Genomic DNA, 46,754 nt, shown 5'->3' with positions numbered 1-46,754 from the left:
TGTCGCACGAGGCGGGCGTCATCCACCGCGACGTGAAGGAGGCCAACATCCTGGTGAGCCAGGAGACGGGCGAGGCGGTGCTGGTGGACTTCGGGGTGGGCTGGCACCCGGCCTGCCCCACGCTGACGCAGGGGATGTTTCCCCCGGGCACGCCGGCCTACCGCGCCCCCGAGGCGTGGGCGTATGGGCGTGCACACGCGGGCGAGCCGGGCGCGCACTACCGGGCCGGCGTGGGGGATGACCTGTACGCGCTGGGCGTGGTGCTCTACCGGTTGCTGACGGGCCGCTTCCCCTTCCGCCGCGCCGAGCACGGGGGCGAGGACGTGGAGGCGGTGCTGCACCGCGAGCCCCTGCCGCCGCACCTCGTCAACCCGCGGGTGCCCCTGGAGGTGGAGGCGGTGTGCCTGCGGCTGCTGGCCAAGACGCCCGAGGCGCGCTACCCGGACGCCGTGACGCTGTGCCGGGTGCTGAAGGAACTGAGGGCCCGGACGGACGTGGACTGGCGGCAGGTGCTGCACCCGGAGCGGCGGCGCGCGGTGAAGCCCTGGGCGCGCTGGGGCCGGGTGCTGACGGGGGTGGGCGTGGGGTTGGCGGTGGCGTTGGGGGCGTTGTGGCTCGGCTCCAGCCAGGAAGTGGCGCCGGGTGGGCCAGCACCGGAACCTGTGCGGGCCGTGGCCGCGCCTTTGCCCGAGGCGCCTCCTCCCCCGGCCGCCGCCCCGCCGCTGGCGCCCCGAAAGGACAGTGCTCCCGTGAAGCAGCCGCCGAAGACAACCCCCGGCCCCCAACTCGAAGCCGCGCCCAAGCGCCGGGGCACCGCCATGCGCAACGCGTGTCTCGGCCTCACCGGCGTCGCCTTGCAAGCCTGCATGGGCGCCCCGCAGCAACTGCCGTCCGAGCGCCCCGCTCCGCCACCCCAGGCGTGCCCCCCCGGGGCCCTGGAGACCATGACGGGCACGCTCGGCTTCCGCCTGGGAGAAATGAAGAGCGTGGAATGGAGCAACGTGCGTGGCAGGGCCGTGCGCGTGGACGAAGACACTCCTGTCTACCTGGCAGGCGACTGGGATGCGGGAGCCGATGACTTTGGCTATGGCGGACGCTTCGCGCTGCCGGGCGACACCCGGGTCTCCGGGCGGCTCTACGTCAAGGAGGGGCGGGTGTACGGCCGCTTCACCGAGGCGCGCACGCCCAACGGGGTGACGTACCCCGTGTGTCTGGAGCTGCTGGACAGCAGTAACAAGGTCGGCGAGGAGCTCGAGCCCGGCAGCGCGCCGGGCAAGATGATGGTGGTCCCCGTTGCGCGGGTGCGGGTGGTGGACCGCTTCAAATAGGGGCGTCCGCGAGGTGGGACGGCAGTGGACCGGACACGACCGGGCAGGAGGTATGGTAGAGCCCCACTCCCGCGGTCCTGTCCACGTTCTCGGGAGATCCCCGCCCATGCCCGTGCTGTCCTCCGCTGCCCTGTTGCGACTCGTGTTGCTCGCTGCCCCCCTGGACGCCTCCGCACTGTCCGCGACACCTGGCTGTGTGACGGGGACGAGCCACGTGAGGCTGACGGAAGACACGCACGGGGAGGCGCACGCGGTGTGCATCCACCCGGGCCTCACCACCAGCGTCCTCTTCGACGCGAAAGTGGGGGGCGTGGAACTGGCCGGGCGGGAGCATTTCCAGGTGATGCAGGGGGAGACGGGGCTGGCTCTGGTGCCCACGCGGGCGCTCACGCAGGCAGAGCGCGTGCCCATGACGGTCTTCTTCCAGGACGGCATGACTCCGGCCAGCGCCCGCTTCGTGCTGGTGGTGCACCCCTCCGAAGCCGCGCGGCAGGTGGAGGTGACACGCCAGCCACGCCCGCCCGCCTCTTGCGGCGAGGGCGAGCAGCAGGCGCGGGCGGAAGCGCGACAATGCCAGGAGGACAAGGCGCGCCTGGAGGCGCGGTGCAGTGGGCAGGTGGGGCTGCTGGGCTTGATTGCTCGGAAACTGCTGGGTGAGGGGGGCATCGCCCATCAGGACATCACCCGGAGCATCACCTCGCGTCCGGGCAACACGCTCACCAGCGTCACGGCACGCAGCTACCGCACAGCCACCGCACGCATGGAGGAAGGGCGAGAGGTGGTACGGCTGGCGTTGGAACTGGAGTTGAAAAACAACGGGAACAACCCCTGGACACCCGCTGGCGCGGTGCTGGTAGGGCCCAAGGGCGTGGAGTGGAGGGCGCTCGGCGTTTGGTCACCGGGGCCCATTCCTCCGGGGAAGTCACTTCGTGTCGGGATGGAGGTGGAGATGACGGAGGAGGCGGCGCGCGGCGCCTTCACCCTGAAGCTGCGGAGCCAGGAGGCGAGCGGCGGGGGCGAGTTCTTCGACGGCGTGATCTTCCCCTGGCGCTGAGCCTGCTCGGGTTTCGTGGATACCCCCGATAGGATCGATTACACGAGAGGTAGTGTCCATGGAACGAAGAAAGAGGCGGAACTTTACCCAGGAGTTCAAGGCCGAGGCGGTCCGGTTGGTGCGCGAGGGCAGCAAGAGCCTATTCCGGGTGGCCAGGGACCTGAACTTGACCGATTCGACCCTGCGCAACTGGGTGCGCAAAGCCGACAGGGGCGACGACCACCAGTCGGCAGGCGACTCGCGGCGACCGCAGAGGCTGTATACCTACCACAAGGCCGTGAAGGTTCCGGATATCCGCGAGGAATGGGACGAAAGCCACAACTATCGTTGGTACATCACCCTGCCCCTCAGGCGCCCGGGAGCAGAACTGGCAGTGTTGATGATGAACCCGTCCTGGACGGACCCGGGCCGCTGCGACCGGACCGTCTGGAATGTGCAGACCTTCGTTTGTAATTCGCCCAGCCTTCAGGACGTGGGCAGCATCACAATTGTGAACCTGTTCGCCTTCCGGGACGTGAGTTCCAAGGCGCTGGCAGGAGGGAGAGCATCGGGCCTGGTGGGCGCTGAGAACGACCGCTGGCTGGAGGCAGTGTTTCGGCGGGCGGCCCGGGTGATCATCGCCTGCGGGAAGGTTCCGGGACCGCAGGCCGGTGTGATGGCGTACCTCGATCGGATGCGGGCCGTTCGGGCACTGCTTGATCAGTGTGGGCAGCAGGCGCGCTGCGTGGCGGAGACCAGGGACGGATACCCGCTGCATGCGCGGCGCTGGCTGGAGGAGCAGTACCGGAAATCGCAAATGCCGCAGTACTCTTGGGCAGCCTGTACAAAAGGAACGGAGCAATCTGGCGTATCGGATGGCTCGGTCGTTGACGACTCGAGCACGGGCAGTGACTTGAGCACTCGCAAGCGGGTGTCGGGGGGCCGATAAGGCAATTCTGAGCGGGGCTACAAGCCAGTCTGCCTCCGCTTCGCCGCGAGTGCCTCCAGCAGACCCTGGCGCAGTGGGCTGGAGCGAGGGAACCGGAGCAGGTGCCGTTCGGTGTCGTCGAGCATGCGGCGTGCCTCTCGTGGGTCATGCTCCGGGTGGTGCTCACACCACATGGCGTAGAGGCAGGCCACATGATAGCGGCGCTCCACGTTCGAGTAGCCCAGCCGTTGGATGCGCCGCAGGGTGCGCCCGAAGACTGGCCATGGACAGTCATGCCCGAAGGCCTCGGTGAAGAGCCTCTCGGCAATACGCCGCCGTAACTCCTTGCGTTCGAAGTCCGTCTTGACCACTGAATGCAGGAGATGACGTTCCAGCGCTTTGTATCGGCTCTCCAGTACCTCGAATGAGTCAGCTTGGGTTGCCAGGATGAGCTGGTCGAAAGCCCGCGCCACTTCCATGGCACGACGCACGGATGCCTTCGAGAGTCTGTTCACGATTCGAGCCTACTGGTTACGTATTCAGTAGGTAGATGCTGCCAACGTCTCCGGTCGGGCTGCAAGCTCGAATCTGGCTGCGTGCCTTCACGGGCCACGCGGAGCTGCCCTGACTGCCACCTGCCTCAACTGACGGTGGAGATCACCTCGCGCGCCACCGCCAGCAGGGCACGCGCGTTGAAGGGCTTCTCCACCCGGCGGTTGGGCACCCGCTCCAGGAACGTCTTCGCCTGCGCCGTGAAGGCCCCTCCCGTCAGGAAGATGACCCGCCCCGTCAGCTCCGGCCTCAGCCGCTGCAACGCCGCGTGGAAGTCCATCCCGTTCATCCTCGGCATCATCAAGTCACACAGGATGAGATCGAAGTGCTCGCCCGCTTCCAACCGCGGCAGCACCTCGGCCGCCAGCGTCGTGTACACCACGTCGTGGTGCGGCCTCAAAATCCGCTCCACCGCCGTGCACAGCATCGGCTCGTCGTCGATGACCAGCACGCGCCCCCTCGGCCCTCCGGCACTGCTCACCGTGGGCCTCGGCGCTGGCCTGGCCTCCTCCATCTCCGTGGTGGCCGGCGGCAGCAACACCTGGAAGGTGGTGCCCCGCCCCAGGTCGCTCCGCACCTGCATCTCCCCACCCATGGCGTGGATGAGGTTGTGGCAGATGGACAGGCCCAGCCCCGTTCCCACCCCCGGCGGCTTCGTCGTGAAGAAGGGATCGAAGATGCGGCCCATCAGCTCCGGCGCGATGCCCGCTCCGGTGTCCGACACCTCCACCGCCACCTTCCCGGGCGCCGCCAGGCGCGTCCTGACGCGAATCTCGTGGTGGTCCGCGTCCCCATCGGACGGAATGGCCTGCGCGGCGTTGACCAGCAGGTTGAGGAACACCTGCCCCAGGCGCGAGTCGTTGCCCCGCACCAGGGGCACGTCCTCCCCGTACTCCTTCACCAGCTTCGCCCGGTGGCGGATCTCCCCGGACGCCAGGTTGAGCGTGCGCTCCAGCACCTTCTTCACGTCCACCGCTCGCAGCGGCTCCTGCGTGTCGCGCGAGAACGTCTTGAGATCTCCCACGATGGTCTGCACCCGGTCCGCGCCGTCCAGCGCCTCGCCGAGCGCCACGCACACCGCTTTCAACGGGTTCGCGGCCGGAGCGCTGTCCTGTGGCACCGCGGCCCCGCGCTCCAGCAGGCGCACCAGCTCCTCGTGCGCGTAGCCCAGGTTGGCCGTCACGTACGCCAGCGGGTTGTTGATTTCATGCGCCACGCCCGCGGCCAGCGTGCCCACCGAGGCCATCCGGTCCGACAGCAGTAGCCGCGCCTGCATCTGCTTGCGCTCGGTCAGGTCCGGGAACATCGTCACCACGTGCGGCGTGCCCGCGTACTCGGCGATGCCCGAGTAGACGAGCACATGGTGCAGCTCCCCATCCTTGGACCGCACCCGCGACTCCACCCCGCGCAGCACGCCCTGCTCCCGGAAGAGCGCGCTCAGGCGATCCGGCTCCGTGGGCGTCTCCCACAGGTTCAGGTCCTTCGCGGTGCGCCAGAGCATCTCCTCCCGCGCGTAGCCGAACAGCCGCGTGCAGGCATCGTTCACCTCCACGAAGGCCTGGCCCTCGCGCGTGGTGATGCAGGTGGGCACCGGGCTCTCCCGCAGCAGCACCGCGCACAGCCCGTCCAGCTCGAAGTCGTCCGGTATCGGCGCCGGCCGCTCCGCCGACCGGCGCTCGGCGATCCGCAACCGCAGCGCCGCCGAGGCCTCGTCCAGCGGCAGCAGCAGGAAGTCGTCCGCTCCGGCCTCCAGCAACGGTTGCAGCGTCTCCACCTGCTCGGGACGCGCCACGACCAGGATGGAGGCCTGTGCCCCCCGCGGACAGGCCCGCAGCGCTCGCACGAGCACGATGCGGTCTCCCGCTTCATCCATTCCCAGCAGCACCAGGGGATAGGGAGACAGGTGGAAGGCCGTGATGGCGGCCTCGTCATCCCGGGCCCGTGTCGGGGTCACGCCGAGTTGGCGGAGCAGGAGCTCCACGGGCGAGAGATCGATGCTCCCGGATGGGACGAGCAGGGCTCGCATGTGCTCCTCGGCGAGGTGGATTGCGTCCAGACCCCGTCTTACTACGGGTCGGGATGGCCCCGGTGGGTAGGGATTTACCCACAGGTCCCCCCAGGTGACCGGGGTACCCATGGCGTCAGGGACTGAACGGAATCCCCAACGGGTCGCCTCCTCCGGTTACGGAGCACTTCACTGCAGGTACGACCTGGGAGCGGACATGCGCGCGAAGGCGGCCTGGGCCTGGAGCCAGCGGTCGATGACGTGGAGGAGTCCGTCGAAGGTGTCGCGCAGGGCCCAGGCGCACGCGTCCGCGCCGTCGAGCCGGGCACAGCGCTGGAGTCCCTCGCGCAGGGCGGCCTGGGCACCGGGACAGTCCGGACGCTCCTGGATGAGCCGCTCGGCCGTGCGCTCATAGAGGCGGTAGCAGGACTCCGGGTCCCCCTGGTTGTAGGCGGGTGCGCCGAGCTGGATGGCCTGCATGATGGCGAGGGCGATCTCCTCCACGCTGTCGGTGGCGCAACCCTCCAGCAGCGAGAGCGGATGCGTGGGCACCTGACGCTGGCGCGAGGCCAGGGGCCGGGCCAGGGCGAGCGTGGAGAGCGGCAGCGTGGCCTGCTGCTCCAGCAACGCCTCCACGTAGCGCGAGGGGATGACGATGGTGATGGGCCGCCCGTCCGCGAAGGCGCACGTGGCCACGCCCACCAGCGCGCCCGAGGCATCCATCACCGGACTGCCCGAGGCATCCTCCGGCAGGCCCGCCTCCAGCTCGAGGAAGGTGAGGGACTCGTCGAGCACCTGCACCGCCTGGACCCGCGTCTCCATCAGCCCCAGCATGCCTCCGCCGGCCGGCAGGAGGATGAAGAGCGCGTCGCCCTCGCCCGGGTGGGCATGGCCGTCGAGCTGGAGCGCCTCCACCCCGTGCACGGGCAACTGCAGCACGGCCAGATCCCGCTTCTCGTCGAGCGCGAGCACCTGCTCCACCTGCAGCAGCTGGTCGTCGGCGAGCAGGACGTGGATCTCCTCGGCGCCCGCCACCACGTGCAGGTTGGTGACGAGCTGGCCCTGGGAGGAGACGACGAAACCGACCCCCTGCCTGCCGGGCATCTCGATGATGGCGAGTGAGGGAGCTGCCCGGGCGGCGACCGCCCGAGCGGTGGAGATATCGGTATCGACGGTCAACATGGGGGCCTCCTGCCTTCTGTACAGCATGGACACGCGCACCAGACCGGGCAGGCACGGCGCAGGTGTCCCGAAGAAGGCAGGGCAGCCGGGCACTCTCCGGCGTCAGGCCGGCCAGGCCACGAGCGGAAGCTTCGCGGGGCCCCGGACGATCAGCGAGGAGTTCCACTGCACCGGTGCGTCTCCCGGGCCGAGGCCGGAGAAGCGGGCGAGCAGTGCCTCCACGGCCAGCCGTGCCTCCAGGCGTGCGAGCTGCGAGCCCAGGCAGAAGTGGATGCCGTGCCCGAAGGGGAGGTTCTGCGGACCGGGCCGATCCAGGTTGAAGACGTCCGGGTGGGGGAAGTGGCTCTCGTCGCGGTTGGCCGAGCCCATGAGGGTGAGCACCTGCGCGCCCTTGGGCACGCGCGTCCCGCCGAGCGCCACCTCCTCGGTGGCCAGGCGGATCATCCCGTGCACGGGTGGCTCGTGGCGCAGCACCTCCTCGATGAAGCGGGGGACGAGGAGGGGCTTCTCACGCAGCAGCGTCATCAGCTCCGGCTGGAGGTGGAGCCGGTGGGCGGCGTGACTGAGCAGGTGCAGCGTCGTCTCCAGGCCGCCGATGAGCAGCAGGAACATGAAGCCCAGCAGCTCCGTGTCCGTCAGGGACTCGCCCTCCACGCGCGCCCGCACCAGGTCGCTCACCAGGTTGTCGCCCGGGTTGCGCCGGCGCTCCTCCAGCACCTGCTCGAAGTGGCCGCGGGCCTCGTTCACCGTGGCGCGCATGGCCTCCTGCTTGTCGATGTCATCCGGGCCGATGCTGGTGAAGCGGGCCAGGTGCTCCGCCCAGTGCATGAGGCGCGGGTGCACCTCGGGGGACAGGCCCAGCAGCTCGCCGATGACGCCCATGGGCATGGGCGTGGCGAAGTGCTCCACGAAGTCCACCGGGCGGCCCTCGGGGATGGCCGCCACGAGCCGCGTCGCGAGTTGGCGGACGAAGGGCTCGATGCGGGTGATGACGGAGGCCCCGAAGGCACGGTTGATGAGGGCCCTCAGCCGCGTGTGGCGCGGCGGATCCATCACGAGCGCCGAGTCCGCCAGCGGGTAGTTGGAGATCCACGGAGGCCGGTACGCCTGACGGAAGCCCTCGGAGGCGAAGAGCTGGGGATTCTTCAGGACGAACAGCACATCATCGTGACGCGAGACCGCCCACATGCCCATGGGCTCCACCTGACTCACGGGCGCGTGGCGGCGCAGCTCGGCGTAGACGGGGTAGGGATTCGCACGCACTTCGGGTGCCAGCAGGTTCACTCGACTGGTACTGCTCATCGGTTGACCTCGGGGGTGATGCAGTGGGGGCCCCCATCGTAGGAGGTCTCAGAGCGGGTGCGCCACGAGCGGCAGGGACAGCGGACCGCGCACCACCAGGGAGGTGTTCCACCCGTCAGTCCGTATGCGCCGCGAGGGGCAGCAGGGTGGGCCCTCGCATCACCAGCGAGATGTTCCACCGCGCCGGCTCCTCGCCGAGCGTCAGCCGGGAGAAGCGGGCGAGCAGTGCCTCCAGCGCCAGCCGTGCCTCCAGGCGCGCGAGCTGGGCACCCAGGCAGAAGTGCACGCCATGCCCGAAGGGCAGGTTCTGCGGACCGGGACGGTCGAGGTCGAAGCGGTCCGCGTCGGGGAACTGCGCCTCGTCGCGGTTGGCCGAGGCCATCAGCAACAGCAGCCGATCTCCCCGGGGGATGCGCGCGCCGCCGAGCTCCACCTCGTCGGTGACCATCCGCACCACCCCGTGCACCGGGCCACCGTGGCGCAGCATCTCGTCGATGAAGCGGGGGAGGAGCTCCGGCTCCGCGCGCAGCCGCGCCATCAGCGCGGGGTCTTCCTGGAGCTTCAGCGCGCTGATGCTCAGCAGGTGCACCGTCGTCTCCAGGCCGCCGATGAGCAGCAGGAACATGAAGCCCATCAGGTCCGTCGCCGTCAGCGCTTCTCCGTCCACGCGCGCGCGCAGCAGGTCGCTCATCAGATCATCCCGCGGCGCGCGGCGGCGCTCCTTCAGCACCTGCTCGAAATGGCCGCGCGCCTCGTTCACCGTGGCGCGGATGCGCTCCTGCAACCCGGTGTCCTCCGGGCCCACGCTGGTGAATTGCGTCATCACCTCCGCCCACTGCTTGAGCCGCGTGTGGAGCGAGGGCGGAATGCCCACCAGATCTCCCAGCACGGCGATGGGCACGCGGATGGAGAAGGCCTCCACGAAGTCCACCGTCTGGCCCGCGGGCAGCGCGGTGGCGAGCTGCCGTGCGAGCTCCCGGATGCGGGGCTCCAGCCGGGTCATCACCGAGGCCCCGAAGGCGCGGTTGACGAGCGAGCGCAGCCGGGTGTGGTGCGGCGGATCCATGACGAGCATGGAGTCTGCCATGGGGTAGTTGGAGATCCACGCCGGGCGGTAGGTCCGCCGGATGCCCTCCGAGGAGAAGAGCCGCGGATTCTTCATCACGGTGAGGACGTCCGCGTAGCGCGCCACCGCCCAGAGCCCGCCGGGATCCACCTGGCTCACCGGGGCGCTCCGGCGCAGCTCGGCATAGAGAGGATAGGGGTTCATTCGCACCTTGGGTGCGAGCAGGTTCACTCGGCTGCTCATGGGCAGTCCTCGGGGGTTGTGGGGGGAGTGGCAAGCTAGATCGGCACCATGCCTGGACGGGGTGGATTGGATGGGACTGTACGGGATGACCCAACTGCCTGCTCGTTCCCACGTTACAGATTCCGTTGGCGAGCCTGACTTCCGCCGTTAAATCAGCGCCTCGCATGCACAAGACGCACCTCGTTGGCGCTCGCACCCACAATCTCCAGTCCCTCTCGGTGGACCTCGCGGAAGGCGAGCTGGTGTGCCTCACCGGCGTGTCTGGTTCCGGCAAGTCCAGCCTCGCACTGGACACCCTCTACGCCGAGGGCCAGCGCCGCTTCGTCGAGAGCTTCAGCCCGTACGCCCGCCAGTTCCTCGAGCGGCTGGAGAGGCCCCCGATGGACACCCTGGAGCCCGTGGCCGCGGGCGTGGCCGTGGATCGCCGCGCGCCGGTGAAGAGCTCGCGCTCCACCGTGGCCACCCTGGCGGACGTGGAGGCCTACCTGTCCGCCCTCTTCACCCGTGAGGCCATGCCGGTATGCCCCACCTGTGGGGTGGAGGCGGTGCGCACCGACGCGCGCGTGGCCGCCACCGCGGTGCTCGCCGCCGAGCCGGATGCCCTGGCCGTGCTGGCCTTCCCCCTGCGTATCGCGGACACCGCCGAGTTCCTCGACGTGCGCGCCCGGCTGTTGAAGGACGGCTTCCACCGGCTGGTGGTGCAGGGTGAGGTGAAGGAACTGGAGTCGCTGCGGCCCTCCGAGGCCACGGACTCGGCCGGCGTGGCCCATGTGGTGGTGGACCGGTTGAAGCTGGCCCAGGGGCAGCTCGGCCGGGTGACGGCGGCGCTGGAGTCGGCGTGGGCCATGGGCAATGGCGAGGCGGTGGCCTTCACGCCCTCGGGCGCCCGGCGCATCCGCCGCGGCCTGGTGTGCCCCAAGTGCTCGCGCGAGTTCGAGCAGGCCCGGCCCGGTCTCTTCAGCTACCAGTCCCCCACCGGGGCCTGCCCCACGTGCAAGGGCTTCGGCCGCACCATTGGGATTGATTGGGCCAAGGTGGTGCCCAACCCGTCGCTGAGCCTGGAGAAGGGCGCCATCCGTCCCTGGTCGGGCAAGACGTCCGAGTGGGAGCGGAAGATGCTGTTCCGCTACGCGCGCGAGCACGGCATTCCGCTGGACGTGCCCTGGGAGCGGCTCACCCCGGCGCAGCGCGAGCGGGTGCTGGAAGGGGAGGGGGACTACCACGGGGGCCGCTCGTACCCGGGCGTGCGCGCGTGGTTCCGCTGGATGGAGAGCCGCACGTACAAGATGCACGTGCGCGTGCTGCTCTCGCGCTACCGCGCCTATACGCTGTGCGAGAACTGCCAGGGGGCGCGTCTCAACGAGTCCGCGCGGGCCTGGCGCGTGGGCGGGTTGGACCTGGCCGCGTGGCACGGGCTGGAGCTGTCCGATGCCCGCGCGCGGCTGGACGCCCTGCGCACCCATACCGGCCAGGGCGAGCTGGTGCGCCGCGAGCTGGCCGGGCGCCTCGGCTACCTGGAGCGGGTGGGCCTGGGCTACCTCACGCTGGACCGGCCCGCGCGCACGCTGTCCGGGGGCGAGGCCCAGCGTGTGTCCCTCACCGCGGCGCTGGGAACGTCACTGACGGGGGCGCTCTTCGTGCTGGACGAGCCCACCGTGGGCCTGCACCCCGCCGACGTGGGGCCGCTCACCGGCGCCATGGCCGAGCTGGCCACGCGGGGCAACATCGCCCTCGTCATCGAGCATGATCCGCTCGTCGTCCGCTCCGCGCACCGCGTGTTGGAGCTGGGGCCCGGGGCGGGCAAGCACGGTGGGAAGCTGTGCTTCGACGGGACACCGCAGGCGCTGGCGAAGCGCGCGGACCTGCCCACGGGCCGGCTGCTGGCGGGCACCGGAGAGGTGAAGCGCGCGCCGCGAAAGCGCACGGGCGAGCTGGTGGTGCGCAATGCCCGGGCCCACAACCTCCAGGGTGTGTCCGTGAGCGTGCCGCTGGGCGTGCTGTGCGCCATCACCGGGCCGAGCGGCTCGGGCAAGAGCACGCTGATGGACGAGGTGCTGTACCGCCACCTGGGGCGCGCCCTGGGCGAGAAGGACGTGGAGGTGCCGGGCGAGGCGGACGGCGTGGACGGGCTGGAGGCGGTGGAGCGCGTCACCTTCGTGGATCAGTCGCCGCTGGGGCGCACCTCGCGCGGCAACGCGGCCACGTACACCAAGGCGTGGGACCGGCTGCGCGAGCGTTTCGCCTCCGAGCCCGAGGCCGAGGTGCGTGGGCTGACCTCGGCGCACTTCTCGTTCAACGTGGACAAGGGGCGCTGCGAGGCCTGCTCGGGCGAGGGCTACGAGACGGTGGAGATGCAGTTCCTCGCGGACGTGTCCCTGCTGTGCCCGGTGTGCCGGGGCCGCCGCTTCAAGGAGGAGGTGCTGGCCATCCGCCACCACGGCCTCTCCGTGGCGGACGTGCTGGAGTTGACCGTGGACGAGGTGCTCGAGCGCTTCGCCGGCGACAAGCCGCTGGTGCGCGCGCTGGGGCCCGTGTCCCGGCTGGGCCTGGGGTACCTGCCGCTCGGCCAGCCCCTGTCCACCCTGTCCGGTGGCGAGGCCCAGCGGCTCAAGCTGGCGCGCGCCCTGGCCAGCGAGGCGAAGGGCTCGCTCTTCCTCATCGACGAGCCGAGCGCCGGCCTGCACGACGCGGACGTGCGTCAGGTGCTCGCCGCGCTGCACGAGCTGGTGGACCGTGGCGCGAGCGTCGTCGTGGTGGACCATGACCTCGTGGTCATGCGCGGCGCGGATTGGATCATCGACCTGGGCCCGGGGGGTGGCCGCAATGGTGGGCGCCTGGTGGCCGAGGGCACGCCGGAGCAGCTCGCCCGGAGCAAGGGGCTCACCGCGGCGGCGCTGCGCGGGGAGCTGGCCGAGCCGGTGGTACCGGGCAAGCGCGGCAAGGGCCTGGCGGAGGCGGCTCCCGCCATCGAGGTGGAGCACGCGCGTGAGCACAACCTGCAGGAGGTGTCCTGCCGGATTCCGCTCGGGAAGATGACGGTGGTGACGGGGCCGAGCGGCTCGGGGAAGAGCTCGCTCGTCTTCGACGTGGTGTTCGCGGAAGGGCAGCGGCGCTTCCTGGAGACGCTGACGCCGTATGCGCGCCAGTTCCTCCCCACGATGCCGCGGCCGGACGTGGAGCGCATCAGCAGCATTCCGCCTTCCGTGGCACTGGAGCAGCGCACCTCGCGCGCGGGCGCCACGAGTACGGTGGCCACCGTCACCGAGGTGGCCCACTACCTGCGCCTGCTGTTCGCCAAGCTGGGCCAGCCCCACTGCCCGCAGGACGGCGAGCCCATCGCCGCCACCACGGCCGAGGCCCTCTACGCGCAGCTCACCGCCATGAAGGGGGACGGCACCGTGCTCGCTCCCGCCGTGCGCGCGCGCAAGGGCACCTACCTGGACGTCTTCACCGCCGCCGCCCGCGCGGGCATCGAGACCGCCATCGCCGACGGCAAGGTGGTCTCCACGGACCAGCCGCCCCAGCTCGTGAAGTCGCGCGAGCACGACATCGACCTCGTCATGTACCAGGGCAAGCTGGCGAAGCTGCCGCGCGAGGTGTTCGACAAGGCCCTCACCTGGGGCAAGGGCGCGCTGAAGGTCCGCTCCAGCGGGAACAAGGAGACGCTCCTGTCCAGCGAGCGCACCTGCCCCGTCTGTGGCTTCTCCGTGCCGGAGATGGACCCGCGCTGGTTCTCCTTCAATACGAAGCAGGGCCGGTGCGTGGACTGCGAGGGGACGGGGGTGGACGGGGGCGCGGAGGCGCTGGCCGAGGGCCGCTCGGAGCCGTGCGGCACCTGCGAGGGCTCGCGCCTGGAGCCGGTGCCGCGCGCCGTGAAGCTGGAGGGGCAGCGCTACCACGAGGTGGTGCAGCAGTCCGTCACCGCCGCGCTGGAGCAGGTGCGCGGGTGGAAGTTCAAGGGGGACCGGGCGCTGCTCGGCGAGCCGTCCCGCCAGGAGCTGCTGCGGCGCATGGAGTTCCTCGACCGCGTGGGGCTGGGCTACCTGTCGCTGGACCGGAACGCGGCCACGCTCTCGGGTGGAGAAATGCAGCGGCTGCGGCTGTCCGCGCAGCTCGGCGCGGGCCTCACCGGCGCCATGTACGTGCTGGACGAGCCCACCATCGGTCTGCACCCGCGGGATACGCACCGGTTGCTGTCCAACCTGCGCGCGCTGGTGGACACCGGCTCCACCGTGCTGGTGGTGGAGCACGACACGGACACCATCCGCGCGGCGGACCACCTCGTGGAGCTGGGGCCCACGGGTGGCCGCGGGGGTGGGCGCATCCTCGCCGAGGGGCCGCCCGAGAAGGTGCTGCAGACGGAGGATGCTCCCACGGCCCGCGCGCTCCGTGAGCCCGCGGTGGTGGCGGGCACGGCTCGGGGAGCGCCGGAGAAGTGGGTGGAGCTGAAGGGGGCTCGCGCCAACAACCTGAAGGGGGTGGACCTGCGCATCCCCGTGGGCCGGCTCACCGTGGTGTCGGGCGTGTCGGGCTCGGGGAAGAGCACCCTGGTGCGGCAGGTGCTGTACCCGGCCCTGCGCGAGAAGCTCGGGCTGGTGACGACGCGCCCGGGGGCCTTCAAGTCGCTCACGGGCGTGGAGGCCATCCGCCGTGTGCTGGCCGTGGACCAGTCGCCCATCGGGCGCACGCCGCGCTCGGTGCCGGCCACCTTCCTGGGACTCTGGGACGAGCTGCGCCGGGCGTTCGCCGCCACGCCCGAGGCCAAGCTGCGGGGCTTCTCTCCCACGCGGTTCTCGTTCAACAGCACGTCCGGTGGACGGTGCACGGCGTGCGAGGGGCAGGGGGCCATCTCCCACGAGATGTCCTTCCTCCCGGACGTCGTCACCCCGTGCGAGGCCTGCGGCGGAGCGCGCTTCGACGCGGCCACGCTGGAGGTGCGCTACCACGGGTTGACGATTGGCGACGTGTTGCGCCTGTCGGCGGACGAGGCCAAGGACGTCTTCCACGCGCTGCCCAAGGTGGCCGCGCCGCTGTCCTGCCTGTCGGACCTGGGCGTGGGGTATCTGCAGCTCGGCCAGGGCTCGAACACGCTGTCCGGTGGTGAGGCGCAGCGGTTGAAGCTGGCCGCGGAGCTGACCGCGTCCACCCGGCATGAGCCCACGCTGTACGTGCTCGACGAGCCCACCACGGGTCTGCACCTGGGAGACGTGTCGAAGCTGATCTCCTTCCTGCGCCGGCTGGTGGACCGAGGGGACACGCTGGTGGTCATCGAGCACCACCCGAACGTCATCGCCTCGGCGGACCACGTGGTGGAGCTGGGGCCCGAGGGCGGCGAGGCGGGTGGCACCCTCGTGGCGGAAGGGACGCCGCAGGACGTGGCGAGGCTGAAGACGGCCACGGGCCGGGTGCTCAAGTCCGTGTTCGCCGCCGATGAGCCGCTCCGGAAGGCGGCGCGGGGGCGGTGATGGGGCGGGGGGCTCGGCGCCAGGGCCGCGTGAGCTCGCGCGAGGGGCTCAGAGGTTGCTGAACCCTCCGCCCGTCCAGGTGTGGACCGCGATGTACAGGCAGTTGCTCGGGTCGCGGTAGTGCTCGGAGATGTGGCGGACCAGGGCCTCCACACCCCCGGGTGCCCGCACGAAGCACCCCGAGGGGGATCTGAAGATCCCCAGGGAGTACGCGCCCGGCTTCAGCTCCAGCGGCTCCAGGCGCGCGATCTCCGGATCCGCGAAGAACGTCGCGCACGTGGGCCCGCCCTTCGCCGCCTGCTCGCGGCAGCGGTTCTCCCAGTCCTTGAAGATACACTGCAGGTGGAGCGCTCCCTCCGGGGCGCGCAGGAGCACCAGCGGGCTCTGGGTCGCGGAGAAGCGGGCGCGCAGCGGGGACAGCTCGAGCCTGTCCTGCTCGATGACCAGCCGGTACTGGTCCTCCTGTCCGCCGTGCCGCAAGCGGAGCGTGAAGGTGCCACGCACTGTCTCGGGCAGCACGACCAGACCGGATGCGGGGCCGATGGCGGCCAGACAGGGCCCGGGCCGGAACCTCACTTTCTCCACGTCGATGCGAAGCTCGCCCGCGGCCATGCTCAGGCGCGCGGGGATCTCATAGCCGAGGCAGCTGTAGTTCTGCACCGAGGTCAGTCGAAGTTGGAGGGACGTCCCCTGTCCGGACGGTGTGGGCAGTTCGTAGAGCTGGAGCCGCAGCCACGCCTTCTCCGCCGGAGGGGGAGGCAGCAGCTCCGGCGCCACGGTGGGCTGCCTCGCCACGCAGGCAAGGGAGCGGACCTCGGCGGGAGGCTCGGGCGGTGGCGAGGGCGATGGAGGGGGCGGCGCGATGGCCTCGGGCGGGGGCTCCTGGGGTGCTGGGGCCGGGGCACGGACCGCGGGCAGGCACGCTCCGGTGAGCAGCAGCAGACAGGTCAGGGCGGGGAGGGCACGTGGCCAGGTGGGGTGGGGGCTCATGAGGATTTCCTCTCCGATGCATGAACGCGCGTGCCCGCTCCGGGGTCTGCAATCGCGACCTGACTCGTTCGTAGGGGCCTGGGGGCTCGTCCGGCTGGAGTTTCCTCCGGGGCGTGCCCTAGAGTCGTGACCGCCCCTCATGCGCTGTCCTTCCTGTCAGAACGAGAACGATGCCGGTGCCGCCTACTGCGATATGTGCGGCATGGATCTGGCGCCCGCCAGTCCCGCTCCGGGCCCCGTGAGCGCCCCCGCGCCGCAGCCGCCCCAGCCGGTCAACCCGCATCAGAAACGCCGCACCGTCTTCGAGCCGGATCCGGCGGCCCCTCCGCCTCCGCCCGCGCACCGGGGCGCGGACTTCTTCGCCAATCCGCCTCCGCCCCGGCCCACCTTCGACCCGCGCGATCCGTTCGCCGCCGCGTCCATTCCTCCCACCCGTCTGTCCGCTCCGGCCCCGGCTCCCGCCGCCATGCCGCCGGCTCCTCCTCAGCCCGCTCAGCCCGCTCCCCCTCCGGCCGCCGCCGCTCCGCGCCCCAAGGCCCGGACCATCGTGGACATGGGCAGCGAGAGCCCGGCCGCCGCGGGGCTCGTGCGAGGTGCCCTCTTCGAGTACCGCGGCCCCACCGACCCCGGCCGCGTCCACCCGCTGCGCGCCGGGCGCAACGTGCTCGGCCGCAACGCCGACTGTGATGTGGTGCTCGACGACGGGCGCGTGAGCGGCCAGCACGCCTTCCTCTTCATCCGCGCCGAGGATGCCTCGTTCATCGACGTCTCCAGCAATGGCTCCATCGTCAACGGCGCCGTCGTCCACGGGGAGCAGATCGTCCTGCAGAACCAATCGGTGATCACCCTGGGCGGGACGACCCTCGTGCTCGTCATCGTCCCCGAGCAGCTGCTGTCCCGCCGCTCCCAGTGAGCGGGCGAGGGGGGATGTCCATGCATCGCACAGTCACCATGCTCGCGGGCCTGCTCGCCGCGCTCCTCGTGGGCGCGCCCGCGGCCGCCGCCGACAACGGGCTCACCGTGCTCGTGGCGCCTCCCGCGTCCAACGGGCACATGCGCCTCCAGGTCGAGGTCACCGACCCCGCCCTCCAGAAGGAGCTCCGAGCCTCGGGGGCCTCGCAGGACCGCTTCCGCGTCGCCGTGGACCAGGCCGGCGCGCAGGTGAAGTCCGTGGCCCGGATGGCCGACTCCCCGAAGGAGCGCCGCTACACCGTCCTGGCCTTCGATCAATCCAAGTCGTTCGCCACGTACTGGCCCCAGGCCTTCGATCTCGCGGAGGCGTATGCGGACGAGCTCGGCGCCCGCTCCCGCAACCACACCGTGGCGGTGATGACGTTCGGGAAGAGCAAGTCCACCCACTGCGAGGAGACCACCGCCGCCGGGCTCCGGACGTGTCTGGCGCGGGTCGAGGCGCTGGGCACGGACCAGCCCGTCACCCGGCTCAAGTTCTACATCCAGCAGGCGGTGCGAGAGGCCGCGCGCGAGCTGCCGCTCCAGCGAGGGGGCTCGCGCGAGGTCATCGTCTTCACCGATGCCGGCGAGGAGTCGCCCGCGCTCAAGGTGAAGGACCTCGCCCGCGAGGCGCGTGAGCGGGGCGTGCGCATCCACGTGGTCGTCTTCAGTGCGCGGAGCGCGGGCAGGGGGATCGCGCAGCGGCTCGACGAGATGTCCCAGCTCGCCGAGGGCTCCGGCGGCCGTTACATCCAGGTGGGGGACGTCGATGAGCGGCAGGCCGTCACGGGGCTGGTGGGCGCGCTGGAGAACCTCTACTGGCTGGACGTGGCCTTCTGCGGCGTGAAGCCCGGGCAGACCTCGGACCGGCTCTCCGTCGAGGCGCTCGTGGGCCAGACCCCCACCGCCTGGAGCGACCCGATCTCCTTCCGGCAGAGGGCCGAGGGCCCCGCCACCGCCGCTTGTCCGGGCACGGTCGTCATGGGCCCCTCGCAGGCGCAGTCCGGCGCCTCGACCAGGCCCGGCACGTCCGGGTCCGCGAATCCTCCGGGGACCACGCCCGGCGCGGGTTCCCCGGCGCAACCGGGCACGGCGACCGGCAGCCCCGGGACGACGGCACAGCCCGGTGGCACGACGCCGCCTGGTGGCGCCATGGGGACTCCCGGTGGAACTCCTCAGCCCGGCGGAGTACCGGGCGCTCCTGGGATGGGGGGCCCGGCCGGGGCTCCGGGTGCGGATGCGGCCCCGAGTGGATTGCCCTGGTGGCTGATCGCGCTCCTCATCGCGTTGGGTCTGCTCCTGCTGATCGCGCTCATCGTGTTTCTGGCCCGGCGCCGTCCGGAGCAGGCCGCCGCTCCGGCCGCGAATCCCTCGCCGCCCGTGGCCGCGCAGCCCGTCGCTCCACCGCCCGCGGCCGAGCCTCCTCCCGCGCAGCCCGAGCCTGCTCCGGCCGCGCCCGCGGCGTGGAAGGATCCTTTCGCCACGCTGCCGGAGACGCGGCTGGTGGTGAGCAAGGGGCCTCCCGGGCTGGAGCCGTTCTACCGGGTGCACAAGTCCTCGTTCACCATCGGGGCCCGGCAGGGCGAGATGGATCTCGCCGTCAATCTGCCCCAGCTCAGTGGCCACCACGCGACGGTGCAGCTCTTCAAGGCGGGCAACGTCTTCGTGAAGGACGAGCACTCCACCAATGGCACCTTCGTGGACGGGCGCCGCCTGAATCCGGGCGAGCGTGTCCAGGTGCTGCCCGGCCAGACCATCCGCCTGTCGCAGCACCTCGAGCTCACCCTGGTGCAGCCCGGGCTCCAGCCCGCCGAGCCTTCCGCGCAGGTGCCCATCGCCGCGGCTCCTCCTTCGGCGCCTCCCGCCGCTCAACCGTCCGCCGAGGCCCCCCGGGCGAAGGCGAGGACCCTCTACGCACCCGCGAGGGGAGATGACGAATGAGCCTCCCGCTCTACATCCACGGGAGTTCCGATGTCGGGCGCCAGCGCTCGCAGAACGAGGACTCCTACCGCATCGGTGCCCAGCCGGACGGCTCGCGGCTGCTCGTCGTCTGTGACGGCATGGGCGGTCACGAGGCCGGTGAGGTGGCCAGCCAGGTGGCCAGCGATCGCCTCGTCGAGGTGCTCTCCGCCAGCCCGCCCGACAATCCGCCGCGCGCGCTCTACGAGGCGTTCGTCGCGGCCAACCAGGCGGTGCTCGAGGCCGCGAGCACCCGGGGCGCGCCGGGCATGGGCACCACGGGCGTCATCGCCTGGGTGATGAGCTCGCGCTGCTACGTGGGCTGGGTGGGTGACAGCCGCCTCTACCAGTTCCGTGACGGCCGGCTGATCGACCGGACGCGGGACCACACGCGCGTGGCGCAGATGGTCGCCCACGGCATCCTCACGGCGGACGAGGCCCGGAACCACCCCGACTCGCACGTGCTCGTGCAGGCGCTGGGCGGCAGCCCGGGCGTGCAGAAGAGCTTCAAGCCCGAGGTGTGGACGGAGCCGCTGGAGCTGCGCTCGGGCGACGTGGTGCTGCTGTGCAGCGACGGGCTGTACGACCTCATCGAGGACCACGAGCTGTACCCGCTCATCGAGGGGCGGGACTACCAGGACGCGGTGACGCGGCTCATCCAGACGGCCAACGAGCGCGGGGGGGCCGACAACATCACGGTCATCTTGCTCGTGGCGGGACAGCCCGAGGTGCCGCGCATGGTGAAGGCGCCCCAGGCGGCCCGGCGCGAGACGCTCCCGGACGGCATGCCGATGCTCGCGCCCGAGCTCACGCCCGCGCCTCCGGTGCAGGCCTCGTCCGAGGAACCGGCCCCACCGGCGCCAGCGCCCCGGAGGCCGGAGCCCACGGCTGAGGTGATGCCAACGGCGGCGGCTCCGGCCGAGCCCGTGCCGTCGGGGAACGCCGGACGCCGTGTTCCCCTGTGGTGGCTGCTCGCGACGGGCATCCTGACCATGGGCGTGGGAATCGCCCTGGGGCTGGGAGCGGGCAGCACGTCGCCGTCGCCATCGACTCCGACGGCGCCAGCGCCCGTGCAGGGCACCACCTCCGTGGTGGAGGTGGACGGTGGAACGGAGCAGGACGCGGGCGTTGCCCGGTCTGGACCTCCCGAGAGCATGGGGACGCCTCACACCACGCCGGTACCGGCTCCGGCCGGGAGCCCGCAGGTCACGGAATCCGGAGGAAAGTGATGCTGCGCGCGCTCGCGGCGCTGGTCGTCCTCGTGCCGCTCCTGTGGGCCGTGCCCGCCGGGGCGCAGGCCGGGGAGACCTACTGTGTCGGAGGCTATGAGGGGACTCCGCCGCAGGTGCTGCCCGCGTGCGGCATGCCGGACGTGCACGCGATGCACCGCAAGTGGCACTACCACAACTGGGTCACCAACGGTCAGGAGTGCTTCGTCTGTTATGACGAGGAGGACTCCACCTGCGAGACGAAGTTCCTCCGGCGCAACCGTGGTACCTGGCGGCGCGCGGATCCGTACGAGTGCGCGCGGCTCTACGGGGAGAAGCACGGTGCTGGCAACGTGGTGGAGCACGTCATCAACGGCGAGCCCGTCACGTCCGCTCCGCCGCCCCCGCCGATGCAGCTCGAGGCCCGGGTGGAGCGCATCTCCCCTGGGCCCTACACCGCCGGGGACAAGGTGACTGTGGTGGGCGCGGTCCGCGACGAGAGCGGAGCGCCGCGTCCCCTGACGGGCGGAACCTTCCGTGTCACCGACGCGAGCGGCAAGACCTCCGAGCACGAGGGCACCGTGCAGCCGGACGGCACCGTGTCGGGCGGGTTCTCGCTCCCCGCCTCCGACTCCGTCCGCATCGAGTTCGTCCCCAAGCTGCCGTCGCTCGGCGGGAACGAGAAGCTGCGCGCGGCGGCCTCCGAGGCCCAGAGCCTGAAGGTGGAGGTCTGCGGCTTCCGGGCGCGCGTGGTGCAGCCCACCGAGCACGAGGCGCTCGTGTCGGGCCAGGCCATCGCGCTGGGTGCCCGGCTCTTCGATGCGGCGGGACAGGTGCCGGTGACGTCTCCGCCCGCGGGCCTCTCGCTGGAGTTCACCGTGCAGGTGGACGGGGAGAAGCCACAGGTGCTGAGGGCGGACGGTGCGCTCTCGACCACGTGGACACCGCCCGCGTCTCCCAAGCCGCGCGAGGTGCGATTCAGCGCGGGGGGGCGCACGGGCGAGCGCGTGGTGTGTCCCGCGGGCGAGGTCTCCGCCACGGTGAGTGACCTGGGGCTCGGCTTCGATACCTCGGAGCTGCCGCGCACGTGCTACGTCGGGCTTCCCTGCAAGGGGACGGTGCGGCTCATCCGGCCCGAGCCGGGGACGAGCCGCCAGCAGGTGGACGCGCTGCTCGCGAACCCCAAGGTGGAGGTGCGCGTGGTGGACACGGGCGAGGAGCGCTACCGGGGGCCGCCGCGAGCGGATGACCGGTACGAGTTCTCCGCCACCTACGGCGAGCCCGGAGCCGCGAGCTGGTCCATCGTGTTCCAGACGCCAAAGGGGCCCGTGAGCATGCCCACGCACGAGGTGCGGGTGCGTCCCCAGCTGAAGCTGGAGCTGCCGGCGGAGCTGGACTTCGGCACCGTGACCGCGGGCGCCTCGGTGGCGGCGGCGTGTCAGAAGCTCGACTTCAGCGGCTCGCAGGGAGCCGAGGAGCACAGCTGGGAGCTGCGTGCCGAGGGGCTCGGCGGCTGCCAGTCGCGTCCGGTGCTCCGCTTCCGCAACGCGCTGGGGCAGGAGGATGCGCATGGACTGGGGTCCTCGCTGAAAATCGAGGCGTTGGATCCCAAGAACCGGTGGCTCGACATCTGCCTGGAGGTGCCGCGCTGTGCCGGGGAGGTGTCACCGGACTCGGCCGTGCTGCGCGTGGTGCCGCTGACCGCCGAGTTCAAGGCGCAGGAGAAGACGGTGCGCCTGCGCTGGAAGGTCGAGGGCCGGGGCTTCCTGGGCTGCCATGGCGCGTGGGTGTGGCCCACGCTGGCGCTGCTCGGCTTCGGGCTGGTGGTGGCCGGCTTCACCCAGCCCGCGCGCTTCCCGCCCGGAGCGTCCATCCGCGTGGCCGGGAGCGAGCGCGGCATGCGTCAATCGGCCGCCATCCTCCTGCAGGCCTGTCCTGGCAGCAGCCCCGGCTTCTACCGCGACGCCCGGTTGGGCCTGCACGGGGACGGCGAGGTGAATGGCCGGACCCGGAACGTGGTCATCCTCCTGCGCGCCACCAAGGGCGCCGGGGTGGTGCTGACGGGCCTGGGACCCCTGGAGCAGCAGGACCGCCGCACGCTCCAGTGGGAGCCGGTGACGGACCTGGCGCAGGGGCATGTTCCTTCTCCCTCGGTGCTGTACCGGGCCGGGGGCACGTACTTCAAGGTGGAGCTCTAGATGATGCTCGCGCAACTCGTCCTGCCCCTGCTCCTCACCGGAGCGGCGGGCGGGGGCAACGAGATCGTCCTCATCCTCGACAACTCGTGCTCCATGGGCGTGGAGTCCCGGGACGACCAGGGGCACCGGTATCCGCCCAATGATCCCGAGCGCGCCGCGGTGCTCGGGACGCTCATCGTCGAGGGCCTGGCGCGAGGCTCGGCCGACCACGTGAGCGTGCTGGCCTTTGGTGACAACGAGCGGGACCCGCCCCGCCCGGCACAGAACGCGGATGCCATCCGTGCGCTGCCCTACTCGCAGGGCACCTTCTACAAGCGCCCGCTGGAGGAGGCGGGGAACCGGTTGCGGAGCTCGACGCTGCCGAACCGGCTGTTCCTCTTCTTCACGGATGGAGCCCCGCAGGACCTGAGGGATCCCTCCGAGGGCCCTCGGGCACTGGGGGTCTCCGAGGGCGCTGACTTCGAGACGCTGGTCATCGGGCTCTTCGGCAGTGAGGAGATCCGCCAGACAGGCGAGCAGTTCCTCCGGCCATTGGTGCGCAATCCGCAGGACCTGGTCTTCGTCCAGAAGCCGCGCGAGGTGATCGAAGCCTTCACGCGGGGCTATGCGCGGGTGCTCGGCTCGAGGCCGGAGACGGGCTCGCTGTCGCCGGGCGAGTCGAAGACATTCGCGGTGGGCAAGTACGTGGTGGAGGTGCTGGTGGCCACGGCGTCGGCCTCGCCCGGGCCCGCGTACACCGCGAAGCTGGAGGGCCCCCAGGGCAACGTTCCCGCGCAGGCCTCGGGGGACAACGGCTGTCCGCCCGGTGTCCGTTACGGAGGCGCGCCGAAGCTGTGTCAGCCGCCGCACCGCCACTACCAGGTGTTCCGCGCGCCCAACTCACCGGACCAGCCGAGCCGCTGGACGCTGTCGTTGCCGAAGGGCTCGGGTGACATCGATTACGGCCTCATCCTCCGTTACGATCTCGAGGCCTCGCTGGCGGTGCCGGCGACGGCGCGGGTGGGGGAGCCGGTGCGGCTCGATGCACGGATGCTCTTCCGGGGGAAGACGTTCGACGACGAGTCCTTCTTCCAGGCGGACGGCTTCGCGGCGGTGGCCACGGTCGAGGGCCAGGAGGTGCCACTGCGTCACGAAGGGGGAGGGCGCTTCGTGGCGGACTGGACGCCCACGCAGTTGTCGCGGGACGGTGCGCCCACGCCGGTGCAGGTGACGTTCCGCAATGCGTGGATGGAGCAGCGCGCGCGCCGGACGGTGCAGGTGGAGGGCTTCCTCGACTTCGCGCTGGTGCCGGATCCGGCGTCCATCGATCTCGGCCAGTGGCGGGGCGAGCGCGGCGAGACGCGCCGGTGCGCCATCGTGGACCTGTCCCGTTCCACGAACGCGGACCGGGTGCCCATCACCTGTACCGCGCAGGGGACCATCACGGAGGGCGTGCTGAGTTGTGGTCCCGTGGCGGGTTCGGAGGCGGACCTGGGGAATGGGCGCAAGGGACAGCCGCTCAAATATGAGGTCTGTTTCGTCGCCGAGGGCTGCTGCGGCCAGATGGAGCCACAGGGGCTCGGGGTGCACTTCTCCGCGACGCATCCGCATTACGCCGCCTCGGCGGTGACGGTGCCGACGGTCGTGAAGGTGGAGGAGACGGGCTTTCTGCGCTGCTGGTGGCCGTGGCTCGCGTTCGCGGCGGGAATGCTTGGCTTTGGCTGGATCGTCGCGGGCTTCGTGCGGCCACATGATTTCGATCCGGCGGCGAGCGTCTACGTGGCGGGCTCGGAGCTGGGGCTCAAGCGCGCCTCGGCGCTCACGTTGCGCGAGACGCCTGGGGGGACCCGGGGCTTCTACCGGAACGCGCGGATGTGCCTGAACGCGGGCGGAGACTTCGTGCGCTCGCCGCGTGCGGCGGTGCTTGTATTGGAAGCGGGGCTGGGGGGCTCCACGCGCTTCGTCACCGCCGCGGGACTGGAGCGCAAGGTGCAGCGCACCGGGAAGTGGGAGCCCGTGCCGGCCGAGGAACTGGCCATCGGGTACACGCCCAACACGGTGTACCGGCTGGGCAGCCTGTACCTGAAGTGGAGCTGAGTGCCGGGGTCTCGGTTATGGCTGCCTGCGGGCTGGTATGGCCAATTCCGCTGTTGGACACCTGACGGATGGTCTTGGGGCCACAGCGGCGGCTGCGTCCATGTGACAGAGTGGATTCGGAAGGCCACCTGGCACACACTCAAAGGCGGTAGCGCATGAGGCGGACGGGGCTGAACTGGAATGTTCTGGTCGTTGCCGCCGTGGCGGCCGGCATGGGATGTGCCCATTCGCAACGGCCGGAATCTCGAATCTACGTCATCTCCGAGGACGCTCACGGAGTCGGCACTGCTCTTGGAACTGGCGGCTCTGGCTTCCGTAACTGCGAAGCAGAGGAGCGTGAGTGTTACGACGAATGCTGGAACGCGGAGCCACGGCCATATCCTCACACGAAGAAGGATGGCTGGTATCGTGAGTATTGCACCAGGGAGTGCCGCAAGCTTTACAATGAGTGCGAAAAGTCAAATGAGCAGAAGGCGAGGGAACTGAAGTTCTCGCGTATGGATGAGGCGGTTGATTGGATCAGGAATCACAAGGCTGAAGTAGCTCTTGGGACTGTCGTCATCATCGCCGGTGTTGCCTTTGTCCTCACAACAGGCGGTTCTGGCGCGCTGATTCTGGCTCCTCTTGCACTCTAAACCTGTGCTCCAATGACCTATAATCCAGAATTTGATGTTGAATCAGTGATGAAGACGCTCGGCACCGTGAGCGACAAGTACCCGAAGGGCTCGCCGGAAGAAGAAGCGCTCCGAATCGCTGCGGTGTCGCTGCTCTATGTCCGAGACATCGACAAGCTGGAGGACTACCGCAACTACTTCCGGGAGTTTATCGCTGGCAAGCCACTGACCATTTCTCACGCATTCGCGACGAGAGAAGACGCGGATGCGGTGCTCGCCAGTGGTGTGGTCGATGATGGCGCGCTCGTCACCATTGGGGGTCAAGGGTTCACCGTACTCAGGGGGGTGAAAGGGTGGAGATTCCTCCGGACGCGTCTGCCAGACGAGCTTGAGCCCCCTCCAGACAAGCCAGACCCCCAGTAGGAGCCGGGCCGCTCTGATGCACGCGCTGGCGGAGAACTTCGGGGTGGGCCCCTGGAGTGACGTGGCGCCCGTGCTGGGCACGTGCCTGCTGCTGCCGTTGCTGCTCGTTGGCTTCGCATGGCCAGCGGGGGGCCTTGCTCCGCTTCGCCGGGTCCCTGCTCACCAGCGGGCTGCTGAGCTTCGTGTCGATGATCCTCCGCCAGGGCGTGCCGGTACCGGCGCGTTACGTCGGTGCCGGGCAGCCCAAGTCAGGAGTGGGCGTGGAGCCGGGCCAGTAAGGGTCCCCGGGATGGGGTAATGCCTGCACGGACAAACCCTGACTGCCTTACCGGAACGATTCGACGACGAACGCGGAGGCGACGGAGGCATTGAGGATGGCCGTCCCTGATTTCGACTCGGGCCGCTTCCTGAACTGGCCGTCTCCAAGTCGAGCCACGGCGCAGATGGGAACCTTGTCGCCGTCCAGAGGATGCGCCTCGTAGTACCGGATGACGACCTGTGGCCCTCCTGTCCAGACCCATCCGTACAAGCGCGCGGGAGCCTCGATCGTTCCGAAATCGTCCTGCAAGACGCTCTCGATGGGTCCGTCGTAGATCGTGATGGGCCACGCCCCCATCTGGTTGGCATCGAGCTCCACGAGCGCCGCGTCCCCGACATGCAACTTCAGATACCGCATGACCTCGAGTGCCTTCGCCGGGCATGCCTCCGGGCCGGGAGTGCCGTCCGGGCGCAGCGTGATGCCGCCGGGGGTCGTGGTGCATCCGGAAGACGCAAGAAGGACGAGTGCGGAAAAGAAGAGAAGCAACTTCAACGTGGGCATGATCGCCGCTCCTGAATTAGCGAATGAGGCGGCGGTCCAACAAGATGGCTACTTGCCGGAGCCCATCGCCTCGGAAGATTTCCAGAGTCAGATCAACGAGGCCCTCTTGCGAGACAAAAGCACTCTTGTCCGCTACGACGGCGAGCGCGCCTGACGCTCCCGGGATGATCTCGGATGGGTTCATTCGGAGCGCGAAAGGCCTGGCCGTGTGCGAGGTCGAGTCAGCCGTCAGCCGAGTCTCTCCGAGCGTCCAGGGTTGATCGGAGTACGTGTTGTTGAGGTTGACCACGACCGCGGCCTTCCCCTTCCCCGAGAAGAGCTTGATCACCATGGAGGTATCTCCATCCTTGAGGGTGAGGGTCTTCTCCAGGCGAAAGGGCACTGCTTTCACCGCGCCATTGGCCAGAAGCGTGGCGTAGGCGTGGTCGATCGAGTTCTCCTCCTTGCGGTAACGCTCGTTCTCCTCGCGGAGCTCTCGCTCTCTATCGAGCGCGCGATACAGGGATGAGAGCACCGCGTCGTACCCTTCGCGGTTCTCGAACACGTTCACCTGTTGGTCCACCTGGCGGTCGCTGTAGGCCTGTGGGTGTGCGGTCACGATGAACGGGAGCTCTGTCCCATCCGTGAGCGTCACCTGGAGCAGGAAACGGTCGCTCGGCGTGAGGTCGCGCAGTGGGTACAGCAGCACGAACCTGTCCCGGCAGATCAAGGGCTCGAAGTGCCCCTTCCATCCCAGCATGCTCGTCCGCGCGGGGTCACAGTCCTTCTCCAGGCGGAGGACGGTCGCGGTCTGGCCGCCGACGTACACCTTGGGCGCCTCGGTCCTCGGATGCTCCGAGAGGATGAGGGTCCGCTCGGTGGGCGCGCAGACCTGGGGGACGGCCTCGGATGCCACGAGGACGAGCAGCAGGGGGAACCGGAAAAGTAGTGGATGACGCATGGCGCAGACTAACCTAACAGGGCATGTCGCGAGGAGCCACAAGGCACAAGCTTCTTTTCCACCCCCATCTCGTGCAGGAGGCGTTCCTGTGCGCAACGGAGCGTTACTTGGGGGCACCGTGAGTTCTCGCGCGCTGCTCAGGATGTAGGGGGGCCGGGGTTTTTATCCATCGCTCTTCGGCGAGGTTGGGGCAGAACTCCACTAGCTTTCCCAGGGGGGTGGTGGAACTCCAGGCCTTGCTGCTGCCACGCATCCTTGATGGGCGCTCTGACGCCCGTCATCCCGGTACTTGACAGATCAGTCACACGACCAACCGGTCGTGTCGGCGAGTCGGCTTTGTTTCCCGGTGGGCGTGTGGTGAATGTCTCCGATCTTGCCTTCGGGGCGCACTTCCCACTGGACGATGTTGAGCTGACCTAGCCCGATGCTTTCGGCCAGCTTCGGATCAGCGATGTACACATCCCAGTGACGACCCCCACCCGTGGCGGGGCGAGCCCAGCCATTGTCTCGCACGTCGATCCAGGCGGGTTTGGACTGCATCGTCCGGAACGGCTCGACATGTCGGCGCCACCATTTCTCAGGCGGGCAGAAGGGAAATCGGGCTCCATCGGATTGCGCAGGTAGGCTCTCGTCAAAGCGCTGAGTCCAATCCACGAGGAGATTGCGTGGGTTGCGGATGCATGGAATGGTGCATTGAGGTTGGCCGGTCACCTGAATGTAGAGGCGCCAGCGCATCTTCTCCACGAGTTCGCAGCGGCCTGTCGCGTATGTCTTCTGGTTACGGCCTTCGAAATGACGTACCAGTAGAATGAACGGTCCCCCAAGCAGGGCACAGCCGATGAGCAGTTGCTCCATCTGCTCCAGCCAGCCGCTGCCAAGTCTTGGCCAGTCGAAGAGCTGTTTGACACCCCAGACCTTCTTGCGGCTGCCAGCAGGGGCCACCGGGAGGTTTTGTGGCACTGCAAGTGAGCGCAAGGTGTCGAGGCCCGCTTTCAACTCACGACCGCCAACACGTTCCAGAGGACGCACCAGTTCCTGTTGCATCCTCTTCCAATAGGGCCCGGCTGCTACCACCTGGTAGCCGCGTTGGCGGCAGACGCGGACCGCATCTGCCACGAGGCGGGTGAGTTCCGCATCTTCATCGGCGGAGAGGCGATCCGGCACCTGGGTGAGAAAGAGGGCGGGATCCAAGATGACCTTCACGGTTCCGGTTCCTCCCCCACGTCATGCTCAACGGGCGCCTCGTCTGGAGGAGGTGCCTCCACGGCCATCGTTTCTTCCGGCTTGTCCAGCGCGGCATGGTAGATGGATCGCTCCTCACCGGTGGCTTCATCCATGAAATCCGAGGGCCACTCCTCCAACCCTCCGCGTGTCGTCAGGCGCGCGACCTGGACCTCGGACTCGCCTCCAGTCTGCTCGACCTGGAGGACTCGGATGTTCTCGAGCAGCCAGCGCTCCAACTCACTGCCAGCTCCGGCTCGTGCGATGAGTCCACGCAGGCGCCGGACAAGATGGTCGCTGTGAGTCTCGACCAGGAGCTGCCGACGGGCCATGGCCAGTGCCACCAACCAGTGGGCGAGGCGCGTTTGAACTTTCGGATGGAGGTGGGCCTCGGGCTCCTCGAATGCGCAGTGGCCATAGCTGGGGCACTTCTCTCGATAGGTTTCGAGGTCGAGTGGGCCCGTGGTCTTGAACCTCAGAGGATCGGAGATCAGACCCAGCTGGATGACGGGTAGCAGGTAGCTGAGCCCTCGTCCGACGTGCTGGAGGTTTGCTCGGCCGAAGAGGAGCCTGAAGCCCACGTCCCTGACCTCTTCGACTTCGAGAGACGTATCCACTCCCAAGGCTCGTAGGACATCGTTGACGCCATCTACGAGGGCACTCTCGCGGATGGTGTCGGGAATGACGACCTGATCGTCTTTCAGGTGCAGCGGGGGAAGGTAGTGCACGGCATCAGCCCGGCGTGCATGGAGCATCTGAGCTGCATACTCACCGCTGATTCCGATCTCCTCTGGAGGCACCGTCGCGGGCCGGTACAGGGAGGGCGGAAGCGTTCTGATCGATCCAAGATAGGAGAATCCCGTCAGGAGTGCCTTGAGATCTTCCAGCGGTTGGGCAAAGAGCAGCAGAAAGGCATTATGCCAGGACCGTTGCCGGTCGCGAGGTCCAACGTTGCGCCGCTCGATGAGCAGATAGGGTAGGAAGTGCTCCAGCTCGACGCTCAGCTTGCTTGCGTGTTGGTATTGTGACCATCCCTTAGAGTGCCAGAAACACGCGTATTGGCCTGATTCCTGATGTCGCCCTATGAAAAAGGATGGCTTTGAATTCTCTTGCAATGAGGCGAGCAGGATGCTTTTGAGGATTGTTTTGCCGTTAGACTCGGCATATTCCAGCGTTAGGCGAGTTGTCACTGAACGGAACTTTGGAGTTGCGGCATCCATCAGCCACTCAAGGCCTGTATTGCCACGGAGTTCAGCCAGGTCTGGTGAACGGGCCTGCTCCAATGCGGCGTCGATGTCCACCGTGGACGTCCACTCGAGGCTGAAGGACGGCCCCTGGATTTCCGGTCCCTCGGGCCAGCCGGACGTCAGCTCCCTCAGTGACAACGCGTCCACCATGCCCTCCAGATGCAAGGGCACTTCGGGGCGTGGTAGGGCGAGCGTCTGCTTCAGTAACAACAGGGCCTGGATGAGGGTGCTCTTGCCGCTGTTGTTTCGCCCCAGCAGTACCGTCAGGGGCGCGAACTCCACACGGGTCCGCTTGCGGTAGCTCTTGAACCGCTCGATTTCAATCGCCGTGAGCCGTGCGTTCGCCATGGACCTCGCCTACTCCTGATTGAAGGAGCCCTCGTAGCACACGCTTCCTCCGCGTCCACCTGAGAGCCGAATCTCCACGTGAAGGCCGGGCGCACCACGAGTATTCCTCGGCCCCCAGGACACGCCACCGCATGCTATAGCATGCTCCCACTCTCTAGCTGCTGTGGAGCTGACTGAAGGGGGATGTCTTGGGGCTGCTCGCGACGGAGAAATTCAACCCCACGTTGTTCGTGGGGCTCGGTGGTAACGGCGGGAAGATCGTCCAGTTGCTCGCCGGCCGGTTGCGCCGCCATCCCAACTGGGAGCGCATCAAGTCGATGACCCATTTCGTGGCCATCGACACCAACAAGGACGACCTCGACAAGCTCAAGGACGTCCCGGTGGAGAACCGCTTCCTCATCTCCGCCTTCGACGCGCGCGCCTATATCGAGCGCAAGCGCGGCCAGCGCGAGCTCCAGGAGGACAAGCTCGTCACCCAGTGGGTCCCCTCCACCTACCAGTTCCGCTCCACCCAGGGCGCCGGCGCCGGGCAGATCCGCATGGAGAGCCGCCTGCGCCTCTACTACAACCTCGAGGAGGACCGCCGCGGCATCCGCAAGGCCCTCCAGAAGCTGCTCGACGAGTCCACCCGCCGCGAGAACCCCTGGCGCGACAACGAGAACCGCGTCGTGCGCGTCATGCTCTACGGCTCCGTGGCCGGCGGCACCGGCTCGGGCGGCTTCCTGCCCATGGCCTACCTGCTGCGGCGCATGGTGCTCGACGCGGGCTGGGGCCGCCCCAACGTCACCGGCGTGCTCACCCTGCCCACCGCCTTCCTCGACAAGGTGAAGCCCCAGCTCCACCCGGACATCCTCGCCAACGGCTACGCCGCCCTCAAGGAGCTGGAGTTCCTCAACCGCCAGCTCGACTACGCCGGGGGCTCGGGGGAGATCGAGCTCCACTACGACCCGGGCAGCCAGGACCGCGACCGCCAGGTCGTCGGCGAGCGCCCCTTCACGCTCACCTACCTCATCGACCGGCCCGACCAGCTCTCCATCGAGAAGTACGAGAACGCGGTGGCCGATGCCTGCTACCTGCAGATCTTCTCGCCGCTGCTCGGCGCGCAGGCCGGCGAGTACGACAACTACGAGAAGCACCAGAAGAAGCTCGCCCTGGGCCACTTCTCCGTGCACTACGGCTCGTTCGGCACCGCGCTGCTGCAGCTGCCCCGCCGCGACCTCCTCAAGTACGCGGGCCTGCGCTACGTGGCGAGCGCCTTCCGGCAGTTCCTCTGCTTCGGCGCGGACCACCCGGACTTCCAGGTGCCCTACGGCGACCCCGCCTTCCAGCGGCTGGAGCCCAACGAGAAGAACCGCCGCATCGACGAGAAGTTCAAGGGCTACGTGGCCTTCCGCGCCTCGGACGAGGAGCGCCGCGACGAGAAGGGCCAGTTCTACGGAATCCAGCAGCAGATTGGGAAGGGCGGGAAGAACCTCGGCGAGGCCTTCCGCGAGAAGCTGGAGGCCATCTTCGGCCGGCTGGACGAGCAGATCGACATCCCGGACGTGGAGAAGCAGTCCATCAACCCGGGCAACCCGTCGCTGAGCCGGGCCATCGCGGTGCTGCGGCGGGCCAAGGACGAGTCGCGCGCCCGCGTGTGCGGCGAGTACCTCGAGGCCCAGCGCGGTGACGTGCGCACCGGCCGCTTCTTCGAGTCCTTCTTCAAGGAGTACGAGGTCAACCCCATCGCCCAGCGGCTCTTCCTCGTGCGCCTGCTGGAGCAGTCCTTCGTCGTCCCCTTCAAGGACCCGGAGGAGGGCGCCTACCTCAAGGCCGAGGGCGCGCCGCCCGACCTGGACAGCCCCGAGCTGCGCCAGGAGATCGCCCGGTTGGACTCGGAGATGACGAAGCAGGCGCAGCCCGGCTTCTTCCAGAGCCTCACGGACCGGGACAACAAGGCGTTCGCCGCCGCCAAGCTGCGCGCGGTGGCCAAGGTGGAGAGCTGGGCCAACGAGTTCCGCGACGAGATCAAGCGCTTCTTCTGGAAGTCCTTCGAGAGCGAGCTGCGCAAGGACGCCGAGGCCCGGCTGGAGTCCTTCCGCAAGGTGGCCCAGGTGGCCGACGAGCGCGCCCGCGACGCCGAGTCCCAGGCCGAGCGCTTCCGCAAGGACCCCGCCGCGGTGGACGCGGGCTCGGACGTGGCCCAGTACTACCTGGACGCCGAGGTGCTCCGCGATGACCGGCGCCGCGAGCGGCTGTGGAAGGAGTTCTACAGCCACAAGCTCGACAGCGACGCGAACTTCCGCGTGGCCGACATCTTCGACTCCGTCACCGAGGCCTTCACTCCGGTGCGCGACCCGAGCGGCCAGCTGCGCGCCCGCGACGCCAACGAGATCGTCCAGCACGTGCGCGGCAAGCTGGAGACCCAGGCCCTGCAGGTGTACGGCCGGGTGATGGAGGAGATGGGGCTGGACCTGGCCACGGGCCTGGACCTGGAGCAGCGCTACATCGCCCTGCACAAGGCCGGGAAGGACCTGGAGGAGCTGCGCCGCAAGGGCAAGCTGGAGGACGAGCTGCGCGCCGTGTCCGCCACCGAGGTGCGCCGTGGCATCGAGGACCGGCTCAAGCGCCTGTCCGACGAGTGCGTGCTGCTGGCCCATATCGACGCCACGCGCCGCGATGATCCCACGGTGACGCCCGCGGACGTCTTCTACGCCGGCCTGCACGACAAGTACGCCAGTGACGAGGAGGGCTCGCTCTGGAGCGTCCTCAAGGGCGTGGTGTCCGGCACCCACCGCGTGGCGGGCTGGGAGGAGCGCGATTCGCTGGTGCTCTACCGCGCGCTGCTCGGCGTGCCCGTGTACTGGTTCAAGAACGTCCAGTCCGACCTGTACTCCGGCTACAAGCGCGTGCGCGACGACAAGAACCGCACCTATCCGCTGCACATCGAGGCGGTGTGGGAGTCCTCGCCGGGCCTGCCGGACCTGGATCCCGTGGAGCTCAAGCGCGCCGAGGAGCGCCGCACCGCCGAGCGCTCGGCCCAGGCGACCCGCGAGGCCCGCGACGCCCGCCTGCGCGCCTTCACGCTGTGCGCCCTGTTCGGCGGCATCTCGCGCGACGACGAGGGCTACCACTGGAGCTTCGCCGGCACGAAGAACAAGCTGGCGCCGGACCGGGCCCGTGCCTTCGAGGCCTTCGAGTCCCTGGACCCCGTGCTCCGCGGAGACCTGGAGAAGAACGCCCGCGACTCGTGGACGAGCGCGACGGCGGAGCGGCCCTCTCGCGGCAAGCTGCTGGAGGAGGTGCAGGCCCACCAGCGCCGCCTCACCGAGGCCTACGCGCGCGCCGTCTCCGAGCAGAAGGACGCCGAGCGCCGCTTCCTCCAGGACGAGCGCAACGTGGTGGAGGCGCTCGCCGCCGAGCTGAGGAGCTAGCTTGGACGCCGCCGTCTCGTACCCCACCGTCCTGGTCGGACTGGGGCGCTTCGGCCAGGAGGTCATCGGCCGCACGCTCCAGTCCCTGGAGGCCTCTTCGCCCCTGTTGGGCGTGCTGCGCTGCGAGCCCTCGGGTGTGGCCGCCGGGCTCCAGCCCCTGCTGGAGGAGTTGCTGCGTGCGGGCCGTGGCTCGGGCGAGCGGCGCGACCAGCGGCTGGATGTGATCGCCTTCGGCGCCGCGCTGCAGGGCGCTGACGAGGACCTGCTCACCGCGTGCGAGCAGGCCGCGCGGCTGCTCGCCGAGGGCTACGGCACCATGTTCCCGCCGGACCGGCCGCCGGAGCAGCGCACCGCCACGTTGCACCTCGTGGTGCAGGTGCCGGCGCTGTCGAGCCCCCGCGCCTCCGTGGTGTTCGCGCGGCTGGCCGCCCTGGAGAGCTGGGCCCGGGCCCGTCCCGTGTTCCCCCTGCTGGCCCGCATCTGGGTCGTGTCCCAGCAGACCGCCGCCGGCACCCTCTCCTCTGAGGAGATGGTGTCCACCTGCGCCTCCTTCGCGCTCGGCATGGTGGCCTCGGGGCTGCGCACCGAGGACGAGGTGTCCCGCCGCATGGCCCACCCGGCCCGTGACGAGGGCCTCGTGAGCTTCGTCTCGCTGGCCTCCGTGGAGCTGCCCGAGTCCCGCCTGCGCACCTATGCCGCCGCCCGCGCCGCGTATGACGGGCTCGGTGTGCTGGTGGAGCGCGTGCAGCAGCCCGGGACCGATGCCACGCTCGCCATGGGCGCCGTGTCCGCGCTCCAGCACGAGCGTTGGTTGGCCCCCTTCGTCGAGGGACAGGCCGCGCAGCTCTCCCGGCGCCTCGCCGCCGAGCTGTCCCGCTCGCCGGTGGATCTGCCCGCGGAGATCCGCGTGGGCCCGCTCGATACGCCCGAGGAGATCCGCGCCAACCACTCCGGGCTCTTCAAGCCGGCCTCGGTGGAGACCTCGCCCACCACGGTGGACCAGGCCCGCACCGACGAGACCTTCCGTGCGCTCGACCGCGCCGAGGCAGAAGTGGCCACCTCGGTGGAGCAGGGCATCCAGGCGGTGTTCGATGCGTCGCTCGGGCCCTCGTCGGGCCTGTCCCAGTTGCCTTCCGTCGAGCAGGGGCTCAAGCGCGTCATCGCGCAGCTCCACGACGAGCAGGCCCAGGAGGACGCGACCCTGCGGAAGCTGGACCCGTCCCAGCCCGCGGGCCCGCCGGTGGACCCGCACCGCGAGGAGCTGGAGCAGGCCCTGCTGGAGCTGCCCTCGAAGCGGATGGCGCTGGCGGCCGCGGCGGCGCTCGCGCTGGCCGTGCTGCTGGGAGTCTCCTTCTTCACGCTGTCCCTGATGACTCCGGCCGCGCCCCCGGGCAGTGCCACGCTCTCGAGTCCCCAGCTGTCGACGACGGCCCCTCCGCCCACCACGGGCTTCGACTGGCGCGAGGCCCTGCCGTGGATTCTCGGCGTGCTCGCCGCGGCAGGCGCTGGAGCCGGGTGGCTCTACTTCGTGGGCAACCACACCCGGAAGGAAGTGCGCCGCGTGCTGAAGCTCCGGCGTGACGCGCTGGAGTCGCTGGTCAGCCGGGGCGGGGGAGGGCGGCGCGCGAAACAGGCGGAGTTGCAGCTCGTGGTGCGCCGCAAGCGCGCCCGCCGGGGTGCCATCCTCGCGCTGGAGAACGCCGTGGCCCGGCTGCACGCCGTCCGTCACGCGCTGCTGGAGGCGAGGGATCGCAAGCGTCAGGAGTTGCTGGCGCTCGGGGTGACTCCGGCCGCCGAGGCCCGGTTGGACGACCTGGGGCCGTTGCTTGGCGCGGGCGGGTTGCTGCATGGCTCGCTCGTGCCTCCGGAGGTCATCAGCCGGTGGATTGCTTCCCGGCGGGAGATTTCCGAGGACCGCGTCTGGGCGGACCGTCTGCTCGAGGGCGCCTGGCCCGAGGGCGGCCTGCTCGAGGACGTGCCGTGCGGCGATCCCGAGCGCATCGCCGAGCTGAGCCGGCGTCAGGTGAAGCCGATGGCCGAGCGCAGCGTCATGGATGATCAAGAGGCGGGCGTGCAGGCCGCGGACGTGCTGCGTGACTTCGGCTCGCGGATGGGGGCGGTGCTCGCTCCGCCGTGCCAGCCGCTGAACGCGCATGGAGATCCGGTGCTCGGCGTCCGTCCCGGCGAGGGCTTCGTCATCGCTCCGTCGGCGGGGCGCGACACGCTCGATGCCGGGCTCCGGGACATGCCCACGCGGCTGCCCATCCTGTGGTCTCCCTCCAAGGCCGCGCGCGTCATCTTCCTGCGCACCTGGGAGGGCATCACCGTGGAAGAGATGTCGCGGGGGGCTCGCGCCACCCCGCAGTCCGTGGCGGTTCCGCGAGGTGCGCGATGACGCTGCAACTCCCGCATCTGTCGCAGCAGCTGACGACGGCCCTCTACCTGCTGGTCTGGCTGCTGTTGCTCGGCACGCCCGTGCTGGCCTGGGCCCTGGCCGCGCTCGTGGTCGGCCCGGGTCCCAACTCGCGCTGGCGCCGCGCCGCCCTTCCCGTGGGCAAGGCCGTTCTCGTCACCCTGGCCCTGGTGCTCCTCACCCGTCTGGTCGAGGCCGCCAGTGCCTCCATGCAGGGCGGGCCGCTCGGTTGGCTGCATGCGCTCACGGCGCTGCCCCAGAGCACGACTCCCGGCGTGCCCCAGGTGGTGTTCACCTGGTTCCCCCTGGACGCCGTCCTGCTGCTGGCGCTGCCCCATGCCGCCGCCTTCCTCGTGGCGACGCTGGTGTTCGCGTTCCAGGAGGCGGGCCACAAGAGCCTCTCGTCCTTCCGCGTGCCGCTCGCGGATCCGCTGGCGCTCGTCCTGGTGGCGGTGCCGGTGCTGGCCCTCATCGCGGTGGATGCGCCGTGGCGGCAGGACAAGCCCCGCGCGCTGCTCGACCTGGCCGCCGTGCTGCCCATGCTGTCCGTGGCGCTCGCGGTGTGGACGCGCTCCGAGCGTCTCGCGCCTCCGCCCGCCAAGGAGGAGGCTCCCCAACCCCAGATGCCCGCGCCACTGCGCGCGGACGTCCCGGGCATGTGGCGGAAGCTGGGCGCCCTCGACTCCCAGGCGCGTCCGCTGCTCGCGACGCCGGGCACGAACAACCCGGAGCCGGCTCCCGCCTGGAGCGCCGCCGCGTGGCGGGACGCGGGCGCCACCGGGGCTCCGCCTCGGGCGCTGGAGGAACTCGCCAACGCGTGGGGCTCGCCCAACCAGGGCTGGCTCGTGGGCGACCTGCCGGACCCGACGGAGCGCTACTTCCTCATCTCGTGCGTGATGCTGGCGCTCCAGCGCGAGGGCCTGCCGTGCATCGTCGTCAGCGACGAGCCGGAGGCGCTGCGCGACGCGGTGCTGGAGGCCATCGCGCGCAGTGGCTCGTGGCCCTCGGGGCCGCTGCTGGCCGGCGAGGCGGCGATGCGCGAGGCCTTCGCGGGCAACCGCATGCCGGCCGCCGTCTTCCTGGACGTGGAGCAGCTGTCCGCCGGGGGCATCCGCGCGCTCTCCGAGACGCGGGGCGGCTGTGGCCGGCTGTGGGCCCTCTCGGTGGGGCTGGTGCTGTTGTCGCGCGTGGACCGGGGGACGCCGCTGGCCTCCACGCACCGCATGTTCACCCTGCGGCGGCTGGAGCTGGCGCTGTCGGCGGCCGGGGCGCGCTGGAGCGTGCTGGCCACGGGCGTGGGCGGCGGGGGCACGCGGGGACTGGTGGAGCAGATGTTCCCCGGCATCTCCGTGCGCGAGGTGCCCTTCACGCCGCGCTCCACGGCGCCCGTGCGCGTGTGGCGCGTGGTCGAGGGTTTCCGTTCCCAGCCCGGCACGCCGTGGGTGCGCCGGGCCCTGGAGCCGGTGGTGGGGGCGAAGCTGCCCGCCGCGGTGGGAGACCCGGGCGGGGCGTTCGACCTCAAGGCCGTGGACTTCTGGGGCGGCGAGCTGCGCTTCGTCCGCGACGTGTCCCTCTTCGGCGTGGCCTCGGTGGGCACGCTGGACGAGGCGTGGCTGGTGGCCGCGTACCGGGCGCTCCCCCACCGGGTGCCGCTGGCGGACGGGCAGACGCATGACGCGCTGTGGGGCCTCGCCGACAACCCGGTGACGCGCTTCCTCACGCGCGATGGCAACCTGGACGGGCTGTCGCGCCACGGCATGTTGATGCCGCCGCGGGCGCTCGTGGGCTACCACAACGGCGCGCTGGCCACGGCCCACCTCAAGGCCGCCATGCAGGAGGGCTCGCAGGACGTGGAGTCCCTGGCCGCCGTCTTCGGCCGCTCGCGCGTGGAGCAACTGCTGGGGCCGAAGTTCCGTCCCGAGCGCCACGTGGTGCGGCTGGCCGCGGGCCGTCCGGCCGTGCGCAGCCCCGTCGTCCCGGCGGGCCTCGCCGAGGCCGTCAATCCGCTGCGGCGCACCGTCAGCGAGCAGGTGGTGCGCATCCTCGACGTGCACAGTGGCCAGCTGCTCACCGAGGTGGACCGGCTGCTGGTGGAGACGCGCTACTACCCGGGCCGGGTGTTCGCCGTGGGCGACTCGCGTTACGAGGTGCCCCTGCACTCGCTGGACACCAAGCGCAACGAGCTGCGCGTCAAGCCGGTGCCCAACGACAGGCCCCTCACGAAGCCGCAGCTGCGCATCCAGTTCGAGTCCGCCACCGTGGTGGAGTCTCCCCAGACGGTGCGCACCGGGCGCTGCGTGTACCAGGTGTGCACCCTGGAGGCGACGGTGGTGGAGAGCGTCACCGGCTACTCGCAATTGGGGCGGCCGGGCCGGGTGGACGTGGGCGCGGTGAGCTGCCGGTACCGCACGCGCGTGCGCGGTGTCTTCTTCCCCGCGGCCACCACGCCCCAGGTGCTCGTCCACCTGGCGCGCTCGGCGGACGGGGTGCTGGTGGCGCACCTGCTCTCCAATGACGAGGACATGGACGTGGTGCCGGTGGGGCCGGGCATGTTCCCGGACGCCCCGGCCGGCATCGTGGTGGTGGACCGGCACCTCCAGGGCATGGGCGTGGCCGAGGCGCTGGACCTGGCCCTCATCGACGACACGTTCAAGTGGGTCCGCGCCATCCTGGCCAACTGCAAGTGCCCCAACGGGTGTCTCGAGTGCACGCCCCAGGACGTGCTCGCGTCCGGTCCCGACAAGTCGGGCGTGCTCGGGTTGCTGGGATAGGCGGATGCAATCGCCATGGCGGGTGAGCGTATGAGTGATGACATGAACCTCCTCCAGCCGGGAACGCAGCTGGATGGCCGCTACGAGGTGGTCCGGCTGCTCGGTCAGGGCGGCATGGCCTCCGTGTACGAGGTGCGCCACCTCGGGCTGCACAGCACGCACGCCCTGAAGGTGCTCAACGCGGACCTGGCTCTCAATGACGACATCCGCGGGCGCTTCCTCGCCGAGGGCCGCATCCAGGCGCGCCTGCGCCATCCGCACATCGTCCAGGTGACGGAGATCGTCACCACCCCGGTGGCGGGCCTCGTCATGGACTACATCGAGGGCCCCACGCTCGGTGACTTCTGCCGCGGCCAGGGGCTGGAGCCCCGGGTGCTCCTGGAGGTCTTCCTGCCCGTGCTGGACGCCATGGAGGTGGCCCACAAGCGGGGCGTCGTCCACCGCGATCTCAAGCCGGACAACATCATCATCGGCAAGGACAGCCGGGGCCGGCTCCAGCCCATGGTGACGGACTTCGGCATCGCCAAGCTGGTGGAGGAGGGTCCGGGCGGCAAGGCGCGCACCCAGGCCGGCGCCCGCATGGGCACGTTGCTGTACATGAGCCCGGAGCAGATCCGCGGGGCTGGCGAGGTGGACGCGCGCACCGACATCTTCTCGCTCGGCGCCATCCTCTACGAGGCCGCCACCGGGAAGGTCGCCTTCCACGCGGCGAGCGACTTCGACACGATGAAGAGCATCGTGGAGGGCACCTACGAGCCTCCCGAGCGCGTCGTGGGCGGCATGCACCCCGTCATCGCCGGCTGCATCCGCAAGGCGCTGGCCGTGGACCCCGCCGAGCGCTTCCAGGACTGTGCCGCCTTCCGCGAGGCCCTGGAGCACGCCTTCGAGGCCGGTGCGCAGGCGCCCCAGAAGCCGTCCCGCTCCTACGCGGTGACGCAGGCGCAGCTCCCTCCGGCGAGGACTCCGGAGCCGGAAGCCCTCGCGCCGACCTACGTGCCGAACACCGGCCGCTTTCCGACGGACGACCGCGCTCCGAATACCGGGCGGTTCCCGAAGGCAGATACCCCTCCGTACCCTCCGAATACCGGGCGGTTCCCGAAGGCCGATACCCCTCCGTACCCTCCGCCGCCGGCTCCGGCGCCGGTGGCTCCTGCCCCGGTGGCTCCTGCTCCGGTGCGGAGTGCTCCGGTCACCACCGTCCGCGTGAGTCACAGGCAGGTGGTGCAGGACTCCTCGCCGGCGGCCATGGCCCGGGCCGAGGGCTCACCCGCCGTGGCCGTGCTGCTGAACCTGTTCTGCCTGTCCGGCGGAGGGCAGATCTACAACGGGCAGACGGCCAAGGGAGTGCTCGGCCTCATCGGGTCACTGTTCGTCATCAAGGGCATCATTTCCGGAGGGTCTGCGGGAGCCTGCTTCTGGCTCATCTGGTACGGCGCGTTCATCGTGGACGGGTACAAGATCGCCGCCAGGCGCCAGCGGGGGTGGCACGTGGGCCCCTGGGAGCTCTTCTAGCTGGAGTAGAGTCGCGTCATGTTGAGCCCGGGGAATGTGGTCGAGCGCTATGAGGTGGAGCGCGAGCTGGGCGGCGGCGGGATGGCGCGCGTCTACAAGGTGCGCCACGTGGCCCTGGGCAGCGTCCATGCGCTCAAGGTGCTGGACCCCGAGCTGGTGGGCAACGCGGAGCTGCGCGCCCGCTTCCTGGACGAGGGCCGCATCCAGGCGCGGCTGCGGCACCCGAACATCCTGGTCATCACGGACGTGGTCGTGGCGCCCGGCGTCGCGGGCCTCGTCATGGACTACCTGGAGGGCGAGTCGCTCGACAAGTACCTGGCCAGCGCGAAGCAGCCTCCGAGCCCGGACGAGGTGCGTGACATCTTCCGGCAGGTGCTCGCGGCCATGGCGTTCGCGCACCAGCACGGCGTCATCCACCGGGATCTCAAGCCCTCCAACATCTTCCTGGAGCAGGTGCACGGCCGGCGGGTGGTGCGGGTGCTCGACTTCGGCATCGCCAAGGTGTCCGACACGCTGTCCGAGGGCGAGGGCCGGCCGGTGGCGCGCAAGGGCTCGCGCATGGGCACGCCGCAGTACATGAGCCCGGAGCAGATCCGCTCGGCCGAGGAGGTCACCGTCCGCTCGGACATCTTCTCGCTCGGTGTCACCCTCTACGAGCTGGCCACCGCGCAGCCGTGTTTCCAGGGCGAGAGCGACCTCTCCATCATGGAGAAGATCACCCGGGGGGAGTTCGTGTCCCCGGAGGTGGTGCACCCGGGCCTCGAGCCGGGGCTCCGCGCGGCCATCCTCCGGGCGATGGCCCTGGAGCCGGAGCGGCGCTTCGCCTCATGCGGGGAGTTCGCCGCCGCGCTGGAGGAGAAGGTTCCGGCTCCGCGAGTCCACGAGCTCGATGGGACCGAGCCCACGTTCGTGCCCAGGCCCGCCGCGGCCATCGAGAGACCCAGGCCCACTCCCGTCCAGGTGCCCGCCGCCCGTGTCGTGGAGGCCCGTCCGGCTCCCGCCCCTGTCCGCCTCGCCGAGCCGAAGCCCGCGGCCCCCATCGAGAAGCGGGCTCCGAAGCTCGCGAAGAAGCCCGCGCCTCCACCCGTGGAGGAAGCCGAGGCGGAGGAGGAGGCTCCACCGCGCGGCAAGCCCTGGCGCTGGGTGTTGCTCTTCGCGCTCGCGGGACTGGTGGCCCTGTTCGGCTCGGCGCTCATCGGAATGCTCACCGGGGGCTCCGCGCAGTCCACGCCGAGGAGTGGCGCTCCGGTGACGCGGCCCGGTGGCTCGTCGGGCACCCGCTCCCGCTGAGCGGAAGACACCGTAACGCACCGGACCCCGCTCCCCCTTCCAGGGCACCGCTTCATTTCGGACAGAACCCGCGAGGGACGGGACATCCGGCGGCTCGTGCGCACAGCCTCACTGGCACAATGCGCGGCGGTGGGAGACGCACGAGGAGAGCGCTGTCATGGGCGGGTCGCGCCATTTCGCTTCGATTGATGACTCGCACTGGCCGCTGCTCATCTCCCGTATCGTGGGGGAGATGTCGAACCCGGAGTTCGACGACTACCTCGCTCGCTCCACCCGCTCCATGGATCGCGGACAGCCGCACGTCCTCGTCGTGGACCTGAGCCAGGCCGCGGGCATGTCGCCCGAGCAGCGCAAACGGTTCGAGCAGTGGTCGCGGGATCATGACGAGGCCATGCGACGGACGGTGGTCGGTGCCGCCTACATCGCCCCCACCGCGGTGGTTCGCCTGGCGCTGAGCGTGCTCCTCCATGTGTGGCGGCCGCCCTATCCCTACGTCATCGTGGCCCGGGAGCAGCAGGCGTTCGAGTGGGCCCTCAAGCGGCTGGAGGACGTGGGACTGCACGCACCCGCCAGCCGCCTCCGGCGCGAACTGGGGCTGCTCTCCCAACCTCGTGCCGGTTAGTCCCGTCCCCTCACGCGCCCTGCAACTCCTTCGCGGTGGCGAGCACCTCCGCCACCACCGTCCGCACGTCCTCCGCCGTGGTGCGGTGGTTCACGAAGCAGGCGCGCAGGGCGAAGCGCCCCGACAGCGTGGCGTTGGAGAGGTAGACGCGGCCGCGTGCGTTGAGGCGCGCCATCAGCCGGGTGTTGAAGGCGTCGCGCGCGGGCTCGGCCAGGCCCGCGACGTAGCGGAAGCACACCGCGCTCAGCGGCACGGGCGCGAGCAGCTCCAGCTTCGGTTCCGCCCGCACCAGCTCCGCCAGCCGCGAGGCGTTCTCCAGGTCCTCGCGGATGGCCTCCCGGAAGGCGCGCAGCCCGTGGTAGCGCACCGAGAGCCACGGCTTGAGCGCACGCGCGCGGCGGGACAGCTCCAGGGACTCGTCGAAGAAGGCGAAGCCCTCCACGCTGTCCGAGCTCATCGTGCGCACGTAGTCGCCGGAGAAGGAGAAGGCACGGCGCGCGGCGGCGGCCTCCCGGTAGAGCAGCACCCCGCAGTCCACCGGCTGATACAGCCACTTGTGCGCGTCCATGGAGAGCGAGTCCGCCAGGGCGAGGCCCTCGAAGTGCTCGGGGACGGCCAGGGCCGCCAGCGCGCCGAAGGCGCCGTCCACGTGCATCCACAGCCCATGCCGCCGGGCGATGGCCGCCACGTCCTTCAGGGGATCCACCGCGCCGGTGTTGACGGTGCCCGCGGTGGCGACGACGGCCAGCGGGCGCCTGCCGGCGGCCACGTCCCCGGTGATGGCTTGCTCGAGGGCGTCGGGGCGCATCCGCCACCCGGCGTCCGTGGGGATGAGGCGCAGGTTGCGGCGTCCCAGGCCGAGCAGTGCCAGGGCCTTGGGGATGGACATGTGGACTTCCGTGGAGGCGTACACCACCCCCGAGGGCGAGCCCTCCTCGTTCGCGGGGGCCTTCGCCTCGCGCGCCATCGTCAACCCCATGAGGTTGGCCGAGGAGCCTCCACCCGTCAGGCTCCCGGTGAAGCCGTGGCAGCCCACCGCGGCCGCCAGTCCCCGCACCACCGCGCGCTCCATGCTCACCATGGTGGGGGACGAGCGCCACGCGGTGACGTTCTGGTTCATCACGCTCGCGAGGTAGTCCCCGAGCGCGCCCACCGGCTCGCCCGAGCCGAGCACGTACCCGAGAAAGCGCGCGTTGCCCGCGCGGGTCCCGGCCATCACCGCCCCCAGTGCGTCGAGCGCCCTGTCCTTCATGCCTTCCTCGGGCAACCCCTCGGCGAAGAGGGCCTCGGTATCACTCCCCGTGAGGGCGGGAGCGATGGTGCGTGCATCCAGCTCCGCGAGCCACTGCTCGGCGAGGGTGGAGACACGGAGGGCCAGGCGCCGGAAGTCGTCGGTCGTCAGCTCGAGCGAAATCATGGGGTGGTCTCTTAGCAGATTGTCCCTTGCCCTCCGGGGGCAGCGGGTTGTTACCCTCGGCGCCCCTTCATCTCCGAGGATCCGGACCCATGCACTCCGTCGAGAGCATCATTTCCGAAGTCATCGAGCCCAAGGCCATGGAGGTGGACCGCTACGGTGTCTATCCCCGTGCGGCGATGGACGCGCTGGGCAAGGCGGGCCTGCTTGGGCTGCTCAGCGCGAGGGAGGTGGGGGGACAAGGCCAGGGGCTCCGGGCGGCGGCCACGCTGGTGGAGCAGGTGGGGACGGCGTGTGGCTCCAGCGGCATGGTGCTGTGCATGCACTTCTGTGGCGCGGCGGTCATCGAGCAGCACGGGCCGCGAGACATCCGCGAGGCCATCGCGGCGGGGCGCCACGTGACGACGCTGGCCCTGTCGGAGGCGGGCTCGCGCAGTCACTTCTGGGCGCCGGTGAGCACCGCCCTCGCCGTGCCGGAGGAGGGCACCGTCCGGCTGGACGCGGAGAAGAGCTGGGCCACCTCCGCGGGCCAGGCCGACAGCTACGTCTGGTCGAGCAAGCCGGTGGAGGCCCGGGGCATGAGCACGCTCTGGCTGGTCCTGGGCAACGCTCCCGGGCTGTCGTTCCCCGTGGCGTTCGACGGAATGGGCCTGCGGGGCAACTCCTCCAGCCCCATCGTGGCCCGGGACGTGCGGGTGCCCCGCTCGGCGATGCTCGGCAAGGACGGAGGCGGGTTCGACATCATGATGGGCAACGTGCTGCCCCACTTCCAGGTGCTGGGCTCCGCCTGCTACCTGGGCATCATGGAAGCCGCCACGCGCAAGGCGGCGGCGCACGTGACGAAGACGCGGCTGCTCCACACCGGGCAGTCCCTGGCGGACCTCGCCACCATCCGGGCCTACCTGGCGCGCATGCGCATGAAGACGGACATGGTGCGCGGGCTGATTCGCGACACGCTGGACGCCCTCGAGTCCAAGCGCGAGGACGCGCAGCTGCGGGTGCTCGAGGTGAAGGCCGCCGTGGGCGAGCTGGCCCCCGAGGTGACCGAGTTGGGCATGCGCGTGTGTGGTGGCGCGGCGTACCGCAAGGAGGTGGGCATCGAGCGGCACTTCCGCGACGCCCACGCCGTCACCGTGATGTCGCCCACCACGGATCTGCTCTACGACTTCATCGGCAAGGCAATGACCGGAATGCCACTCTTCGATTGAGACCGGGGGACATGTCCCGTGGCCGCCTGTCTCTTCTCTCCCGCCCCCGAGCGCCTTGGTTTGTCTCGGGGAATACGGGGGAGGGGGACGGATGGTGGGGTTTTCGACGGCGCTGCTCGCGACGGTGCTCGCGAGCCTGGCGCCGGTGGTTCCGGTGAGCGGTGGAAACGCGCTCACCCTGCCGGCTCAACGACACGCGGTGCGCATCGACACGGGAAGCGGGCGGCCGCCTACCTGGTTGTTCGCCGTGCAGCAGGAAGGCGCGGAGGGCCGGGGGTTGTCGTTCTTCCGCTCGGACGATGGGGGGCGCACGTTCCGTTTCGCCGCGGCGATCCAACCGGACGCCAGCCACGCGGACCGGGCGGAGGTGCTCGCGGTGGGCCGGGACGTGGCCCTCGTCTACTCATACGAGGCGCCGAAGCTGGCGGCCTCGCGCCGGCACGACGTGTACTTCCACCTCGCCCTCGCGCTGCCCTCGCGCTGTGCCGACTGTCAGGTGCAGGCGCGGCTGCAGGCCTTCGGGGTGGACGAGGCGGGCCTCGTGGTGCGTGCCGAGGGGGATGCACGCTATGCGCTCGTGCTGTTGCCGCGGGGGCGCATCCAGTTGCGCCGCTACCGGGGCGGCGGCTTCACGGTGCTCGGCGAGGCCGCCAGTGGCCAGGCGTCTCCGAGGGATGCCGCGACGCTCTCCCTGTCCGTGTGGGGCGCGGGCCCGGTGCGGCTCTCGGCCTCGGTGGACGGGCAGGTCCGCCTCTCGGTGACGGACGCGGACCCGGCCGCGCTCACGGGCGAGGGGGACGCGGGGCTCGCCACACCCATCGCGGGAGTCTGGTTCGACGACTTCCTGGTGCGCGCGCTGGGCACGGGGCCATAGCCCTCCCGGCCGGGTGTTGGGTGACGGACGGACAAACCCCGGACGGAGGTGCTCTACCCTGCAATCCGCGTTTCCTGCGATAGTTGCGACAAGTGGGCGAACGCGGGGTGCTGGCAGGATGGACGCTCACCAACTCGATGGGAGTGTGAGCGTCATGGGCCAGGCCATCCGGAAGCGCAACAACGTGCAGGTGCTCGGCAGTGGCCGGGACACCCTCATCTTCTCCCACGGCTTCGGCTCCGAGCAGAGCGCCTGGCGCCACCAGGTGGCGGCGTTCCAGGAGCGCTACCGCATCATCCTCTTCGACCATGTGGGGTGCGGCGGGTCCGACTTCAACGCCTACGATCCGCGGCGCTACAGCGGCGTCCACGCCTACGCCGAGGATCTGCTGGAGCTGTGTGGGGAGCTGAAGCTCTCCGACGCCATCTTCGTGGGCCACTCCTTCAGTGGAATGGTGGGCGTGCTGGCGGCGCTGGTGGAGCCGCGGCGCTTCCGCCAGCTCGTCTTCGTCAAGTCGACGCCCCGGGTCCTGGATGATCCGGAGTCGGGCTACGTGGGGGGCTTCACCCGGGCGGAGCTGGACGCGTTCTTCGACGCCATGGACTCCAGCTACCAGTCCTGGGCGAGCGGCTTCGCGCCCCTGGCCATGGGCAACCCCGAGCGGCCCGAGCTGGGCCAGGAGTTCGCCCGCACGCTGTCCTCCATGCGGCCGGACATCGCGCTGGCCTTCGCGAGGATGGTCTTCCAGTACGACCACCGGTTGGATCTGCCGCGGCTGAAGGTGCCCACGCTCATCATCCACTCCGGGGAGGATCTCGCCGTGCCCAACCAGGTGGGCGAGTACATGGCGAGGCGCATTCCGCTCGCGCGGATGATGACGATTCCCGCGCGCGGGCACCTGCCGCACCTGAGCGCGCCCGAGGCGGTGAACCGGGCCATCGACAACTACCTCCACACGGCCGCATGAAGCCGGGGCTGTCCCGGGCGCGGTCCCGGAGAAGTTGTCCAGCTGTTGGAGTGCGCCAGGCGAAGCCTGGGTGAGGAGGAAGCGATGTAGGAGCGGAAACTTCACGAAGGGACCCTGCGGGTTCAAACCCCGCCCGGCAAAGGAGGCCGCCAGCCGGAAGCGAGTCTTGCG

Annotated in this window: 32 protein-coding genes and 1 pseudogene; 22 read left to right on the top strand and 11 right to left on the bottom strand. The window is 70.1% G+C overall.

Annotated elements, in window-relative coordinates; genetic code table 11:
- From AC16DP_RS11910 to AC16DP_RS11895, 4 genes and pseudogenes are all read left to right on the top strand, one after another.
- The coding region (locus tag AC16DP_RS11910; protein WP_483956703.1) for a serine/threonine protein kinase at nucleotides 1-1,328 on the top strand (1,328 nt) is incomplete at its 5' end.
- 106 nt (nucleotides 1,329-1,434) lie between these two features.
- Entirely contained in the window at nucleotides 1,435-2,382 is a 948-nt protein-coding gene (locus tag AC16DP_RS11905; RefSeq protein WP_329728347.1) for a DUF2381 family protein, read from the top strand.
- A gap of 58 nt (nucleotides 2,383-2,440) precedes the next feature.
- Nucleotides 2,441-2,599 (top strand): annotated as a pseudogene (locus AC16DP_RS11900) (transposase); the annotation flags it as partial.
- A complete protein-coding gene (locus tag AC16DP_RS11895) occupies nucleotides 2,576-3,310 on the top strand; it encodes a DUF1643 domain-containing protein (RefSeq protein WP_329728348.1) in 735 nt (244 codons plus the stop codon). The pseudogene AC16DP_RS11900 and the gene AC16DP_RS11895, both read left to right, overlap by 24 nt.
- A 17-nt stretch (nucleotides 3,311-3,327) precedes the next feature.
- On the opposite strand, the gene AC16DP_RS11890 is transcribed toward AC16DP_RS11895, so the two are convergent.
- The 5 genes from AC16DP_RS11890 to AC16DP_RS11870 form a co-directional block, all read right to left on the bottom strand.
- Nucleotides 3,328-3,804: a hypothetical protein gene (locus tag AC16DP_RS11890; protein ID WP_329728346.1), complete on the bottom strand. Its 477-nt coding sequence runs from the start codon at nucleotides 3,802-3,804 to the stop codon at nucleotides 3,328-3,330.
- A 125-nt stretch (nucleotides 3,805-3,929) separates the two neighbouring features.
- Nucleotides 3,930-5,867, bottom strand: coding sequence for an ATP-binding protein (locus AC16DP_RS11885; RefSeq protein WP_329728345.1), 1,938 nt, complete (start codon nucleotides 5,865-5,867; stop codon nucleotides 3,930-3,932).
- Between the two features lie 168 nt (nucleotides 5,868-6,035).
- Nucleotides 6,036-7,028, bottom strand: coding sequence for a S1 family peptidase (locus AC16DP_RS11880; RefSeq protein ID WP_329728344.1), 993 nt, complete (start codon nucleotides 7,026-7,028; stop codon nucleotides 6,036-6,038).
- A gap of 102 nt (nucleotides 7,029-7,130) precedes the next feature.
- Entirely contained in the window at nucleotides 7,131-8,330 is a 1,200-nt protein-coding gene (locus AC16DP_RS11875) for a cytochrome P450 (RefSeq protein WP_329728343.1), read from the bottom strand.
- Nucleotides 8,331-8,445: 115 nt separating this feature from the next.
- Nucleotides 8,446-9,639: a cytochrome P450 gene (locus tag AC16DP_RS11870; protein WP_329728342.1), complete on the bottom strand. Its 1,194-nt coding sequence runs from the start codon at nucleotides 9,637-9,639 to the stop codon at nucleotides 8,446-8,448.
- A 164-nt stretch (nucleotides 9,640-9,803) separates the two neighbouring features.
- Between AC16DP_RS11870 and uvrA the strand changes: the two genes are divergently transcribed.
- Entirely contained in the window at nucleotides 9,804-15,104 is a 5,301-nt protein-coding gene (gene uvrA / locus AC16DP_RS11865) for an excinuclease ABC subunit UvrA (RefSeq protein WP_329728341.1), read from the top strand.
- Nucleotides 15,105-15,152: 48 nt separating this feature from the next.
- Here uvrA and AC16DP_RS11860 read toward each other — a convergent pair whose 3' ends face one another.
- Nucleotides 15,153-16,094, bottom strand: coding sequence for a hypothetical protein (locus AC16DP_RS11860; protein WP_329728340.1), 942 nt, complete (start codon nucleotides 16,092-16,094; stop codon nucleotides 15,153-15,155).
- A gap of 139 nt (nucleotides 16,095-16,233) precedes the next feature.
- On the opposite strand from AC16DP_RS11860, the gene AC16DP_RS11855 reads away from it, so the two are divergent.
- The 8 genes from AC16DP_RS11855 to AC16DP_RS11820 all read left to right on the top strand — a co-directional run bounded on the left by AC16DP_RS11855 (nucleotide 16,234) and on the right by AC16DP_RS11820 (nucleotide 25,801).
- Nucleotides 16,234-17,007, top strand: a complete 774-nt coding sequence (locus AC16DP_RS11855) for a double zinc ribbon and FHA domain-containing protein (RefSeq protein ID WP_329728339.1) — start codon at nucleotides 16,234-16,236, stop codon at nucleotides 17,005-17,007.
- 20 nt (nucleotides 17,008-17,027) lie between these two features.
- Nucleotides 17,028-18,986 carry an FHA domain-containing protein gene (locus AC16DP_RS11850; RefSeq protein WP_329728338.1) on the top strand — a complete coding sequence of 653 codons (1,959 nt, stop codon included), beginning with the start codon at nucleotides 17,028-17,030 and terminating at the stop codon, nucleotides 18,984-18,986.
- A complete protein-coding gene (locus tag AC16DP_RS11845) occupies nucleotides 18,983-20,233 on the top strand; it encodes a PP2C family protein-serine/threonine phosphatase (protein ID WP_329728337.1) in 1,251 nt (416 codons plus the stop codon). The genes AC16DP_RS11850 and AC16DP_RS11845 overlap by 4 nt, the downstream gene beginning before the upstream one ends.
- A complete protein-coding gene (locus AC16DP_RS11840; RefSeq protein ID WP_329728336.1) occupies nucleotides 20,233-22,410 on the top strand; it encodes a hypothetical protein in 2,178 nt (725 codons plus the stop codon). The genes AC16DP_RS11845 and AC16DP_RS11840 overlap by 1 nt, the downstream gene beginning before the upstream one ends.
- A complete protein-coding gene (locus AC16DP_RS11835; RefSeq protein WP_329728335.1) occupies nucleotides 22,411-24,486 on the top strand; it encodes a vWA domain-containing protein in 2,076 nt (691 codons plus the stop codon). It begins immediately after the preceding gene.
- Between the two features lie 155 nt (nucleotides 24,487-24,641).
- On the top strand, nucleotides 24,642-25,121 hold the full coding sequence (locus AC16DP_RS11830; protein ID WP_329728334.1) for a hypothetical protein: 480 nt from the start codon (nucleotides 24,642-24,644) through the stop codon (nucleotides 25,119-25,121).
- Nucleotides 25,122-25,169: 48 nt separating this feature from the next.
- Nucleotides 25,170-25,523, top strand: coding sequence for a hypothetical protein (locus tag AC16DP_RS11825; RefSeq protein ID WP_329728333.1), 354 nt, complete (start codon nucleotides 25,170-25,172; stop codon nucleotides 25,521-25,523).
- A gap of 134 nt (nucleotides 25,524-25,657) precedes the next feature.
- A complete protein-coding gene (locus AC16DP_RS11820) occupies nucleotides 25,658-25,801 on the top strand; it encodes a hypothetical protein (protein ID WP_329728332.1) in 144 nt (47 codons plus the stop codon).
- A 47-nt stretch (nucleotides 25,802-25,848) separates the two neighbouring features.
- On the opposite strand, the gene AC16DP_RS11815 is transcribed toward AC16DP_RS11820, so the two are convergent.
- The 4 genes from AC16DP_RS11815 to AC16DP_RS11800 all read right to left on the bottom strand — a co-directional run bounded on the left by AC16DP_RS11815 (nucleotide 25,849) and on the right by AC16DP_RS11800 (nucleotide 30,099).
- The gene (locus AC16DP_RS11815; RefSeq protein WP_329728331.1) at nucleotides 25,849-26,343 is read right to left on the bottom strand and encodes a serine/threonine protein kinase; all 495 of its coding nucleotides are present in this window, start codon (nucleotides 26,341-26,343) and stop codon (nucleotides 25,849-25,851) included.
- A 16-nt stretch (nucleotides 26,344-26,359) separates the two neighbouring features.
- Entirely contained in the window at nucleotides 26,360-27,283 is a 924-nt protein-coding gene (locus AC16DP_RS11810) for a DUF2381 family protein (protein ID WP_483956702.1), read from the bottom strand.
- 297 nt (nucleotides 27,284-27,580) lie between these two features.
- Nucleotides 27,581-28,486 (bottom strand): hypothetical protein, encoded by a 906-nt coding sequence (locus AC16DP_RS11805; protein ID WP_329728329.1) that lies wholly within the window; start codon nucleotides 28,484-28,486, stop codon nucleotides 27,581-27,583.
- The gene (locus tag AC16DP_RS11800; RefSeq protein ID WP_329728328.1) at nucleotides 28,483-30,099 is read right to left on the bottom strand and encodes an AAA family ATPase; all 1,617 of its coding nucleotides are present in this window, start codon (nucleotides 30,097-30,099) and stop codon (nucleotides 28,483-28,485) included. The genes AC16DP_RS11805 and AC16DP_RS11800 overlap by 4 nt, the downstream gene beginning before the upstream one ends.
- 188 nt (nucleotides 30,100-30,287) lie before the next feature.
- Here AC16DP_RS11800 and AC16DP_RS11795 point away from each other — a divergent pair, with 188 nt between their 5' ends.
- The 6 genes from AC16DP_RS11795 to AC16DP_RS11770 all read left to right on the top strand — a co-directional run bounded on the left by AC16DP_RS11795 (nucleotide 30,288) and on the right by AC16DP_RS11770 (nucleotide 42,120).
- Nucleotides 30,288-33,512 carry a tubulin-like doman-containing protein gene (locus tag AC16DP_RS11795; protein ID WP_329728327.1) on the top strand — a complete coding sequence of 1,075 codons (3,225 nt, stop codon included), beginning with the start codon at nucleotides 30,288-30,290 and terminating at the stop codon, nucleotides 33,510-33,512.
- A gap of 1 nt (nucleotide 33,513) precedes the next feature.
- Nucleotides 33,514-35,907 (top strand): hypothetical protein, encoded by a 2,394-nt coding sequence (locus AC16DP_RS11790; protein WP_329728326.1) that lies wholly within the window; start codon nucleotides 33,514-33,516, stop codon nucleotides 35,905-35,907.
- The gene (locus AC16DP_RS11785) at nucleotides 35,904-38,696 is read left to right on the top strand and encodes a DUF1998 domain-containing protein (protein ID WP_329728325.1); all 2,793 of its coding nucleotides are present in this window, start codon (nucleotides 35,904-35,906) and stop codon (nucleotides 38,694-38,696) included. Before AC16DP_RS11790 ends, AC16DP_RS11785 begins: the two co-directional genes overlap by 4 nt.
- 15 nt (nucleotides 38,697-38,711) lie before the next feature.
- A complete protein-coding gene (locus AC16DP_RS11780) occupies nucleotides 38,712-40,208 on the top strand; it encodes a serine/threonine-protein kinase (protein ID WP_329728324.1) in 1,497 nt (498 codons plus the stop codon).
- A gap of 18 nt (nucleotides 40,209-40,226) precedes the next feature.
- The gene (locus AC16DP_RS11775; protein ID WP_329728323.1) at nucleotides 40,227-41,498 is read left to right on the top strand and encodes a serine/threonine-protein kinase; all 1,272 of its coding nucleotides are present in this window, start codon (nucleotides 40,227-40,229) and stop codon (nucleotides 41,496-41,498) included.
- 157 nt (nucleotides 41,499-41,655) lie between these two features.
- Nucleotides 41,656-42,120 (top strand): hypothetical protein, encoded by a 465-nt coding sequence (locus AC16DP_RS11770; protein WP_329728322.1) that lies wholly within the window; start codon nucleotides 41,656-41,658, stop codon nucleotides 42,118-42,120.
- Between the two features lie 10 nt (nucleotides 42,121-42,130).
- Here the strand turns inward: AC16DP_RS11770 and AC16DP_RS11765 are convergent, their stop codons facing one another.
- A complete protein-coding gene (locus tag AC16DP_RS11765) occupies nucleotides 42,131-43,537 on the bottom strand; it encodes a pyridoxal phosphate-dependent decarboxylase family protein (protein ID WP_329728321.1) in 1,407 nt (468 codons plus the stop codon).
- Nucleotides 43,538-43,626: 89 nt separating this feature from the next.
- Between AC16DP_RS11765 and AC16DP_RS11760 the strand changes: the two genes are divergently transcribed.
- The 3 genes from AC16DP_RS11760 to AC16DP_RS11750 all read left to right on the top strand — a co-directional run bounded on the left by AC16DP_RS11760 (nucleotide 43,627) and on the right by AC16DP_RS11750 (nucleotide 46,583).
- On the top strand, nucleotides 43,627-44,742 hold the full coding sequence (locus tag AC16DP_RS11760) for an acyl-CoA dehydrogenase family protein (RefSeq protein WP_329728320.1): 1,116 nt from the start codon (nucleotides 43,627-43,629) through the stop codon (nucleotides 44,740-44,742).
- Between the two features lie 91 nt (nucleotides 44,743-44,833).
- A complete protein-coding gene (locus AC16DP_RS11755; protein WP_329728319.1) occupies nucleotides 44,834-45,616 on the top strand; it encodes a hypothetical protein in 783 nt (260 codons plus the stop codon).
- A gap of 154 nt (nucleotides 45,617-45,770) precedes the next feature.
- Nucleotides 45,771-46,583, top strand: a complete 813-nt coding sequence (locus AC16DP_RS11750; protein WP_329728318.1) for an alpha/beta fold hydrolase — start codon at nucleotides 45,771-45,773, stop codon at nucleotides 46,581-46,583.
- Nucleotides 46,584-46,754: the final 171 nt, after the last annotated feature.

The sequence above is a fragment of the Archangium sp. genome, from assembly GCF_057119385.1.
Note: the sequence above shows the minus strand (reverse complement) of the source record. Positions and strands in the feature narration are given on the sequence as shown.

Bases quoted from the DNA above. Each gene is read 5' to 3' on its own strand.
- AC16DP_RS11905 (WP_329728347.1), top strand. From the start codon at position 1,435: ATGCCCGTGCTGTCCTCCGCTGCCCTGTTGCGACTCGTGTTGCTCGCT.
- AC16DP_RS11885 (WP_329728345.1), bottom strand. From the start codon at position 5,867: ATGCGAGCCCTGCTCGTCCCATCCGGGAGCATCGATCTCTCGCCCGTG.
- AC16DP_RS11880 (WP_329728344.1), bottom strand. From the start codon at position 7,028: ATGTTGACCGTCGATACCGATATCTCCACCGCTCGGGCGGTCGCCGCC.
- AC16DP_RS11875 (WP_329728343.1), bottom strand. From the start codon at position 8,330: ATGAGCAGTACCAGTCGAGTGAACCTGCTGGCACCCGAAGTGCGTGCG.
- AC16DP_RS11870 (WP_329728342.1), bottom strand. From the start codon at position 9,639: ATGAGCAGCCGAGTGAACCTGCTCGCACCCAAGGTGCGAATGAACCCC.
- uvrA (WP_329728341.1), top strand. From the start codon at position 9,804: ATGCACAAGACGCACCTCGTTGGCGCTCGCACCCACAATCTCCAGTCC.
- AC16DP_RS11860 (WP_329728340.1), bottom strand. From the start codon at position 16,094: ATGAGCCCCCACCCCACCTGGCCACGTGCCCTCCCCGCCCTGACCTGT.
- AC16DP_RS11855 (WP_329728339.1), top strand. From the start codon at position 16,234: ATGCGCTGTCCTTCCTGTCAGAACGAGAACGATGCCGGTGCCGCCTAC.
- AC16DP_RS11850 (WP_329728338.1), top strand. From the start codon at position 17,028: ATGCATCGCACAGTCACCATGCTCGCGGGCCTGCTCGCCGCGCTCCTC.
- AC16DP_RS11845 (WP_329728337.1), top strand. From the start codon at position 18,983: ATGAGCCTCCCGCTCTACATCCACGGGAGTTCCGATGTCGGGCGCCAG.
- AC16DP_RS11840 (WP_329728336.1), top strand. From the start codon at position 20,233: ATGCTGCGCGCGCTCGCGGCGCTGGTCGTCCTCGTGCCGCTCCTGTGG.
- AC16DP_RS11835 (WP_329728335.1), top strand. From the start codon at position 22,411: ATGATGCTCGCGCAACTCGTCCTGCCCCTGCTCCTCACCGGAGCGGCG.
- AC16DP_RS11830 (WP_329728334.1), top strand. From the start codon at position 24,642: ATGAGGCGGACGGGGCTGAACTGGAATGTTCTGGTCGTTGCCGCCGTG.
- AC16DP_RS11825 (WP_329728333.1), top strand. From the start codon at position 25,170: ATGAAGACGCTCGGCACCGTGAGCGACAAGTACCCGAAGGGCTCGCCG.
- AC16DP_RS11815 (WP_329728331.1), bottom strand. From the start codon at position 26,343: ATGCCCACGTTGAAGTTGCTTCTCTTCTTTTCCGCACTCGTCCTTCTT.
- AC16DP_RS11810 (WP_483956702.1), bottom strand. From the start codon at position 27,283: ATGCGTCATCCACTACTTTTCCGGTTCCCCCTGCTGCTCGTCCTCGTG.
- AC16DP_RS11800 (WP_329728328.1), bottom strand. From the start codon at position 30,099: ATGGCGAACGCACGGCTCACGGCGATTGAAATCGAGCGGTTCAAGAGC.
- AC16DP_RS11785 (WP_329728325.1), top strand. From the start codon at position 35,904: ATGACGCTGCAACTCCCGCATCTGTCGCAGCAGCTGACGACGGCCCTC.
- AC16DP_RS11780 (WP_329728324.1), top strand. From the start codon at position 38,712: ATGGCGGGTGAGCGTATGAGTGATGACATGAACCTCCTCCAGCCGGGA.
- AC16DP_RS11775 (WP_329728323.1), top strand. From the start codon at position 40,227: ATGTTGAGCCCGGGGAATGTGGTCGAGCGCTATGAGGTGGAGCGCGAG.
- AC16DP_RS11770 (WP_329728322.1), top strand. From the start codon at position 41,656: ATGGGCGGGTCGCGCCATTTCGCTTCGATTGATGACTCGCACTGGCCG.
- AC16DP_RS11765 (WP_329728321.1), bottom strand. From the start codon at position 43,537: ATGATTTCGCTCGAGCTGACGACCGACGACTTCCGGCGCCTGGCCCTC.
- AC16DP_RS11760 (WP_329728320.1), top strand. From the start codon at position 43,627: ATGCACTCCGTCGAGAGCATCATTTCCGAAGTCATCGAGCCCAAGGCC.
- AC16DP_RS11755 (WP_329728319.1), top strand. From the start codon at position 44,834: ATGGTGGGGTTTTCGACGGCGCTGCTCGCGACGGTGCTCGCGAGCCTG.
- AC16DP_RS11750 (WP_329728318.1), top strand. From the start codon at position 45,771: ATGGGCCAGGCCATCCGGAAGCGCAACAACGTGCAGGTGCTCGGCAGT.